The sequence below is a fragment of the Rhizobium sp. FG96 genome (assembly GCF_057808655.1).
Map to the genome: position 1 here is coordinate 221,838 of NZ_JBMDIL010000003.1, position 55,347 is coordinate 277,184.

Here is a 55,347-nt window from a genome sequence, read left to right on the forward strand (position 1 = left end):
CTCGCGCTTGATCATCAGCACCTGGCTCTCGCTGACATTGAAATTGGCATAGAGCGGATCGAGCTGGACGATGGTCGCGAGCGTCGTCGGCCCGGAGACGCCGACCAGCGTGCCGATCTCGACGAGATGCGCGGTGACCGTGCCGTCGAACGGAGCGGTGACGGTCGTGTAGCCGAGATTGATCTTTGCCAGTTCGAGGCTCGCCTGGGCGTTCAGGATGGTGGCATTCGCCTGGTCGAGCGTTGCCTTGGCGTTGTCCAGCGCTGTCTGCGTGCCGACTTTCTGAGCGCTCAGATTGACCTGGCGCGTATATTCCTGATTGGCGCCGACCTGTGCGGCCTGGGCCGAGGTCAGCGTCGCCTGCGCCTGATCGAGCTGCGCCTGATAGGTGTTGCTCTGGATGCCGAAGAGCTTGTCGCCGGCTTTGACAGCCGTGCCGTCGCGATAGTCGATCGTTTCGACGAAGCCCTGGACACGCGCCTCGATATCGACCGATTTGAAGGCGGCGGTATTGCCGGTCAGCTCGAAATATTTGGTGACGTTCTGCTGCAGCGGCTGCGCCATGCGCACCTTGGCGGGCGGTGGCTCGACATAGGTGTTGCCGTTGCCGTCACAGGCGGTAAGCCCGGCCGCACACAGGAGCGCGGCAAGCAGATGAAAACCCTGAGACCCTCCCTCACGCACCCTGTCACCTCATAATCTACGAGCTGCAGTCCCTATGCGCGTCCCCGGCAACCTAAGGGTTGCAAGGTTCAAAGCTATCACAATATGAAGCCGTATTTTTCAGAATTGCAATAGCCCGCTATCGATCCTGCTAACATGGCGGGCTAAGGCGAATGGGCTAGGCGGCGCGAAACCTCCGATAGGTGAATGCGCCGCCGATCAGCAGGGCCGCCACTGCCACGATGGCAACGAGAACGTGCCGGTGCAGCGGCAGGTGGCCGAAGATCTGCTCGATGCCCTGTCCGAATAGATAACCGATGGCGGTGAACAGCGTCCCCCAGATGACGGCGGCGACCGCGTTGACGGCCATGAAGGTCGCGGTCGGGACATTCGACATGCCGATCGCAACCGGGCTGATCGTGCGCAGGCCATAGACGAAGCGGAAGGCGAAGATGAAGCCGGCGGGATAGCGCTCGAGAAGCCTGTTGGCGCGCTGGAAGGCCGGTTGGTCGACGAGCTTGCGGATGCGCGACCAGCGCCGCGCGTGGCGGCCGGTGAAGAAGAACAGCTGGTCGGCGATGAAGGACCCGGCGGCCGCGGCTGCTGCCGCTTCCCAATAGGTCATCAGGTGGCGATGGGCGAAGACGCCGCCGAGAATGACCATGGTTTCTCCCTCGATGCCGGCGCCGAGAAAGACCGCCAGCAGGCCGTATTTCGCAATCAGAAGCTCAAGGGTCATGGTCGCTGGCTCCGGTCACGGCTGGAAGATCAGCAGTACATAGGCAAGGAAAAGCACCAGATGAACGGCGCCCTGCATCATATGCGTGCGGCCGCTGGCGAAGGTGATCATGCTGACGGCCAATGTCAAAGTCAGCATCACCAGATCGGTGCCTTCCAGGCCAAGCCTGATCGGATGGCTGGAAATATGGGCGACCAGCAGCATGGCCGGTACCGTCAGGCCGATGGTCGAGAGCACTGAGCCCAGGAAGATGTTGACCGAGCGCTGCAGGTTGTTGGCGATCGAGGCGCGAACGGCGCTCAGCGCCTCGGGCGTTGCGACAAGCACGGCCATGATGATGCCGCCGATGGCTGCGGGCGCATGCACCGTCTCGATAATGTAGTCGATCGGCCGGGCCAGCTGTTCGACCAGGAAAACGACGGGCACCATATAGGCGAAGAGCAGCAGGGCATGGAGCAAGATCGCGCCCTTCCGGAGAGGCGCGCGATGCTTCGGCTGCCCCGCTTCGCCCTCTTCGCTGAAATAGCGGTGGTGGCGGCCTGCCTGCAGCATCAGGAAGATGCTGTAGAGGCCGACCGAAATGACCACCAGGATCATTTGCCGCGGTGTCGAGGCCTGGCTGCCGTCGGCATGGATAAAGCTCGGCAGGATGAGGCTGAGTGCTGCCAGCGGCACGATGAGGCCGAGATAGGCATTGGCGCCCTGCATGTTGTGCTGCTGCTCCGGCCGCCGCCAGCCGCCGACCAGCAGAGATAGCCCGACCATGCCGTTCAGGATGATCATGACGACGGCAAAGAGCGTATCGCGGGCAAGCGTCGGGTTGTTGGCGCCGTGGATCATCACCGCGGAAATCGCCATGACCTCGATCGAGGTGATCGCCAGCGTCAGGATCAGCGTGCCATAGGGTTCGCCAAGCTGTTCGGCGAGATGATCGGCATGGCGGACGACCGAAAGCGCCGAGCCGAGCACGGCGGCGAAGATCCAGAGAAAGATGACGGCAAACCAGGCCGGGTTGGTCAAATGGTCGAACAGTGCGTCTTCGAAGAGCAGGATGATGGCGCTGGTGACGAGCCCGATGCCCAGAAACCATTCCTCGCGCACGAGCCGCGCGATGCCGAAAGAGGGGACGGCCAGACTGTTGGTCATGACGACGGCAGCCCTGTTGGAAGATCCCGCCGCCGAATATGCATCAACGCCATCGCATCCCCCAACTCTTCGGCGGCTCCTCCCGCCGGCAGGAGCGTACACGTCTTTGCGATCTTCGGCGAGGGGGCGTGCCGAAGAGGGACAGTCCGGCATCCAGACCGGTCATGTTCTTGCGACCGGCGCCAGCGCTTGGGAACCGCAGGCCATCGTCCGCGTTTCTCCGCAGCCGACAGGAGATCCATCAATGAACATGGCCGCCAATATCAGCGAATTTAAGAGTGTAACAGGTGTCCCGGTGCTGCTCGCCGAGGCCCGCCGCAGCAAGGGCTATTCCCTAGACGACATGGCCGAAACATCCGGTCTGACGGTCAGCGAGATCGTGGCGCTGGAAAGCGGCAAGGATCAGGACCGGCAGCATATTCGCCGCATGGGCTCAGCACTCGGACTGCCGCTGGCCGCTCTCGGCATTTGAATGTTCCATATACAACTAGCCGGTCGGCAGGATGCCGCTGCGGCTTTCCAGGCGGTAGCGATGACCGGGATAGACGATGCGGGCCGTCGATACGACTCGCCGGCCCGACCATGTGCGGCGCCGGATCGTCAGGCACGGTTCGGTCTTCAGGATCATCAGCAGCTTGCATTCCCAGGGAAGCGGAACTGTCGCTTCGACGACATGTTCGGACCCGCTCAAGGGCGCGATCGCCGATAGATAGGCGTTCGGCGTGATCACCGAAAAATCCTGATCCAGATAGTCGGGCGCGACCTCGGGATGAACGTAGCGATCCTCGATCTGGACCGGCACGCCGTCCTCGCTGTGGACGATCAGCGAGTGGAAAACCGCCGAGCCGATCTCCAGCCCGAGCGCATCGGCGACATCAGGCGAAGCGGAGGCCTTGGCCAGGGAAACCACTGTCGCCTCGTGCAAATGGCCGCGTTCGGCGATCTCTTCGGCGATGTTGCGGACTTCGAAAAGCGCCGATACGCCTTTGCGCTCGGCAACGAACGAGCCGACACCCTGGATGCGGATCAGCTCGCCTTCGTTGGCAAGCTCGCGTAGCGCCCGGTTGGCCGTCATCTTGCTTACGCCGAGTTCCAGTACCAGCTCGTTTTCCGAGGGTACGCGATATTTCGGCGGCCATTCTCCACTATGGATTCTGTCCAGAATGATCTGTTTGACGCCTGCGTAGAGCGGCGTAGCGTCATTGGCTGCCAGCTCTTTTTTCATCTCGCCGCTGCGTTTCATTGCCTAATCCCCGGGCACGATGATCAATCGCCAAAAATCTAAACTTAATTCTTGCATAACACAAATTTTTTCATATGGTACCATATACAACTTCCGCTGCTGACGCTGACGGAGGCAAGCCGGCGAAGATCGGTGGGTGACGACAAGTCAAAGCGAGCTTCAGAGGAGTAACACAATGAAATTCCATCATACCATTCTTGCGGGTGCGGCCATCGCGGCAGCGCTCTCCGCTCCGGTCATGGCAAAGGACTGGAAGACGGCGACCATTACGCTTGAGGGCGCTTACGCCCCCTGGAACATGACCAATGCAGACGGCACGCTCGGCGGCTTCGAGCCGGAGCTTGCCAAGGTGCTCTGCGAACGCGCCAAGATCGAGTGCAAGCTGGTCGCTTCCGACTGGGACGGCATGATCCCGGCGCTGAACGCCGGCAAGTTCGACGTGATCATGGATGCGCTGTCGATCACCGACGAGCGCAAGAAGATCATTGATTTCACCGTTCCCTATGCTGCGACGCCCGCAGCCTTCGCAACGGCCAAGGACAGCCCCCTTGCCAATGCGGCCGGAACCGGCGCCGTGATCAAGATGACGCCCGGCCAGACCGGCGTGAAGGAAATCGAAGCCCTCAAGGAAGCCTTCAAGGGCAAGACGATCGGCATCCAGGCGGCAACCGTCTATGCCAAGTTCGTCTATGACAATTTCGGTTCGATCGCCGAAGTCCGTGAATACAAGACCGGCGCCGACCGCGATCTCGACCTGCAGAACGGCCGTATCGACCTCGGTTTCGACGACGCCGTCTACTTCAACAACGCCTTTGCATCCGCAAACGATACGCTGGCCTTCACCGGCCCCGAGATCGCCGGCTCCATCTGGGGCGAAGGCGAAGGACTTGGCGTGCGCAAGGAAGATACCGACCTGCGCGACAAGCTCAGCGAAGCCATCAAGTCGGCGCTTGCCGACGGCACCGTCAAGAACCTCTCGATGAAGTGGTTCAAGGTCGACGTCAGCCCGCAATGATCGCCGGCGGCTGACGCCGCCGCTACGCGGCCTCCGGCGCAAGCCGGAGGTCATCATTGCTGTCTTGCTGCCGTAACGGACGGGGGATCGGACCTATGGCAACCCTGGGACTCCTGGGCTTTGGTGAAAATGGATGGGGCGCGCTGCTCCTCGTCGCGACGCTGATGACACTCGCCGTCACCGCGACGGCGCTATTGATCGGGGCCGTGCTCGGCACGATCATCGCCTCGGCGAAATTGTCCGGCAATTTCCTGCTGGTCACCATCGGCAACATCTATACGACCGTCTTTCGCGGTGTTCCCGAGCTTCTGATCATCTACCTGATTTATTTCGGCGGCTCGTCGGCGGTGACCGCGATCGGCCGATCGCTGGGCTATGAGGGCTTTCTCGGCCTGCCGTCCTTTGCGGCCGGTGCGCTTGCCGTCGGTATCATTTCCGGCGCCTATCAGGCCGAGGTCTATCGCGGCGCATATCTGGCGATCTCCAAGGGAGAGCTCGAGGCCGCCTCGGCAATCGGCATGCATCGCATGATGCGGCTTCGCCGGATCATCATGCCGCAGGTTCTGCGCTTTGCCATTCCTGGGCTCGGCAATGTCTGGCAGCTGAGCCTGAAGGACTCGGCGCTGATTTCGGTGACCGGTCTTGCGGAGCTGATGCGCACCAGCCAGGTCGCCGCCGGCTCCACCCGCCAGTATTTCCTGTTCTTCATCGCCGGCGGCTTGCTTTACCTGCTGCTGACCAGCCTGTCCGACCGCATCTTCAACGGCGCCGAGCGGCGCGCCAACCGCAGCCTGGCGCCGGCTGCCATGGGGCAGGCGTGATGGATATCGAGTTTCTCACATCCACGATGGTCACGCTGCTGAAGGCCGTTCCGACGACCCTCATGCTGTTTTCACTGTCGATCTTCTTCGGCGGTCTGCTGGCCCTCGTCATCGTCTCCATGCGCGTCAGCGGCAATCCGATCCTTTCCGGTTTTGCCAAGGGCTACATCTTCGTGTTCCGCGGCTCGCCGCTGCTGATCCAGATGTTCCTGGTGTTCTACGGGCTGGGTCAGTTCGGCTTCATCCGCTATTCCTTCCTTTGGCCGTTCCTGCGCGAGCCGGTCGTCTGCGCGGTGCTGTCGCTGGCGCTCTGCACTGCCGGATATTCGGCGGAAATCTTCCGCAGCGGCATCCGCGCCGTCTCGCCCAAGGAGATCGAGGCGGCCCGCGCCATCGGCATGTCCGGCTTCCTGATGGTTCGCCGCATCATTGCGCCGATCGCCTTCCGCCACGCGCTGCCGGCCTATTCGACCGAGATCGTGCTGATGATGAAATCGACGGCGCTGGCGAGCCTTGTCACGGTCTGGGAAGTGACGGGCGTCGCACAGCGCCTGATCTCGCAGACTTATCGCACGATGGAGGTCTTCCTCTGCGCCGCGCTGATCTATCTCATCCTGAATTTCCTCATCCTGCAGGCCATGGCCCTGCTCGAATATTCGCTCTCCAAACACCGCCGCGCCGTTCCGCCGGCACTCAAGGCTTAAGGAGCAAATCACCATGCCCGGTGTGACCCGTCTTTCCGTTCGCAACATTCGCAAGAGCTTCGGCACGCATGAGGTTCTGCGCGGTATCTCACTGGAGGCGCAGGATGGCGATGTGATCTCGCTGCTCGGCGCTTCGGGATCCGGCAAGTCGACCTTCCTGCGCTGCATCAATCTTCTGGAGACCGCCAGCGATGGCGAGATCTGGGTGGATGGCGAGCAGATCCGCATGGTGCACAAGAATGGCCGCGCGCGTCCGGCGAGCCAGAAGCAGGTCGATCATATCCGCTCGGAACTCGGCATGGTGTTCCAGAGCTTCAATCTCTGGTCTCACATGACCATCCTGCAGAATGTCATCGAAGGACCGGTTCACGTTCTCAAGCGCCCCAGGCCGGAATGCATCGCCGAGGCCGAAGCGCTGCTGGAAAAGGTCGGCATCGCCGACAAGCGCCATGCCTACCCGGCGCATCTTTCGGGTGGCCAACAGCAGCGCGCCGCGATCGCCCGGGCGCTCGCCATGAAGCCGAAGGTCATGCTGTTCGACGAGCCGACCTCGGCGCTCGACCCGGAACTGGTCGGCGAAGTTCTCCGCGTCATGCGCGCGCTCGCCGAAGAGGGGATGACGATGCTCGTCGTCACCCATGAAATGAGCTTTGCCCGCAACGTTTCCAACCGTGTCGTTTTCATGCGTGAGGGGCTGGTGGAAAGCAGCGGTTCGCCGGATGAGATGTTCGGCAGCGGCGCAACGCCCGCTTTCCGCCAGTTCATCGGTCACTTCGGAACCGGTCAATGAGCATCGTCGTTGCAGACCGCCTTTCATGGCGGGACGTCGCCAGGGTCGGGGACGGGGAGACGCTGTCCGTCTCGAAGGAAGCCGCAGCGCGGCTTGCCAATGCCAGCGCCATCGTCGAAAGCATCGTTGCGGCGGGAACCCGCGCCTATGGCATCAATACCGGCGTCGGCGCGCTTTCCGATACGGTCGTCGACCGGCAATCGCAGAGCCGTTTGTCCAGAAACATCATCCTGAGCCACGCCTGCGGCGTTGGCCCGCTGCTGGCGCCACGCGAAGTCCGCGCCATCATCGCCGCGCAGATCGCCAATTTCTCGCATGGGCATTCGGGTGTCCGTCCGGAGATCGTCGCTACGCTGGCCGCGTTTCTTGAGCATGATTGCATCCCCGAAGTGCCCTCGAAGGGATCGGCGGGCTATCTCACCCACAATGCCCATACCGCGCTGGTGCTGATCGGCGAGGGCTATGCGACGATCAAGGGCGAGCGCAAAGCCGGACGCGAGGCGCTTGCCGCGATCGGGCTGCAGCCCCTGGTGCTGTGCGCCAAGGAAGGGCTGAGCCTTGTCAACGGAACGGCTTGTGCGACTGGCCTGCTCTCTGTCGCTCTCGGCCGCGCCGAGCGTCTGCTTTCCTGGGCCGATGCGGCGGCCGCTCTGACGCTCGAGGCCGTTGGCTGTCAGATGGCGGCTTTCGATGAGGCCGTCCTGGCGCTGCGGCCATCCAAGGGCATCGCCAAGGTCGGCGCTGGGCTGCGGGCTCGCCTCGCCGGTAGCGGCTTGATCGCCAAAGCCGCCGGTAAGCGCACGCAGGATGCACTCAGCCTGCGCGCCGTGCCGCATGCCCATGGCGCTGCCTGGGATGTCTTCGAGCAGACCGGCGCGGTCACCGATCGGGAACTGGCTTCGGTCACCGATAATCCCGCCGTCTCGGGGACGCCGGAAAATCCTGTCGTCTCTTCCGAGGCGCATGCGGTCGCTCCGGCTCTCGCTCTCGCGGCGGACAGCCTCGCAATCGCGCTCGCCCAGCTTTCGGCAATGAGCGAGCGCCGGACGGATCGCCTCGTCAATCCGCTGGTCAGCGGCCTGCCGGCCTTTCTCGCCAGCGACGCCGGGAGCCATTCCGGCTTCATGATCGCGCAATATACCGCGGCGGCGCTCAGCAACGAGAACCGCCGTCTGGCCGCCCCCGCCTCAACGGATGGCGGCATCACCTCGGCTCTGCAGGAGGATTTTCTGGCGCACCCGAACGCAGCGGCAAACAAGCTGCTGGCCATCATCGACAATGCCGAGCATATCCTGGCGATCGAGTTGATGGCGGCAGCCCAGGCACATGATTTCCTGACGGCGAACGGAACGCGCGCCAAGGGAACCGAGGCGATCCATTCGGCTATCCGCTCGGTGATTGCCCATTACGAAGATGAACGCCCGCTCGGCGCGGATATCGAGACACTGAAATCCCTGATCACCGCGCAGATGCCGGCGCAATAATGCGAGAGACGAGAGCGATGCCCGCAGAATTCGATGTTGCCATCATTGGCCTCGGCGCAATGGGCAGTGCTGCCGCGGCCTTCGCCGCCTCGCGCGGCGCCAAGGTGATCGGCATCGAGGCACATTATCCGGCGCATGCGCTAAGCTCTTCCCATGGCGACAGCCGCCTGATCCGGCTCGGCTATTTCGAGGACCCGTCCTATGTGCCGTTGCTGAAGCGCGCCTATGAGAACTGGCGGATGCTCGAGGCGCGGCTCAGGGAAGAGATCCTGACGGTGACGGGTGTTCTCCAGATCGGCCGTCCCGACAGCAAGATCGTCAGCGGAACGCTCGCCTCCTGCAAGATGCACGGCCTGACGCATGAGCTGCTCGACAAGCACGAAATGGCGCGGCGCTATCCGGCCTTCGCGCTCGATTATGACGAGATCGGCCTGCTCGATCCGCAGGGTGGCTATATCCGCCCGGAGGCGGCGATCATGGGCTTTCTCAAGCTTGCGGTTGGTGATGGCGCCGAACTGCATTTCGGCGAACGGGTCGAGGCCATTTCGCCGGATGCGGACGGCGTCACCGTCATCTCGGCCAATGGCCGCTACCACGCTAGAAAGGTGATCATCGCGACGGGAGCGTGGATTGCCGAGCTCGTTCCGGAACTCGTCTCGAAGGCGCAGCCGATCCGTCAGGTCGTCGCCTGGTATCAGCCGGAAGACGGCTTCATCGCCCAGCCGGGCCGGATGACCTGCTTCCTGCGCGACGACGGCGAGAACGGCTCCTTCTTCGGCTTCCCGGCGATCGGCGCCGACGGTGTGAAGATCGGCCGCCACGCGCATTTCCGCGAGCCGATCGACCCCACGCTGCCCAATCCGCCCGTCAACGGCGCCGATACCGAGCTGCTCGACACCTTCGCCCGAAAGCGCCTTCCCAAGGCCGCCTCGCATCGTATCCGCGCCACGACCTGCCGTTACACGATGCTGCCGAGCGAGGACTTCCTCATCGATTTCGCCCCCGGCAACCGCAACGTCGTGGTGTCCTCTGCCTGCTCCGGCCACGGCTTCAAATTCACCAGCGTCATCGGCGAAATCCTTTCGGACCTCGCCCTCGACGGCGGCACCAAACTGCCGACGTCGCTCTTCTCGTTCGAACGGCATTTTCCGAAGGGATGATGGTGCCGCGCTCCAGCCGGCACCATTATCAGCCTCAAGCGCTTGCCTTCTGCCGGTAGGCGGAAACGGTGAGCCAGATGGCCGAGACGAGGAAGTAGAAGGCGCCGAAGGCGGCGTAGGGGGCGATGTCGAGGATCGATGGCGGCATGGAGCCCAGCGACTTGCCGATCATGAATCCCCCCGCGAGCGCCGATTGGGCGCCGCTGAGGATCATCGCCCACTGGGCGCCGTAGGAACGCCAGCGGCGGACACCCGTATAAAGCTGCAGCAGGCCCGACAGGATCGCCCAAACGCCGAAGACGGCGAGGACCGCGTAGCTGTCCTTCATGACAGCGACGATGACGACGATGGTCATGATCGTGCTGGTCGCGACGTTCAGGCTCTGCGACCTGTTTGCCGCCAGGCCGCCATTGGCGCGGGCATCGATCAGATTGGCGAGTGCATCCCAGGCCGGATAGATGACGAGCAGCAAGGCGGCGATGGACGGCTGGCCTGCCGCCAGGATCGCTGCACCCACCCAGACAACCGAGAAAGCCGCACGGGCATAATAATAGGACCGCAGCCAGCTCGACTGCGCGGACGATTGAACTTGCATGATGAAATCCTTATGTTGATGTCTCCCTACTAATAGGTAGGCTGATTATGGATGTCAACACATCGTTTCGGCAGATGGGTGATGACAGCGTTGACTGGCCGTCCTACTAGCAGGTAGGTAATCGGGATGAACCAGATGACGACAGCAGACGCGATACTCGATCACGCGCAGAAACTTATCGTGGCAGGCGGCTATAACGGCTTCAGCTACGGCGATATTTCAGATGCCATCGGCATCCGCAGGGCGAGCATCCACCACCATTTCCCGACCAAGGCGCACCTGGTCTCGGTGCTCGTCGAGCGCTATGTCGGCCAGGCCCGCGAGGGGCTGCAATCGATCAAAACGCATGTCGACGATCCCGCAGCGCAGATCCGCGCCTATCTCGATTACTGGCAGCAATGCGTGACGGATGGTGCTCAGCCCTTCTGCGTCTGCGCCATGCTGGCGAGCGAAATGCAGATGCTGCCCGACGAAGTCGCGGCGCAGGTCCGCCGGCATTTCGCAAACCTCTCGGAATGGCTGGCTTCGGTGCTACAGTCCGGTGTCGAGAAGGGAACGTTCCGCCTCAAGGGGTCGCCGGAAGAAGAGGCGCAAATTCTGATGGCGGCGGTTCACGGCGCTTTGCTGTCGGCGCGCGCCTTTGCCGACCCGGATATTTTCCGCGCCATCATGCGCCCGCAGATGGAGCGGCTGCGCCCGGTATGATGCCGGCTGGAGAGGCCGTGGCATCTGCCACGTTCCTCTCCGGCCGGTTATCTCTTCAATTCGTCAGGACGAGATCTTGTCGGCGGTCTTGGTTTCGAAGTCGGAGGCGTCGTGGCGCTCGCGAAGCTGCTCTGAAGGCTCTCCGAAGACGCGGTTGACCATGCGGCCGCGCTTCACGGCAGGGCGGGCAGCGATTTCGGCAGTCCAGCGCTGCACGTTCTTGTAGCTCTCGACCTCGAGGAAGGTGCCGGCTTCGCCATAGGCCTTGCCCTGCGCAAGGTTGCCGTACCACGGCCAGATGGCGATATCGGCGATCGAGTATTCATCGCCCGACATGTAGCGGTGGGTGCCGAGATGCCGGTCGAGGACGTCGAGCTGGCGCTTGACCTCCATCGAGAAGCGGTCGATCGCATACTGAATGTGGATCGGCGCATAGGCATAGAAATGGCCGAAGCCGCCGCCGAGATAGGGCGCCGAGGCCATCTGCCAGAAGAGCCAGTTCATGGTCTCGGTATGGGCCTTGTGATCCTGCGGCAGGAAGGCGCCGAACTTGCGGGCGAGATAGAGCAGGATCGAGCCGCTTTCGAAGACGCGGGTCGGTTCGGCCGTCGAGCGGTCGAGAAGTGCCGGGATCTTGGAGTTCGGATTGACCTCGACAAAGCCGGAGCCGAACTGGTCGCCGTCACCGATCTTGATCAGCCATGCGTCATACTCGGCGCCCTTGTGGCCGGCCGCCAGCAGCTCTTCGAGCATGATGGTCACCTTGACGCCGTTCGGCGTTGCCAGCGAATAGAGCTGCAGCGGATGCTTGCCGACCGGAAGCTCCTTGTCATGGGTAGGACCGGCGATCGGCCGGTTGATGTTGGCAAACTGGCCGCCATTGCCCTTTTCCCACGTCCAGACCTTGGGAACCTGGTATCCGGCGGGAAAATTGTCGGCTGGATTCTTGTCGCTCATTCTCGCTATCCTCTTGATTTATCGGCACGGACCATAGCGCAGGCCGCCGCCGGGGGCAGTCATTTCTTTTGGACGATCGATATCAGGCCATCGCCGGCTATCGAAGGTTCGACGGACATATAGTCATTGATCGACGGATAATCAGGGAGGTGCAGATCGTGGCCGGCCGCCGTGATCACCATAACGGATGCGCCGGCCGCGGCACCCGCCTGAACGCCGGCTTCGACATCTTCGAAAACCAGGCATTGCGAGGCGGCGACGCCGACTTTCTCCGCGCCGAGAATATAGCCCTGCGGATTGGGCTTGCCGACCGAAACATCCTCGCTGGTCACCATATAGCGCGGCACGGTGAGGCCCGCAGCGGCAAGGCGGCGCAGAGCCAGCGCCTTGGTCGATGAGGTGACGATCGCCCAACGCTCCGGCGGCAGCGCTGCGAGGAAAGCGGCGGCACCCGGGATCGCGACGACGCCCTCGACATCCTCGATCTCGGCCTGCGTGATCTTCTCGGCTTCCGCCTCGGGATCAACACCCGGCAGGCCGAGCTGACGGATGGTGTCGACGCCGCGCTTTCCGTGCATCGTCGGAAGAAACTTCACCGGATCGAGCCCATGGCGCTCCGCCCATGCGCCCCAGACGCGCTCGGCGGCCGCCGTCGAGCTCAGGATCGTGCCATCCATATCGAACAGGAATGCCGCAAACTTCTTGCCGGGTTCGGGAAACATCTTGGCTCCTTGAATTGCGTAGAGGGTCCGGGGGATATCACCCGGTGATACGGCCGAGCACGCGATCGAGCGCCTGCGTCAGCGCCGCGGCTCCGCCCTTGTCCTTGAAGTCGCGCAGGACCTGCTCGTTCAGCCCGCCCGCGGTTGCGAATTCGCGGCTCATCTCCTGAAAGTCGACGTGGCTTCCGGCAAGTACAGCCGTTTCAGACAAGCCCGCAAAGAGTGGCGCGAGATAGGCGCGGCCTTTTTCGGCTGGCAGTCCCTTGGTCTCCAGCCATTCCGTCGTCTGCTGCATGATGCCGAAATAGGTTGCCATCAGCGCACTTGCTGCGGCAAGCAGATCATATTCCTGCTTGGTCTCGCATTCGACGGCATTTCCCATCAGGTTGAAGATCGCGGCCGTCCGCGGATCCGGCGGGTAGACGGCGGTTACGCCGCTGCGCCTGGCGACGAAGGGCAAGGGGATCGCCTGTGTCAGGCGCACATCAGCGCCAATCCAGTCCAGAAGCGCGGTGCGCCCTGTCGCGGCGATAACGCTGATGACCGTCTGGCCGTCCCGGAAGCGAAGCGGGCGCACGACTTCCTCGGCGACCTGTGGGCGGATGGCCAGCACGACGACATCGCAACTATCGACGATATCCTGATTGTCATCGCTGACACGCACAGCCGGAAAATCGGCAGCGAGCTTGGCCGAGATCGCCGTGCTGCGAGACGATACTACGGCTTGCACCGCGGCGGCAGGCTCGATCAGAAGACCGCGTACCATTGCGTCGGTGATGGCGCCTGTTCCAATAAAGCCGATGTTTTGCGGGAGGGACATGCTCGTATGCCGTTGTCAGATAACAGGAAATGTCGGCCGCCGAGGACCGGCAGCCGAGGTCGCGCCGGATGCTAGTGAGAAATCCCGGCTGAGACAACCGTATCCGCGTGCTTTACGGATTGAGACCGGCGCAGCGTGCAGTGTTGAGGACGTGGTTTTCCATTTCCTGGCGGGCGCGCACGGCGTCGTTGTCGCGCAGGGCCGCAATGATCCGCCGGTGTTCGGCGATCGAGGCCTTCATGCGGGCGGGCTCGGTGATCGGGATCGGCTGGCGCTGCGTCTCCGTCAGTTGCTCGCGGACCACCTGGTAGAGGGCGCGCATCATGGCGTTGCTGCAGGCCGATGCGATGATCGCGTGGAATTCGAGATCGGCCTCGACATTGGCGAGCAGATCCTGCTTCGCCCAGCAATCCTCCATTTGCTTGGTCGCCGCTTCCATCGCCTGCAGTTGGTTGCCGGTGAGGCGACCGGCGGCGAGCGCCGCGATATTGCCCTCGAGCATGATGCGGGTCTGGAAGACATCGAAGACCGAGTAGCTGTCGGAGTAGCGCCAGGGCGCCATGCCGCTGTTTGCGGCGCCGCCACGCTCGGCGACGAAGGTTCCCCGGCCGGCTTCCGTCTTGATGAGGCCGAGCGTTTCAAGCGTCAGCAGCGCCTCGCGTAGCGATGCGCGGCTGATGCCGAGCTTGGTGGAAAACTCGCGCTGGGAGGGGATCTTCTCGCCGGCGGCGAGCTCTCCGCTCTGGATCATGTCCTGTATCAGGCGTGCCGCCGATTGTGGTACCAATGTCCTGTTGAGCATTCTTTCCATTCTCTCGGCGTGTCGGGTGAGGCCACCCGGATTGTCCCAGCATTTAAATCCATCAGTCGCTTGCAAATGACAAGAGAGCGTGCTTGATTTGGCCTGACTGGTCAGACCGGTTAGACCAATAGCAAAAATGCGCAATACAAAACAAGGGGAACCTAAATGCGTCGTTTTTCGATTTTGAAGACTGCCCTGCTGTCGGGCGTTCTGGCATTTGCCGGAATGGCAGCCCATGCCGCGGATCTGTCCGTCGGCGCCAATATCGGCAACGTCCCGTGGGAGTTTCAGGACGAAACCGGCAAGACCGTCGGCTTCGAGGTTGATCTCGTCACCGAGGTCGCCAAGCGACTCAATAAGTCCGTCGAGTTCGTCAACATTCCGTTCAACGGTCTGTTCTCGGCCGTTCAGTCGGGCCGTATCAACATGGCGGTGTCGTCGATCACCATCACCGAGAAGCGCCTGGAATCGGTCAGCTTCGCCCAGCCCTATTATGATAGCGACCAGTCGCTGACGGTCATGGCCGCGAGCGGCATCAAGGACCTGAAGGGCATGAGCGGCAAAGTCGTCGGCGTCGATACCGGCTCGACCGGCGACATGTGGGCAACCAACAACACCGCCAAATACAGCCTCGGCGAAATCCGCCGCTTCGAGGGACTGCAGCCGGCGATGCTCGATCTCGCCGCCGGCCGTATCGACGGTTACATCAGCGATATCCCGGCGCTCCAGTATTACGTCAAGGACAAGCCGGAGATCAAAGTCGTCGAGCGCATTCCGACCGGCGAGAAGTATTCGATCATGTTCAACAAGGGCGACCCGCTCGCCAAGCAGGTCAACGACGTGATCACGACGCTGAAGGGCGAGGGCTTCATCGCCAAGCTGCATGAAACATGGTTCGGCGCCAAGGCCGAAGACACGACCTCGACCGTGAAGGTCGAAGACATGCCTGCCGCAAAATAAGGCCGGATGGTCAAGGATACGGATGACGGGTTCGCCGGTCATCCGCCCCGAAACGGCTGATCGGTTTTTCAATGGATATTTTCACGACCTTCTTCAATCTGGCGGTGCTGGAGCGCTCCTTTCCGCTGCTCCTCTCCGGCCTGTGGATCACGCTCGAGCTCGGCCTCGTCAGCATCGTCGGCGGCCTCATCGGCGGTCTGATCCTGGCATTGCTGCGCCTTTACGGGCATCCGGTCATCCAGGCGCTTGCCAAGATCTATATCGACATCTTCCGCTCGATCCCGCTGCTCGTTCTGCTGATCGTCATCTACTATGCCCTGCCGTTCGTCGGCATCCGGCTTTCGCCTTTCGTCTCGGCAGTCAGCGCGCTGACGCTGGTCTCGACGGCTTACACGGCCGAGATTTTCCGCGCCGGCATCGAGGCCATTCCGCGCGGCCAGTTCGAGGCATCGGAGGCGCTCGGCCTTTCCTACCGGCACATGATGGCAGAGATCATCCTGCCGCAGGCGGTCAAGATCGTCATTCCGCCGCTCACCAACAACTGCATCAACGTCATGAAGGATACCGCGCTCGCCTCCGTGGTGGCGATGCCAGATCTTCTCAAGCAGGCAACCCAGGCCCAGGCGCTGACGGCCAATCCTTCGCCGCTGATCGGCGCCGCCGTCATCTACATCGCCTTCCTCTGGCCGATGGTCATCATCGTCGCCCGGCTCGAAAAACGCTTCAGTGCGGGGAGGCGCAGATGAAAACCATCGTCAACATCCAGAAGCTCGACAAATCCTACGGCGATTTCCAGGTGCTGCACGGCATCGACCTGTCGATTGCCGAAGGCGAGGTGGTCTGCGTCATCGGCCCGTCGGGCTCGGGCAAATCTACGCTGATCCGCTGCATCAATCATCTGGAAAGCTTCTCCAACGAAAGCCGCATCGAAGTCGACGGCATCAAGGTCGAGCGCGGTCGCAACCTTGCCCGGGTGCGTGCCGAGGTCGGCATGGTCTTCCAGTCGTTCAACCTCTTCCCGCATCTGAGCGTCCTGAAGAACATCATGATCGCGCCGATGCGCGTGCGCGGTACGCCACCCGAGGAGGCGGCGCGCAAGGCAAGGGACCTGCTTGCCCGCGTCGGCATCACCGAGCAGGCCGACAAATATCCCGAGCAGCTGTCCGGCGGCCAGCAGCAGCGCGTAGCGATTGCCCGGGCGCTTGCGATGGAACCGCGCGTCCTGCTGTTCGACGAGCCGACATCGGCGCTCGACCCGGAAATGGTCGGCGAAGTTCTCGACGTCATGCGCAAGCTTGCCGGTACAGGTGTGACCATGATCGTCGTCACCCACGAGATGGGCTTTGCCCGGCAGGTCGCCGACCGCGTGATCTTCATGGATGGCGGCCGCATCGTTGAAGCCGGTACGCCGGCCGAGATTTTCGACAATCCGCGCGAGGAACGCACGAGAAGCTTCCTGCGCGCCGTTCTCAATCACTGACAAGAAAAGACAAGGTTCCGGAGGACCCAATGGAAACGCAACCCCAACTCGACATCGATTTCGTCCGGAGCCAGTTTCCCGGCCTCGATCATGGCTGGGTGTTTTTCGACAATGCCGGCGGCTCGCAGATCCTCAAGCGGGCCGTCGAGCGGATTAACACGTTCCTCTACGACAAGAACGTTCAGATCGGCGGTAGCTACGATGTTTCGCAGCAGGCGGCCAAGGCGCTGATGGACAGCCGCATCGCGGCGACCCATCTGGTCAATGCCGCGCGGCCGGAAGAAATCGTCTTCGGCAGCTCGACGACGGTGCTGCTTCAGAACCTGGCGCGCTCGATGCGCAGCCAGCTTTCGGCAGGCGACGAGATCATCGTGACGATCTCCGATCACGAGTCGAATATCGGCCCCTGGGACGGGCTGCGCGACATGGGCGTCGTCATCAAGTTCTGGCCGCTCGATACCACGACCTACGAACTCGATATTGCCGAACTCAAGCCGCTGCTGACCGAGAAGACCAAGCTCGTCTGCGTCACGCATGTCTCGAACATTCTGGGCGCCATCAACCCGATCGCCGAAATCGCCGAGGTCGTCCACGCCCATGGGGCGCGCATCTGCGTCGACGCGGTCGCCTATGCGCCGCATCGCGCCGTCGACGTGCAGGCCATGGATGTCGATTACTACGTCTTCAGCTTCTACAAGACCTATGGTCCGCATTACGCGATGATGTACGGAAAGTACGAGCATCTCTTGGAGCTCGATCCGCTTTACCACTTCTTCTATGGGCGCGACAAAGTGCCGGGCAAGCTGGAGCCGGGCAATCCGAACTATGAGCTTGCCTATGCGGTGACTGGGATCGTCGACTACCTCTGCGAACTCGGCACGAAAGCGGGTTCGAAGGGCTCGCCGCGTGAGCAGATCCTCGCCGCCTTCGAAGCGATCACCGTGCAGGAGAACGCGCTGACCGAGCGTCTGCTGTCCTATCTGCGCAGCCGCAACGACTGCCGCATTATCGGCGAGACCTCCAACCGCAACGGCAGGCGCATTCCGACGATCAGCTTCGTTTTCGAGGGCCGGAATTCGGAGGACATCTGCAAGGCGATGGACGCCTACAAGATCGCCATCCGCTTCGGCGATTTTCATGCGCGCCGCCTCGGCGATCATGTCGGCCTGCCGCAATATAACGGCGCAGTCCGCGTTTCCATGGTTCACTACAATACCATCGGTGAGGTCGACCGGCTGATCGCCGCGCTCGATGAGATCCTCGCCGATCAGAAGAGGGGCGCTGCCTGAATGCATTTCGACACAATCATCAAGAACGGCACCGTCGTTACCGCCAGCGATACGTTTCAAAGCGATGTCGGCATTCGCGACGGGAAGATTGTGGCACTTGCAGCCTCTCTTGATGGCGCGGACGAAATTATCGATGCCTCAGGCCTCTATGTGATGCCGGGCGGGATCGACAGCCATGTCCATCTCGCCCAGCCATCCGGCGACGGCATCGTCATGGCCGACGACTTCGCGAGCGGCACGCTCTCGGCAGCATTCGGCGGCAACACCACGGTTCTGACCTTCTGCATGCAGGAGAAGGGCACGACGCTGCGTGAATCGCTGAAGGCCTATCATGCGAAGGCCGAGGGCGAGTGCTATATCGACGTGTCGTTTCATCTCGTTGTGACCGACCCGACATCCTACGTGCTCGGCCAGGAGCTGCCGGCGCTCGTCGAGGATGGCTATACCTCGCTCAAGGTTTTCATGACCTATGAGAACCTTCGCCTGCGGGACGACCAGATCCTCGATACGCTGGATAGTGCCAGGCAATCCGGCGCGCTGGTTATGGTTCACTGCGAGAATGAGGATGCGATCCGCTATCTCATCGGAAAACACGAGCAGAACGGCGAGCTCGCGCCGAAATTCCACGCACTGAGCCGGCCGGCCGCCGCGGAGCGCGAGGCGACGCATCGCGCCCTGTCGCTCGCCGAAATCGTCGGAACGCCGATCGTTATCGTCCATGTCTCGAACCGGCAGGCGATGGAAGAGATCGAGCGTGCCCGCAAGCGGGGCAGCAAGGTGGCGGGCGAGACCTGCCCGCAATATCTGCTTCTGACCGCCGATGATCTCGATGCCGCCGAACTCGAAGGCGCGAAATTCGTCTGCTCGCCGCCGCCGCGCGACAAGGAGAGCCAGGTCGCCTGCTGGGAAGGGCTGCAGAGCGGCACGTTCGAGCTCTTTTCCTCCGACCACTGCCCCTTCCGCTATGACGATGAGAGCGGCAAGCTGAACGAGAAAGGCAAACGCCATTTCCGCTGGATCCCGAACGGTATCCCAGGCGTCGAAACGCGGCTCCCCATCCTGTTTTCCGAAGGCGTCAGCAAGGGCCGCATCGATATCAACCGCTTCGTCGCCCTGTCATCGACGAACCACGCCAAGCAATATGGCCTCTATCCGCAGAAGGGTACGATCGCGATCGGCTCCGACGCCGATATCGCGCTCTGGGATCCGCAGAAGCAGGTGACGATAACCAACGATATCCTGCACCATGGGGCAGACTATACGCCCTATGATGGTCTCGATGTCCGCGGCTGGCCGGTCCGGGTGCTCCTGCGCGGCAAGACGATCGTCGACGGCCCATCCTCGACCGGCACGCTGGGGCAGGGCGCCTATCTCAAGCGCAAGCGCTCTAGCTAAACGCTGCCTATTTCAGCGGAGCTTGCGGCGCCAACCGCCGCAAGCTCCGTTTCGATTCCGTCATGCCCCGCGCAGGTGGGCAATATCCTTCATCGCCTTGTCCGCGGCTTCGAGTGCCTGGTCGATATCATCGGCCTGGTGGGCGCTGCAAAGGAACATGTTGTGCTTCGGATGCAGGTAGATGCCATAGCGGAGCGCGGCGGCGCAGAAGGCGTTGGCGATCTGCAGGTCCGGGTCGTCCTGGAAGCGCAGCATCGGCATCTGGACGGGTCCGGTCTGGTGCAGAACGAAGCCGTGCCCTTTGGCGATCGAGGCAAAGCCGTCGCGGAAGCGGGCGCCCATCGCTTCGATATGAGCGAGCGCGTCGGTTTCCTTCAGGATGCCAATGGTCTTGATGCTGGCCGCCATCGAGGCGGAGCCATACCAGAAGGAACCCGTCGTGAAGATCTTCGAGGCGCCGTCCAGCATGCGGCGGCTTCCGGCAACCGCGGCGAGCGGCCAGCCGTTGGCGATCGCCTTCGAATAGGCGCCGAGATCCGGCTTGACGCCGTGCTTGGCCCAGCTGCCCCTGACATCGAGGCGGAAGCCGGCGCGAACGTCGTCGAGGATGAGGGCGGCACCCGTCTTGTCGCAGATGCTGCGCGCATGCCTGAGGAAGGCCGGATCAGGCATTTCCTGATCGCGGTTCAGGTCGTGACGGAAGGCGGTGAGCAGGATCGCGGCGAGATCGTCTCCGGCTGCGGCGACCGCCTCGTCCAGGCTCGCGGCATCATTGTAATCGAAGAGAATGACATGGGCGCGGTCTTCGGTGGTGACGCCGACGACCGAAGGTGAGCACCACGGCACCGCTCCGTGATAGGAGCCGCGTGCGACCAGGATCTTGCGCTTGCCGGTCGTGGCACGGGCGATCGTGACGCAGGTGGTCGTGGCGTCGGTGCCGTTCTTCTGGAAGAGCGCCCAGTCGGCATAATCGATCGTATCGACGAAGAGCTCGGCGAGCTCGACCATCTTTTCCGTCGGGCCGTTATTGATGTCGCCATTGGCGATTTCGGCGAGCGCGGCCGCATCGACTTCAGCATTCTTGTAGCCGAGGAGGTTCGGACCCCAGGCGCACATGAAGTCGATATATTCATTGCCTTCCGCGTCCCAGACGCGGCAGCCGTCGGATTTCGAGAAGAACTGCGGATAGCCGGGGCCGATCGCGCGGGTTGCCATATGGCCCCACATGCCGTTCGGGACGACCTTGCTTGCGCGCGCAAGCAGCTCGCTGTCGCGGCTGTTGTTCAAGCTATGCTCCATTTCATTCTCCCTGCATTGTCATGGCGCCGGGGGCGCGGATCGCTTTGATGACGTGATTGAGTTCTGGCGGGCTGGTGTTGGTGAAGAGGCTGGTCACGAGGCGCGCACGGGTTGGCGGCCGTAAGTCTTGTAGCGCTCCTTGACCTCCACGAGATCGTCCGGCGTCAGCACCACCGGCTGCGAGAAGGAGCGGCAGAGGATGTACTGGCGCGCCAGCGTCTCCAGCTTCACCGTGCGCCCGAAGGCTTCCGCGACCGTTGCGCCGACCGCGACCATGCCGTGGTTGGCAAGCAGGCAGGCCGTCCGTCCCTCGATCGCCTCGACGGTGACGCCGGCGAGCTCCGGCGAGCCGAAGGCCGCATATTTCGAGCAGCGGATATCGTCGCCGCCGAAGCCGGCAATCATGTAGTGGAAAGCCGGAAGCGGCTCGCGGGCACAAGAAAGCGCGACGCAATTGTCCGGATGCGCATGGACGATCGCCTGAACTTCCGGGCGGGCCTTGTAGACCGCGGCATGCAACGCCCATTCGCTCGAGGGCGTCATTTCGCCGGACCAGGCGCCGTCGAGATCCATCTCGACGATCATCTCGGTGCGTAGCGACTTCGAGGGAACGCCGGTCGGCGTGATCAGCATGCCCGTAGCCGTCCTGACGCTGATGTTGCCGGAGGTGCCCGCATTCAGGCGAAGCGCTTCTGCTTCTCGCGATGCATCGACGAGGGACTGGCGAAGGTGTTCGGACGTTTCGGTCATGGGTCAGCCTTTCGGGGGCCAGCGGGTTAGAATGGGTTCCTCGACGATCGGGTGGCGCATGTCGTCCAGCGCCGAAGAGAAGAGCTCGAGGTTGCCGAGTTTGCCGGATTTCAGCATCAGCGCGATCGGGAAAGGTTGCGTGGCGACGGCGCGGGAGAACCCGGGCTCGCGATAGGGGCCGGGCTGCACGTCGCTGATCCCAAGAGTCCTGACGATGGCGCCTGATGTTTCGCCGCCGGCGACGACAAGACGGCGCACGCCGAGGTCCAGAACAATCGCCTTGGCGATCTCCGAGAGGATTTCTTCGGCGCGAGCTGCGATTTCAAGGCGGCCGTGCTCGGCCTGCAAAGCGTCGATGCGCTCCTGCGGCAGCGCAGTGCTGATCGCGAAATTGCGTCCACCGGCGATCGCAGCGGCTGCGAACTGGCGCGCTTTTGCGACGAGGTCATGGCCGGTATAGGCGCGGGCGATATCGAGCGTGCAGGCCGGATTGTCGCGCGCGAACTCCGTCAGCTGGGCAGCGCTTTGCGGCGCCACACTGCCGACGAGTACCGCGCCCGGGCCATCGACACCGGCAAGCCGGATCGTCGAGGGCTCGCTCGCCAATCCCTGCTCCAGCCATACCGGAGGCAGATGCGCGGCGACCGAGGAGTTGCCGGTCAGCAGGCGCATGTCGGCAGCGGCGCGGGCGAGTGCGGCCAGATGATGCTCGTAGAGCGTATCGGCGATGAACAGCGATTTCCCAGACCGTTCCGCCTGGTCATGGATACTGGCGCGGATCGCTTCCGGCCCCTTGTCGACCACCGTGTAATCGACAAGCCCGACGGAGCGGCGGCTCTGGGCCTGAAGGACGCGGGCAAGGTTCGAATCCGTCATCGGCGTCAGCGGATCGAAACGCTTGGGGGATTCTCCGAGAAGCTCGGCGCCGCCGAACATGTGACCCTGGAAGACGGTTCTGCGCGTCTCGCAAAGGGCGGGAACAAAGAGCGCCTTGTCGACCCCGAGCCGCTCCATGATCGCCTCGGCGCAGGGGCCGATATTGCCTGCCGGCGTGGAGTCGAAGGTGGCGCAATATTTGAAGAATATCTGCCGGGCACCGTGATCGAGAAGGATATCCAGGGCGCTCATGGCCGACTGGACGGCCTGATCGACCGGAATGACCCGCGACTTGAGCGCGATGATATGCGCCATCTCGAACTTCGCCGGCCGGCCGGTGCCGACGGAGAGCGACGTGGGGATGCCGCGTGCGACGAGCATGGAGGCAAGTTCGAGGCCGCCGGTCAGATCGTCGGCGATGACGCCGAGGAGCAGCGGGTGCGTATTTTCTCCTGCAGCCATCACGCTACCGCCTTGTCTGCTTCGATGTCGGGGAAGTGGCAGGCGACCTTATGGCCCTGCTCGATGTCGGCGAGTTCGGGAACGGCGCTCGCACAGACGTCCTGCGCCTTCCAGCACCGCGTCCTGAACGGGCAGCCGGAGGGAACGTTCAGCGGGCTCGGCACATCGCCTTTCAAAGTGATCCGCTGGCGTTCGCGCTCGACATCGGGGTCCGGGAGCGGAACGGCGGACAGCAGCGCCTTGGAATAGGGGTGAGCCGGCCGCTCGTAGATATTCGCGGCCTCCCCGATCTCGACGACCCGGCCGAGGTACATGACGGCGACGCGATCCGAGACGTGGCGCACGACCGCAAGATCATGGGCGATGAACACGTAGGAAATGCCGAGCTTCTGCTGCAACTCGTCGAGCAGGTTGAGAACGCCTGCCTGAACCGAAACGTCGAGCGCCGAGACTGGTTCGTCGAGCACCAGGATTTCCGGGTTGAGGGCGAGCGCACGGGCGATCCCGACGCGCTGTCGCTGCCCGCCCGAAAGCTCATGCGGGAAACGGTCGCCGTGCTCCGGCGCCAGGCGCACAAGGTCCAGCAACTCGGTAGCCCGCTCCAGTGCCGGCTTGCCGGTGACGCCGATGAGGCGCAGCGGTTCGGCGATGATGTCGCGGATGCGCATGCGGGGATGAAGCGAGGCGAGCGGGTCCTGGAAGACGATCTGCAGGTGGCGGCGGAACTGGCGCATCTCGTCTTCCGAGAGCGTCGAGAGATCGGTGCCCTTGAAGCGGACTTCGCCCGAGGTGGGCTCGACAAGCCTCAGCAGGCAACGGCCGAGCGTCGATTTCCCGCAGCCGGATTCGCCGACGAGCCCGAGCGTTTCGCCCTTCAGGAGGTCGAAGGAGACGCCGCCGACGGCCTTGACCTCGCGGATGGACTGCCAGCCGAAGAGGCCGCCCTTGACCGGGAAGTTCTTGGTGACGTCGCGAACGGTCAGGACCGTTTCGGGCGCGCCGGATTCTGGTTTGCTGGCAGGCTTCATGAGTGCCTCACGCTTGGGATCGGTTGCTCGGAGGCGATGGTCTGAAGCTCGGCTGCGAAATGGCAGGCGCTCATGACGCCATCGGCTTGCCGGAGTGCCGGCTCCTGCGACCGGCAGATGTCCTTTGCCATCGAACAGCGCGGATGGAACGGACAGCCTTGCGGGCGGGTGCTGAGCAGCGGCGGGCTGCCTGGGATCGGCTGCAGCGCGCCTTCCTTGCCGCTGATGGTCGGCAGACAGGAGAGAAGCCCGCGCGTATAGGGATGGCGCGAGTTGTAGAAGATCTCGCGAACCGGTCCCTTTTCCATCACCTTGCCGGCATACATGACGATGACGGTGTCGGCCGCACCGGCAACGACGCCGAGATCGTGGGTGATCAGCACCAGCCCCATCGAGAATTGCTTCTGCAGGTCCTTGAGAACTTCGAGGATCTGCGCCTGCACGGTGACGTCGAGCGCCGTCGTCGGTTCGTCGGCGATCAGCACTTCGGGATTGTTGGCCACCGCCATGGCGATCATCACGCGCTGGCGCATGCCACCCGAAAACTCGTGCACATACTGGTTGGCGCGCACCTCCGGCTGTGGAACGGAGACGAGTGTCAGGAGCTCGATCGCCTTCTGCCTGGCGGCCGACGCCGACATGCCGGGATTGTGGAGGCGCACCGCCTCGGCGATCAGCTTGCCAACGGTGATGACGGGGTTCAGCGCCGTCATGGGATCCTGGAAGACGAGGCCGATCTTGCTGCCGCGCAGCCGCTGCATGCGGCGCTCGGGAGCGCCGATGAGTTCCTCGCCGCGCAGCTTGATCGAGCCCGAGACTTTCGACTGCGCCGGGGCGAGGCCCATGACGGCGCGCATGGTGATCGACTTGCCGGAGCCGGACTCGCCGACGATGCCGACGACCTTGCCGGCTTCGGCGACGAAATCGACACCGCGGACGATCTCGACGCCGTTGCGCAGCGTTACCTTGAGATCGTTGACTTCAAGCAATGGTTCGGTGTTGGCCATCGATCAGTGCTCCCTGGGATCGAGGATGTCGCGCAGGGCGTCACCGATGAAATTGAAACCGAGGCCGAGCGACAGGATCGCGATGCCGGGACCGAAGGCGACCCACCAGGAATAGAAATGCGCCGCGCCATCGGAGATCATCGCGCCCCATTCGGGGCTCGGCGGCTGGGCGCCGAGGCCGATGAAGCTCAGCGATGCGGCGAGCAGCACGACCTGGCCAAAATCCATGGTGGCGCTGATGATCGTCGGCGTCCAGGAGAGCGGCAGGATGTGCTTGGTGAGCAGCCGGAAGGATGTGGCGCCGCCGGCGCGCGCCGCCTCGATATGGTCGCGCGAGATGACATCGAGCACCTGTCCGCGCATCAGCCGGGCATAGACCGGCCACCACACGGCGATCACCGCGATCGCGGCATTCTGCAGCCCGGGGCCAAGCGAGGCTGCGACGGCCATGGCGAGCAGAACCGGCGGAAAGGCGAGCGTGACGTCGACGAGACGCATGATCAGCCCGTCGACCCAGCCGCCGAAGAAGCCGGCGATGGCGCCGAGTACCGAGCCGATCGCCACGGAACAGACCACGACGACGACGGAGATGGCGATCGAATAGCGCGCACCGTAGAGCGTGCGCGTCAGCACGTCACGCCCGAGCGCGTCGGTGCCGAGCCAGTGCTGAAGAGAGGGTTCCAGCAGTTTCCGGCCGACGATCTTCAGCGGATCGTAAACGCTCCAGATATCGATCGTCAGCGCGACGAAGACCCAGAAGAAGACGATCGCCAGACCGATTGTGAGGACCGGGCGTGTCGTGATGACCGAGAACCGCTGTGTTGAGGTGCTTATCGACAGAGACATCGGATCATCCCAACTTCAGGCGAGGATTGGCGAAGGCATAGGCCACGTCGGTGACCAGGTTCGTCAGCAGGAAGGCGGATGCGCCGATGAGGGAGACGCCGATGATCGCCGGGTAATCGAGCGTGCGGGCGGAATCGACGGCATAGGAGCCGATGCCCGGCCAGGCGAAGACCGCTTCGGTGAGCACCGCACCGGTGATCAGGTAGGCGAAGGAATAGCCGATGATCGTCAGTGTCGGGATCATCGCGTTGGGAAGCGCGTGGCGCAGCAGCGTGCGCGCCTCGCCAGCGCCCTTGGCCCGGGCGGCGAGAATGTAGTCCTGCCCGAGCGCATCAAGCATGCTGGCGCGTACCAGGCGGGAGATGATGCCGGTGACCGACCAGCCGAGCACGAAGGCGGGCAGGACGAGATGCTCCAGCGCATTGAAGAAGGTGGCGAACTGGCCGGCGATCAGCGCGTCGATCGTGTACATGCCGGTGACGAATTCCGGTGCGACGGCGCGGGCATCGAGGCGTCCCGGTCCGGGAATGACGCCGAACTTGACGGTGAAAAGATAGAGGAAGAGCAGGCCGGACCAGAAGACAGGAACCGTCGAGCCGAACAGCGCGAAGAAGCGCGCCAGATAATCCGCCGGCCGGTCGCGGAACCGGGAGGCGACGACGCCGAGCGCGATACCGCTGAGGGTGCCGAACAGCATGGCGAAGATGACGAGCTCGAGCGTTGCGGGCAGGCGCTCGGCGATATCGGTCAGGACCGGGCGGCGCGTGCGGAAGGAGATGCCGAGATCGCCGGAAACGAGGTTCTTGATGTAGACGGCATATTGTTCGGGAACGCTCCGGTCGAGGCCCCATCGCTGCTTGGCGGCGGCGACGACTTCAGGATTGTTCATCTGCCGCTCGCTGACGAGAGCCGAGAGCGGGTCTGCCTGGGTGAAGTGCGACAGCAGGAAGGCGACCGTTGCCACGCCGAGCAGCAAGAGGGGAATGGAGATCAGCCTTCGAAGAACATACCGGGTCATCTGACGGAAACTTTCCTGTTACTATCCGCCGCGGGTTGGGCCTGCGGCGGCGGTACCGCTTCTCTGCAAGCGGCATTCTACTGCTACAGCCGCGCCTGCCCAATCGGCTGCGCAACATGCGCTTCCGCGAAGGGTTCGATCCGGGCCAAGCGGCTCTGGTTGCCGGAGGCGGATAGCCTCCGGCAAAGCTGCAGCAGATGGTCAGCCGTTGCTTAGTCGGCCTTGATGTCCGAGAGGACGATGTTGCAGCAGGCCGAGAAGCGCAGGCCGGAGACGCCCTTGCGGGAGACCAGCACCGCATCGGGAGCGACGATCGGCACGATCACATGGTCGGTGGCCATGGTCTCGCCGAGCTTGCCGAACAGTTCGGCGCTCTTGTCGCCACCGGCAGACAGGGCTTCCGCCAGGATCTTCGGCGTTTCCGGATTGGCAAGTGCCGGGTCGGCCTTGCCGCCGGCGCGCTTGTACCAGACGGTACCGTCCATCATCGCGAAATACTGGGCGTATTGCGAAGAGCCGTAATAGTCAGGGGCGAAGAAGACGGCGGTCAGCGGAATGCCGTCGCTGTTGATCTTCTCGCGCCAGACCGAGAATTCGACCGGCTTGAGCTCGAGCTTGATGTTGATCTCGGCCAGATCCTGCTGGATCTTCTGCATCATCAGCGAGTAGTCGACGCCGTACTGGTTGACGTTCGGGTAGGTCGCGTCGAGCGTGAAGCCATCGGTCACGCCTTCTTCGGCCATCAGCTTCTTGGCCTTCTCGACGTCGTATTTCGGCGCCTCGCCAGTGCCGCTGCCGGGGAAGCCGGTCGGGATCGGCGAGCTCAGGCGCTTGCCCTTGCCGTCGACGGTCAGGTCGATGATGCCGTCATAGTCGATGGCGCTGGCAATCGCTTCGCGGATCTTGGCATTCAGCGGGTGCGGCAGGTTCTTTGCACCGGGGCTGATGGCGATATAGACCATGTTGAAGGACGGCTTGGTATCGACGACGATATCAGGATTGGTGATGTTCTTCGCCGTGGTCGGATCGACCTGGGTGGCGATATCGGCACTGCCGCTTTCGAGCAGCTGTGTCTGGCTGACAGCATCCTTGGTCTGCAGGAACACGAACTCGCCGACGGCAGGCTTCTTGGCCCAGTAGTTTTCGTTGCGCTTCAGGCGCAGTTCGTGGTCCGGGCTGTAGTTCGACAGAACGTAAGGGCCGGCGCCTGCCGAATTGGCGAGCAGCCACTGTTCGGCGGTGTCCTTGGCGCTCGCATCGGCGCCGGCATCGCCGCCATGCTGCATGACGAGATCGGAATTGATGATGCCGGCATAGGGGGCCGTCAGCGATCCCACGAATTCGGAGTTTGCCGCCGAGAGCGTGACGACGACGGTTGCGGCGTCCGGGGCTTCGATCGAGGTGACGTTGTCGAGAAGGTAGGCCATGCCGCCCTTCATGTTCTTCAGGCGCTCGAGCGTCCACTTGACGTCCTTGGCCTCGACGGCGGAACCGTCGGAAAATTTAGCGGCCGGATCGAGCTTGAAGGTGATGACCTTCTGGTCGGCGCTCGTGCTCCACTCCTTGGCGAGCGACGGCACGAGCTTGTTGTCGGGCGAGAGATCGACGAGACGGTCATAGACCGAGCTCAGGTAGATCTGACAGGTGTCGCAGAAGGCCCTGGAGGGGTCGAGCGAGTTGAGGTCCATGTCGCGGGCGATGACGACGGGCTTGCCCGCATCCTGCGCAAACCTGCGGCGGGGGCGGCGAGAACCGACGCAAAAAGCGCGGCCGCAATCGCCGTCGCGCCCGCATATCGGCGCTTGTTGGTAAAATGAAATTCCGGCATTTTGAGTAACATTGAATATACTCCCGTTCCACCACTGAGGCTTTGTGCGCGCCGATCTTTGTTGCGTTTTGTGGTCTGCGCAGGTGGATAATGGCACCGATCTTTTCGGACCAAATTGACAATCGCGAACCATATCGTGCAATAAACGAATACAAATGTCGCTTTATTCATCATGTTTCTGTGATGCCTGCGGTTGGGAAAATGGACGCTACCAGCAGCCTTGTGAGCACGCTTCCGGATGGTGCCGAACGCCGGAGATCGATTGCCGTAATCGTGGGTAGAGAGCCCTCGCTCCATAGTATTCTTGTGGCTGTCGAGCCGTTCCGCGCTGCCAACCGGGTGGGCAAGGCGCAGCTCTTCAGCATCGATTTCATGCCCGGCGATCCGCGCGATACGCCGAGCAGCATGGACATCGCCGTGCCGCGAACGGCGACCTTCGACGACCCCAAGAAATACGATCTGATCCTGCTGATGTTCACCTATACGGTGGCAGATGAGGCCAAGGGAAAGCTGTTTCGCTGGCTGCGGCGGCAGGCGGCGGGCGGGGCACATCTCTGCGGCATGGATACCGGGCCACTGGTGCTTGCCGAGGCGGGATTGCTGAACGGCTACACCGCCACCGGACACTGGACCGGCATGGCCTCACTGAAGGAGCTGGCGCCCGGCGGCACCATCGTCGAGCAGCTCTATGTCATAGACCGCAACCGCTCGACCTGTGCCGGACAGGCATCGAGCCTCGATTGCTCGATGGCGCTGCTCCGGCGAATGTGCGGCGACACGCTCTATCATCTCGTCTGCAACGAGCTCGTCTATACCGCGCCGCGCGCCGCCGAGACGCGCCAGCGCGAGATCGTCAACGGCCAGTCCTGGCTTGCCAATCCGATCCTGCTGAAGGCACAGCGGATCATGCAGGAAACGGTTGAGGATCCGCTCGATATGGATAGTGTGGCAGAGCGCTGCGGTGTGTCGGCGCGGGAGCTTCAATATCTCTTCAAGCGCTATCTCAATACCAACCCGAAGAAGATGTATATGGCCTTCCGTCTGCAGCACGCGAAGGAGCTGTTGCTCTATAGCTCGATGAGCATCCGCGAGACCGGGCTCGCCAGCGGCTTTGCGACGCCGTCGGCCTATTACCGGGCGTTTTATGCCGTCTATCAGAAAAGCCCGCAGGAATATCGCGGCGATTTCGCCAAGAACCGCTCGGCCATGTACGGCCGCAATCTCTACTGACGCTCTTCGCTCTCCAGCATCTCCCAGCCGCCGGCGAGAAGATTGGCATGTTCTCCGAGGGTCGGTGAGCGGCTCGATGTATCGAGCGAGGCGTCCGAAAACACAATCGGCGTGCGGATGCCGGGAGCGCCGTCATTCTGAACCACCATCTGGCGATGCAGGATCTGCGGGTCGTTGAAGACGTCAGTCAGGTCGTTGATCGGACCAGCGGGCACCCCTGCGCGCTCGAGTTCGCTGAGTAGCTTTTCGCGCGTCACCGCTTTGGTCTGCCGCTCCAGAATCTCGGTCAGGGCGGCGCGGTTGTGAACCCGGCTCGGATTGGATCTGAAGCACGGATCGGCGGCGAGCTCGGGAACGCCCAAGATCGCGGCGAGCTTGGCAAACTGGCTGTCGTTCCCGCAGGCGATGATGACGTCGCCATCGGCGACCGGAAAGACCTGGTAGGGGGCGATATTCGGATGGGCATTGCCGAGACGCTTCGGCGAGACGCCGGAGGCAAGATAGTTCATGCCCTGATTGGCGAGCACGCCAACCGTGCTGTCGAACAGCGCCATGTCGATATGCTGGCCAACGCCGGTCTTCTCGCGCAGGGCCAGCGCCGCCTGGATGGCGATGACGGAATAGAGGCCGGTAAAGATATCGGCAAAGGCAACGCCGATCTTCTGCGGTTGGCCCTCGGGCTCGCCGGTCAGATGCATGATCCCGGCCATGCCCTGGACGATGAAATCGTAGCCGGCGCGCGAGGCATAGGGGCCGGACTGGCCGAAGCCGGTGATCGAGCAGTAGATCAGCCGCGGATTGATCTCCTTCAACGCACCATAATCCAGTCCGAACTTGGCAAGGCCGCCAACCTTGAAGTTCTCGATCAGCACATCGGCGCCGCGGATCAGCTCCTTGATATGTTCGAGATCGCCGGGTGCGTTGAAATCGGCGGTGACGCTGAGCTTGCCGCGATTGCAGGCGTGGAAATAGGCGGCCGTCGTTTCCTGGCCGGCTTCGACGAAGGGAGGCCCCCAGCGTCTTGTGTCGTCACCCTCTGGGGATTCGATCTTGATGACGCTGGCGCCGAGATCGGCAAGCGTCTGTCCGGCCCAGGGGCCGGCCAGAATGCGCGCGAGTTCGACCACTCGTATTCCGCTGAGGGGCGTTGCCATGTCGATGCGGCTCAGAAGAAGGCCTGGATGTCCGTCTGGGCGCGGCCAAGGATCAGCGCATGGACGTCATGCGTGCCCTCGTAGGTGTTGACCGTCTCCAGGTTCTGCGAATGGCGCATGACGTGGAATTCGATCTGGATGCCGTTGCCGCCGTGCATGTCGCGGGCAGCCCGAGCGATGTCCAGCGCCTTGCCGCAATTGTTGCGCTTGACGATGGAGATCATTTCCGGGGCCATCTTGTGCTGGTCCATCAGCTGGCCGACGCGCAGCGACCCCTGCAGGCCGAGCGCGATTTCCGTCTGCATGTCGGCGAGCTTCTTCTGGTAAAGCTGCATGCCGGCGAGCGGCTTGCCGAACTGCTTGCGGTCGAGGCCGTACTGGCGGGCGCGGAACCAGCAATCTTCGGCCGCGCCCATGACGCCCCAGGAGATGCCATAGCGGGCGCGGTTGAGGCATCCGAACGGGCCCTTGAGACCGGAAACGTTGGGCAGCAGCGCATCTTCGCCGACTTCGACGCCGTCGAGCACGATTTCGCCGGTGATCGAGGCGCGCAGCGACAGCTTGCCGCCGATCTTCGGAGCCGAAAGACCCTTCATGCCCTTTTCAAGCACGAAGCCGCGGATCTCGTTGTTATGGGCTTCCGACTTTGCCCAGACGACGAAGACGTCGGCGATCGGCGCATTGGAAATCCACATCTTGGAACCGCGCAGGCGATAGCCGCCCTCGATCTTTTCGGCGCGGGTCTTCATGCCGCCCGGATCGGAGCCGGCATCCGGCTCGGTCAGGCCGAAGCAGCCGATCAGATCGCCCGAGACGAGGCCCGGCAGATACTTCTTCTTCTGTTCGTCGGAGCCGTAAGCATAGATCGGGTAGATGACCAGCGAGGACTGGACGCTCATCATCGAGCGATAGCCCGAGTCGATGCGCTCAATCTCGCGGGCAACAAGGCCGTAGGCGACGTAGGAAGCGTTGGCGGCGCCGTATTCCTCCGGCAGCGTGACGCCGAGCAGGCCGGTCTGACCCATCAGCTTGAAAAGGCCGGCATCGGTCTGTTCGTCGAGATAGGCTTCCTGGACGCGCGGCAGGAGCTCGGCCTTGGCGAAGGCAGCGGCCGAGTCGCGGATCATCCGCTCATCTTCGGAGAGCTGTTCGTCGAGAAGGAAGGGATCGCTCCAGACGAAAGCGCTGGAGGACTTGCGGGCGGTGTTGGGAGAACTGGACAAAAGCGATCCTCGCGGCAAACGACGTGATACCATTCGAGTTTATGCATTTATCAATTGCGCGCTAGCCACGAAAACCATAATTACACATAAGTTGATGTATGGCATGCATAGGATAGAGATGCGCCAGAGACGATTTCTTCCCCATATCAGCCATCTCTCGGCCTTCGAGGCGGTGCTGCGGAACGGCTCTACGGCCGCGGCCGCCCGGGAGCTGAACCTGACGCAGAGCACAGTCAGCCGGCTGATCCAGACGCTGGAACAGCAGCTCGGCCGGGCGCTGTTCGAACGCCACAAGCAGCGTCTCGTGCCGACCGAGGCGGCGCAGGCCTATGGCCGCGACATTACCCGCGCACTCGACCTGATCCAGCGCGGCAGCATGGAATTCTCGGCCAATCCTGGCGGCGGCACGCTGACGCTGGCGATTTTGCCGGCCTTTGGCACCCGCTGGCTGGCGCCGCGGCTCGGCGGCTTCCTGAAGGATCACCCTGGGATCAACGTCAATCTGGCGACCCGCCTCAAGCGCTTCAATTTCGCCGCCGAAGGCTTTGACGCCGCAATCCATTTCGGCACTGCCGACTGGCGCGAAGCCGATCATCTCAAGCTCTTCGACGAGCGCCTGACGGCGTGCATTTCACCAGCGCTGCTGCAGGAAAGGCCGGTCGGCAAGCCCGAGGATGTGCTCGATCTGCCGCTCCTCCAGCTGGAGACCCGCACCAGCGCTTGGGCGATCTGGTTCGCAGCGCAGGGCATCAAGCCGCGCGGCGTCACCGGCATGCTCTTCGACCAGTTCGCCACGATGACCCAGGCCGCCATCGCCGGCCTCGGCGTGGCGCTACTGCCGGATTATCTGGCGAAGGACGAAATCCAGGCCGGCCGGCTCCTGCCGCTCCTCAAGCCGTCCATCACCGGCACCGGGACCTATTGGCTCGCCTGGCCGCAATCGCGCGCCAGCTACCCGCCGCTCGTCTCGTTCCGCTCATGGCTGGCGAAAATAGTGGACGAGAGCCCCTGGGGCATCGCGGACTAGCCGACCGCGCGCATCGTCTCCTCGGTCGCCTCAAGGAAGCGATCCGCATTCTCGCGCGAGAACACGAGTGGTGGACGGATTTTAAGGACATTGGCGTCAGGGCCGCTGGCGCTGATCAGGACCTTTCTTTCGCACAGCCCGTTGACGATGCGCGAGGCGAGCTGGGCAGCGGGCTGGCCGTCTTGCTCGATGTCGGCGCCGATGAAGAGGCCGGCACCACGAACCGATGTGATGGCATCGAAGCGGGTGGCGAGCTCTTCCAGGCCTTGCCGCAGATAGCCGCCGACGTTGGCTGCGTTGGCGATCAGTTTCTGATCTTCGATATAGCGCAGGACCGCCATGCCTGCGGCAGCGGCGACGGGGTTGCCGCCGAAGGTGTTAAAGTAGCGGGAATTCTTGCCGAACTCGGCGATGATCTCCGGTCTGGCGATCAGGCCGGCCAGCGGGTAGCCATTGCCCATCGGTTTGCCGGCCGCAACGAGATCGGGGATCAGGCCATGGCGCTGGAAACCCCACATCGCATCGCCCGTACGCCCGAAGCCCGGCTGGACCTCATCGGCGACGAAGATGCCGCCCGCGCGGCGGATCGCGTCGACCGCGGGCTTCAGGAAACCCGGCGGGTTGGCGATGACGCCGTCGCTGGAGAAGATGGTATCGACGATCAGCATTGCCGGCTTGATGCCGTGCCGCTTGAGATCGGCGATCGCGGCTTCGACACCTTCGACGAATGCTTGTCCGACCTGCTCCGGCGCGAGTGACGGATCGGGTGCTGGGACGGTGCGAACATGCGGGCCGAGATCGACATGGGGACCGAGCGAGGGCGAGAACTCGGCGACCGTGGCGGTGACGCCGTGATAGGCGTGGCGCGTCACGATGATGCCGGTGCCGCCGGTATAGCTGCGGGCGATGCGGACGGCGAGGTCGTTGGCCTCGCTGCCGGTGCAGGTGAACATGACCTGGCTGAGCTCATCCGGGCAGGTGGCCGTCAGCGCCTCGGCATAGTCGAGAATGTTGTCGTGCAGATAGCGTGTGTGCGTATTCAGCGTTGCCGCCTGTTTGGCGATCGCCTCCAGCACCTGCGGGTTGCCGTGACCGACGGATGCGACGTTGTTATAGGCATCGAGATAGGCGCGGCCATCGGTATCGTAGAGCCAGACACCTTCGCCGCGGACGAAATGGAGCGGGCGCTCGTAAAACAGCCGGTAGGCCGGTCCCAGCACTTTTTCGCGGCGCCGGATCATCGATTGCTCGGCGGGGCTCAGCCGTTCAAAATCGCCGGTGCCGAACGCATTGGCCATGGTCATGAGAGATCTCCAGTCGTCTGCTGAAAGAGCGCGGCAAGCGCTTCGTCACTATGATCCGCCAGGCGGTTCAGGCCTGCAAGGGCGGAGGGATGGTTGCGCAGGATGTAGTCGCGGTTCTCCGGATAAAGCCCGGCCCGCCACTCGGGGATGAGAACGGTCATCGCCAGACGCGTCCTGAGCAGGCAGGGCAGGGCTGCGAGCTCGGCCTGCGAGAGCGGCCTGATCGAGTGATAGGCGCGAAGCATCGCGAGCATGTTCTGCATGCCGTTTTCGCCGCCTGCCTGGTAGGAGAGTGCGACCGCGAGATCGTTGACAAGAGGCGCCTCGACCAGATCGCCGAAGTCGATGACGCCGGTGATCTCCGTGGGATCGTCGGACGAAACGAGAATGTTGTGCGGATTGAAGTCATTGTGGATGACCTGCCGCGGCAACCGGCCCATCGCGGGAGCCAGACGGTCGAAAGCGTCGAGAGCAGAAAGTACAGAGGCGCGGCGGGACGGCGCGACATGCCCGATGAGAGGGCGCAGTGCCGCGGCATTGCAGATATCCCAGAGCAATTGCTGCACCGGCGGGGCCGCCCGGAAGTCCGCCAATGCCTGACCGAGACGGGCAAGGCTCACGCCAAGCGCATGCATCTGGCTCGCCGATTTCTGTACCTTGTGCAGCTGGACGCCATCGAGGAATGTCAGCATCCGCACGAAACGCAGATCGGAGCCAAGGGAGAGCTTGAGCAGAAAGTGTCCGTTCGAGGCCGGGATCGCCTTCGGGAGCGGCAGCTCGATCTGCTTGCGCTCGAGGTGGCGAAGGGCATCGGTCTGGAAGGTGAGGATGTCGGCGCGCTCGGCGGTATTGGCGATCTTCAGGACGGCGCGCATCCCATCGGCGGTTTCGATCAGGAAGGTTTCGTCACGCTCGCTGGAGAGAACGCTGGCGCGCCCGGCGATGCAGAAATACTGGGCGGCGATGGATTCCACACGCGATAGCGGCGTGCGATCCAGCTTCGCAGTCAGCGCATTCTGTACGTCGGCTTCTGATGTGTTGGACATGGGCTTGCCTTTATTGACACCACACCACGGAGAATGTTTCAAATTCCGTGCTGCGTGATTTGGATGAAGCAGCGACCGGCCGCGGCCGGATGAAAGAGATGCAATGCCCCCCGCAAATACGCCTCCGCTGACCGAAAGCTCCCGATCCGTCCTGCGCGTCCTCGCCTCCTCCGGCGCGATCACCAGGCCGCGGCTCGGCGCCATGCTCAATCTCTCCAAGCCGACGATGACGGCGGTGATGAACGAACTCGGCGCGCTCGGCCTTGTCGCGCCGATCGGCTCGCAGCAGGGCGCGATGGGCAGGTCCGCGACCGTCTATGCGCTCGGCCCCGAGGCTGGCTACGTGATTGGCATCGATGTCGGCGTTGCACAGGTGCGCGCCGTGGCGCAATGGCTTGACGGAACGCCGCTTGCGACTGCCGAACTCAAGATCGTCAAGCAGCAGCGCGCGACCATCGAGGAAATCGCTGTGATCGTCGACGAGGCGGCCAAGACCGCAATTCTTGCCGTCGGCAAGCGCAGCAAGAACCTGCGCAGCGTTGCCGTCGCCGTTCCGCGCATCGTTTCGCGCAATCGCCTCGGCTTCAACCGGCGCAAGGGCCCGGAGGCCGTGCTGCAGCGCCTGCGCCAGTCGATCGACGCACCGATCCTGCTCGAAAACAACGTCAACTGCGCCGCCTTCGGTGAGCTCCGCGAGGGCGCGGCGCACGGGCGCGACATCTTCCTGTTTTTGCAGATCGGCGTACGCATCGGTCTCGGCATCGTCATCGGCGGCAAGCTCTTCCGCGGCTTCAACGGAGCGGCCGGGGAAGCCGGGCGCCTGCCATTTCCATGGTCCGCCGACAGCACGCCAGAGCGGGAAGGTCTGGAGCATTATCTCGGCTCCGACGCGCTGATGGAGCGATGCGTGGCCGGCTGGCCGGCAAGTGCCGGCGAACCGCCCGCAACCGCCCGCGAACTCTTCGATCGTGCGCAGGCCGGCGAGCAGGAGGCGCTTGTCTGGGTCAACAAACATGCCGCTGATATCGGCCGCATGGTTGCCGGCTGCATCGGCTTCTTCGATCCCGGTCTCGTCGTTCTCGGCGGCGGCGTCGGCCAGAACCCGCTGATGCTGGAAGAGGTGCGCCACGTTGCCCGTGATCTCACCTGGGCAACCGAGATCACCGTCAGCGGTCTCGGCGTCAACGGCACGGTGCTGGGGGCGACCCGCCTTGCTGCCGACTATGCGCTCGCCGAGATCCTCGGCGAGACGCCCGATGCCACGCTCGTCCTGCCGCCTGGTTCCATTCCGGACGAGGAAGCGGAGCAGGCGGCCGGTTGACATCATACCTCCGTCGGCGACCAAGGCTTCAGCTTGGTGTCGGTCTGCCGGTAGCGGAAGGTGATGTTGGTCAGGCCCGCGGCATCCTGCATGTCACCGACGATCATCTGCAGGGCGACGATCTGGATGATCGCATCGGCGACCGGATGGCGAAGGCTTGGCACGGAGATGACCACGAGATTGTCACGCTCGGCGACATTGTCGCGTTCGGCGATCAGCACCGAGGGGCAGCCGAAGCCAGCCATATCCTCGGCGATCTTCACTTCGCGGCCACTGCCGAAGGCGATGACGCCGGTGCGGCTGTCCTGCGATTCCATCGGCCCATGCAGATAGTTCATCGTGTCCCAGCCGGCGGCAGGCAGGCGCACGGCCTCACGGATCAGCATCGCGCCTTCGCCGGCATTGGCAAAGCCTGTACCTGCGCCGACGAGATCGATGGAGCTGCATGCGCCAAGCCGGGCGGCAGCCTTCGCGGCAGAGGCCTTGGCGGTTTCCAGCGTCTTTGAAACGGCAGCCGGCAGGCGGTCCCACTCGGGAGAAGAGTGGCCGCCTGCCAGCCGTTCGCAGAGCAGCCCGATCGCGAGCAGCATGCCGGTATAGCCCGTGGAGCTCGCGCCGTTGTCGGAGCCGGATCCGGTCGGAAGAACCGCACCGGTCAGTTCGGCCAGCGGGTTTTCGCTGCCTCTGCAGATGGCAAGTTTGGGAAGATCAGGTCGAAGCCGCATAACATCGGATATTTCGCGGCTCTGGCCTGAGGCCGAGAGCGCGACGAAGGCGCCGGCAGCACTGTCGAGCGCTCCGTAGAGGTCCGTCGGGCAATAGGGGAAGGAGGCGATGCCGAGATCGCGCAGATAGGCGGCCCCTACCATGGCCGCTTGATAGCTCGCGCCGATCCCTGCGAAGCCCACGCTCCTGCCTTTGAAGGCCTGAAGGTCGAGCGACGCCAATGCACCGCGCACGATATCGAGCCCCTCGGTGAGGCTCTGGGGTTGGCGGGCAACCGCGTTTCTGTAGCCGATACGTTCCATTCGTCTGTCCTCGTTTTCTGTCAGCCAGCAAGCAGACGGCCGGCAAGCGCCAGGGCGCCGTTGACCGGTGCCGCGCGCAGCAGGGTGATCTCACTTGCCGGCGAGACCGCAGCCATCGCGTGCTTGAACGCCTCGAAAAGGCTCGGCTGCTCGACGACGACGCCGCCACCGATGACGACATGGCTGGCATCGGCGCCGCGGCTGATCAGGATGCCGACGAGGCGGGCAAGGGCCTTCGCGCCCTCTTCGATGACAGTGATCGCAAGCGGCGATTTCTGCGCCGCGGCATCGAAGACCGCATCGGCATAGCTGCCCCAGATCGCCGCGCCGCGCGTCTCGTTCAGCAGGCGGCCAATCTTCGTGGCGTCGGTCGTGTCCAATTTCGCCATCAGCCCGTTCACAAGCGGGTCGCCGCTCTCGCCATGGTCGATGGCGTTGCGGATCGCGCGGGCGGCCTCTCTCACGAGTGCCGCCGCGCTGCCTTCGTCCCCAAGGATCCAGCCCCACCCGCCCGCGACCAGCATCTCGCCGTCATGATTGCGCGACACCGCGATCGAACCTGTGCCGGAGACGACGCCGATCCCGCTTGCAAAGCCCGCAGCAGGCACCAGAAGCTCGGAATCGTTGACGACCTTGATCTTGCCGGAGAGCTTTGCGCCGAGATCGGCTTCCATCTGCTTGCAATGCCAGTCGGTATCGCAGCCATGAGCACCGAGAGCGACGGCTGCCGGTTCCGCCTTTGCGGTCTCCAGGATGAGGGCGGCGAGCGCCGCGGCGTCGGCCGCACGGTCCCAGCTGCGCCAATCCGCGGTCGGAACGACCTTGTTGGCGATCACCTCTGCGCCCTGACTGACGAGCAGATGCGTCTTTGTGCCGCCGATATCGACGCCGACTATGAGGCCGCTTTTCACCATGGAATATATGCCTTCCGCATGAAGTCTGGGGGAGCTAAAAAATATAGTTAGGCAGCTTTACAAACTATCTAGCCAAAACGCAAGAACTATGATTTGCTAATGATCGTGAACACGCCCTAGAAAACGAAAAGGGGAGCGCTAATGAGAGTGAGATCGATCGCAGGGCTGCTGACGGCAGCGACAATTGCCTGGGGGCTCTCCGCTCCCTTTACCTATGCAACCGACATTTCCTTCTGGACCTGGCGTCAGGAAGACAAGGCGGCCTACAACGAACTGTTCGCCGACTTCACCAAGAAGAACCCTGACATTACCGTGAAGTTCGAGTCCTTCCCGGACGAGAACTATCCGACGATCGTCTCGACGGCGCTCGCCGGTGGCAAGGGCGGCGATGTCATCCATACGCATGCCTATGGCTGGCTCGAGCAGTTCGTAAAGTCCGGCTACTTCGTGAAGCAGGACAGCTCCAACATGCCTTCGCTGGCAAACATGTCCGCAGATGCGCTGCTGTCGGGTACCTATCGCGCCGATGGCCAGGTCTATTCGCTCCCCTTCGCCTCGCAGACGCTCGGTCTGTTCATCAACAAGGACGTGTTCGAAAAGGCCGGTCTGAAGGCGCCGACGACATGGGATGAATTCATCACCGTTTCGAAAGCCCTCAAGGAAAAGGGCATCATTCCGCTCGCCAACGGCCTCGGCACCAGCTGGTTCAACGAAATGTTCGTTGCTTCCTTCACCGGACCGTTCCTCGGCCAGGATTTCGTGTCCGACCTGAAGACCGGCAAGGCGACCTTCAAGGATCCGCGCTATATCGCGGCCCTGAACAAGCTGCTCGAACTGCGCGATTATATGCCCCCGGGCTTCGAAGGCATCGATTACGATACTGCAGGCCAGCTCTTCGTCAGCGGCCGCGCCGCAATGCTTGCCGGTGGCAGCTTCGATATTGCCACCTACAAGGGCGAGAACCCGCAGATCAACATGGACTTCATTGCTCCACCGGCTGCCAAGGCAGGCGACATTCCGCAGGCAACAAAGTTCTATGACGGCGGCTATGCGGTCAATGCGGCCTCGAAGAACAAGGAAGCCGCGCTCAAGCTCGTTGCCTGGATGGGCACCAAGGAGTTCGGCGACAAGTTCACCGCACTGCTGGGCAATATCTCGCCGATCAAGGGCGTCGAGGTGAAGGACCCGCTGCTTGCCGAAGTGGCCAAGCTCAACGAGACGGCGATGCCGCATATCAACGTCGTCTATTTCCGCTTCCAGAAGCCCACCGGTTCCGAGTTGCTGCAGACAGACATTACGAAGATGATGTCCGGCAGCATCACGCCCGACCAGCTTGGCGCCGACCTGACCGATGGTCTCGCCAAGTGGTACAAGCCTTTCCAGGGGAAGTAAGATGAACACCGACCGGCGCCGCGCCCCGACCTTTCTGCCGCAGCGCCGGTCGGTGTGGATCTTCCTGCTTCTGTTTCCGGCCTTGGCCGTGATGACGATCTTCGTCGTCTGGCCGCTGCTGTCGGCCCTTCGCTTTGCCTTCTACGAATTCAACGGCCTCTTGCCGTCGAATTTCATCGGGCTCGAAAACTTCCGTAAGGTTCTGTTCGAGGAGCCCTACAGCGACTGGACGTACAACGCCTTCTGGCACAACGTCATCGTCTTCGTGTCGTTGATGATATTCGAGAACGGCACCGCCTTCCTGATCGCCTTCGCGCTCCTGAAGGGCTTGCCCGGTCACCGTATCCACCAGGTCATCGTCTTTCTTCCGGTCGTGCTGTCCTCTGTCATCGTCGGTTTTCTCTGGAAGCTCTTCCTGCACCCGCTGTTCGGCCTGGTGAACGGTGCGCTGGCACTGATCCATATTCAGGGACCGGCCTGGCTCGGCAATGAAAGCACGGCGCTCGGCAGCATCGTCTTCGCCAATATCTGGCATTGGCTGGGCTTTCCGACACTGGTGCTGCTTGCCGGCATGCAGCGGATTTCCGCTGAGGTCATCGAGGCCGCACGTCTGGATGGGGCAGGGGACTATGTGCTCCTGCGCCGCATCATCTGGCCCCTGATCGCGCCGAGCGTCACGATCGTCTGCATCCTCACCTTCATCGGCAGCTTCAACTGGTTCGAGATCCCTTATGTGATGGCGGGACTGACAGGTTCTCCCGGCGGCTCGACCGACGTCCTCGGCCTCTATTTCTACCGGACGGCCTTCGGCAGCGTCACCAACGGTATTCAGGATTTCGGCCAGGGCAGTGCGCTTGCGGTGCTGATGTTCCTCTTCGTTGCCGGCTTCTCCTTCGTGGCGCTGCGCTTCCTGCGCCGGCGTGAAATTCAGCTCTAGGCCGCTTAAGCCATTTCCGGGAACCGATATGAAGAATTCCAACGAATGGATCAAGAACGGCTTCATTCAGGCAGTGCTGGTGCTGAATGCCCTGATCATGCTGTATCCGCTTGTGGTCATGGTGCTCTCTTCGTTCAAGAAGAACGCCGAGATCTTCACCTCGCCTTTCGCCCTGCCGCAGAGCTTCGGCTTCGATAATCTGCAGAAGGTCTGGGACGAGACGAACTTCGTTCGCTACATGCTCAATTCCTTCGGCGTGACGGCGGCTTCTATCATTCTCATCCTCGTCTTCGGCACGATGGCGGCTTATGCGATCGCGCGCTACGAATTCCGGTTGAGCGGCGCCGTGCTGATGTTCTTCATCAGCGGCATGACCGTTCCCCTGAAGCTCGCGATCATTCCGCTCTTCATACAGCTCGATGCCCTGCATCTCGTCGATACCTATGCCGGGCTCGTGCTCGTCTATGTGGCGATGGGGCTGCCGTCTGCCGTCTTCATCATGACGGGCTTCCTCAGGACCTTGCCGCGTGAGCTCGAGGAGTCCGCCCGGATCGATGGGGCAAGCGAGCTACTGATAATGCTGAAGATCATGCTGCCGCTGGCGCGGCCGGCCATGGTGATCGTGGCGATCCAGAATGCCGTGCCGATCTGGAACGACTTCTTCTTCCCGCTGATCCTGATCACCTCGGACAATCTGAAGACCCTGCCGCAGGGCCTCACCGTCTTCATCGGCGAGTTCACGACGGACTGGGGCGTGATGTTCACCGGCCTGACGCTGGCAGCACTCCCGATCACGCTTCTCTACATCGTGCTGTCGAAACAATTCATCGCCGGGATCACCCAGGGCGCCGTCAAGTAATTTGAGGAGATATCGATCGCCATGAGCTCAGTGCAGATCCGCAGCGTCAGCAAGAGCTACGCGCAAACCAGCGTCATCAAGGATGTCTCTGTCGATATTCCCGATGGCGAGTTCGTCATCCTCGTCGGCCCCTCCGGCTGCGGAAAATCGACTCTGCTCAGAATGATCGCCGGGCTGGAGGATATCAGCGGCGGCGAGATCGCGATCGGTGGCAATGTGATCAATGACGTGGCGCCGAAATCGCGCGACATCGCCATGGTCTTCCAGAACTACGCGCTCTATCCGCACATGACCATTCGCGAAAACATGGAGTTTGCGCTGCAGCTGAAGAAGGTGGCAAAATCAGAGATCGATGAGAAAGTCCTGCGGGCCGCCGATATTCTCGGGCTTAGGGAGCTCCTGTCGCGCTATCCGCGCCAGCTTTCGGGCGGCCAGCGCCAACGCGTTGCCATGGGCCGCGCCATCGTTCGCGATCCCAAGGTCTTTCTGTTCGACGAGCCGCTCTCTAACCTCGATGCCAAGCTGCGTGTGCAGATGCGTGCCGAGATCAAGGCGCTGCACCAGCGCCTGAAGACGACCACGGTCTACGTCACGCATGATCAGGTGGAAGCCATGACGATGGCGGACCGCATCGTTGTGATGCGCTCGGGCATCGTCGAGCAGGCAGGCACACCGCTGGAGCTCTATGATAACCCCGCCAACATGTTCGTCGCCCAGTTCATCGGCTCGCCGGCGATGAACATCCTCGGTGGCCGGGTTGTCGAGGCCACTTTCGAAACCGATGACGGCATTCGCCTTCCCATGCCCGCAGCCGCCGTCACGGATGGTAGCAGGATCCATTACGGCATCAGACCAGAGCATATCGTCCTCTCGGACAAGGGCGTCCCGGGAACCGTTCATCTCGTCGAGCCGACCGGCGCCAGCACCGAAGTCATTGTCACCGTCGGTCGCCAGCAGATCACCGTGCTTGCCCATGAGCGCCTGCCGGTGCGCCCGGGCCAGCAGGTTCATCTCGCCTACGACATCGCCAAGGTTTGCCTCTTCGATGAGCGCGAACAGCGCGTCAGGATCGAGGGGTAGGGGATGAGTGACAAGAAGAGCGTGATCATAACCGGCGCCGGGTCAGGGATCGGCGCTGCGACCGCTGCTGTCTTCGCCGCCGCTGGTTATGACGTCGTCGTCAATTACAGCCGCAACAAGGCGGGTGCGGACGAAATCGTCGAACAGTGCCGGTCGCTTGGCGCCAATGCAGTCAGCGTGCATGGCGATATTGCCGAGGATGCCGACTGCCGGGCGATTGCCGCAGTAGCCGTCGAACAATTCGGACGGATAGACGCCCTGGTCAACAATGCCGGCGTCACCCGCCAGGCACCTGCCGGCGATCTCGAGGCATCGAATGCCGAAGATTTCGACGCGATCTTCCGCGTCAACGTTGCCGGTACCTACCAGATGATCCGCGCGGCGGCGCCGCATCTGCAAAAGGCGGCGCTCGGCTCCATCGTCAACGTCTCCTCGGATTCCGCATTTTCCGGCGACGGCTCGTCGCTCGCCTATGCGGCGTCTAAAGGGGCGGTCAACACCATGACGCGCGGCCTTGCCCGGTCGCTGGCGCCCGCCATCCGCGTCAATGCCGTCTGCCCCGGGTTCGTCGATACGACCTGGGCACTCGCCTGGCACGACAAGCCGTCATATGAGGCCTTCAAGGCAGGCCTGATCGCCGCCGCGCCGCTGCAAAGCATGCCCGCAGCAGCCGATATCGCCGAAGCGATCTTCTGGCTCACGGAGAAGGCAAGCTGCATCACTGGCCAATGCCTGGTGATCGATAGCGGTGCTGGCCTCGTCGGCGGCTGAGGCTCGCCTCAAGCCACCGCCAGCTTCCGCTGTGCGGAAAGCGCCCGGATGCAGGTCAGGGCCAGGATGATCACCGGCAGGCAGACGAGGTAGGAGGAGCGGATGCCGAAATGCTCGGCGACGAAGCCGAGGAGTGGCGGGGCGAGGAAGAACACCACGAAGGACATCTGCGCGAGGGCCGCGACATTGAGATGCGAGGCGCGGTCGCGGCGCTGGGCTGCGGCCGAGACTGCGAGCGGGTAGACCGCGCTGCAGCCTGAGCCCATCAGGGCGAAGCCGAGGAGTGCCACATATTCATGCGGCGCCAGCCAGACGGCGGCGAGGCCTGCGGCCGACACCAGAAGCAGCACGAAAGCGACGTTTCGCGAGCCGAAGCGATCGACGAACGGGTCGGCGAAAAGGCGAGTGACGGCCATGAAGAAGGTGAACAGCGTCAGGCCGAGACCACCGATGAAGGGCACGGACTGGAAGACGTCGCGCATGTAGATCGCCGACCAGTCGATGCCCGCGCCCTCGACGAGGAAGGCCGCGATGCCGATGGCGCAGAGCGGCAGCAGGCCGCGCGTCGGAAGCGCGATGTGGCTGGCGTCGGTATGTTCGGCCGTCTGGCGCACCGGCGCGTTTTGCATGCCTGAAATGGCGATGGTGCCGACCACGAGGACGAAGGCGAAGGTCAGGCCGAGATGCATATGAACCGAGACTTCGGCCTGGCGAAGAGCGGCCGATACCAGCGCGGTGACGAAGAAACCCAGGCTCCAGAAACCGTGGGCACGGTTCATCACGCCCTTGCCGAGCCTTGCCTCGACGCGGTCGATCTCGACATTGAGATTGATCTCCAGCGCGCCGGCGAGCAGGCCTTCGCAGAAAAGGATCGCGAAGACAAGGGGCGCGCTGCCCGCCCAGGGAACGAGCGCCAGCAGCGCGGAGGTCCCGAGAACGGTCAGGAATGCGGTCTTGCGGGCGCCGAAGCGGGCGATCAGCGGCGAGGAAAAGGTCAGCGACACCAGCGCGCCGATGGCAGCGCCAATCAGCGTCAGCCCGAGTTCCGATTTATCGACCTGCAGGCTCTCCTGCAGATCGGGCAGGCGTGATAGCATCGCGCCCATGGAGACAGCGAACAGGAAGAAGCAGATGTAGATCCGCTGCTGCGGCTGGATTGACATGATGCCTCGCGGTCTTCGGCTGATGGTTGCGCCCGCTTCAGGGCGTACAAAGAGAAGTCGTCAGTAGCACAGGAAACCGGATCGGTGGAAGGCCGCTAACATATTGCTAAAATTTGAAAATCCGTGTTGCTTTCATGCTACGGTCTTCGGCGCTGCAGTCGTCGCTCTCCTGTCGTTCTTCACGCCCGTCATCGGCATCCGCACCGCGGTTGCGCAGGAGAGCGCACAGATATGCGAGAGAAAGCCGTTCGAGCAGCAGTCCTATATCGTCTGCTCGCCGGACGCCGCCAAGGGTAGTTTACAGCTCCTCTGGAGAGGCGCCGATGGTCAGCCCTACCGGACATTCTCGCAGCTGGCGGACAGTTTGACGGCGAAAGGCAAGACGCTGGTCTTCGCGATCAATGCCGGCATGTATCAGCCGGATTTCACGCCGCTCGGTCTCTATGTCGAGAACGGGCAGGAACTTCGCCCGGCCGAGACGGGCACCAGGACGGGCGAGCCGGGCAAGATCCCGAATTTCTACAAGCAGCCGAACGGCGTTCTCTATTGGGGCTCAGCCGGGGCTGGCATCCTTTCGACTGACGAGTTCATCAAGCAGAAGCCGGCTGCGGAGTTCGCGACGCAATCCGGTCCGATGCTGGTGATCAACAATAGGCTGCACCCCGCACTGATCCCCGGTTCGTCCGACCGCACGCGCCGGAGCGGCGTGGGTGTCTGTGACGGCGGCAAGGTCCGCTTTGCGATCAGCGAAGACAGCGTGAACTTCCACGATTTCGCCCGCTTTTTCCGCGATGGCCTGCATTGCCCGAACGCTCTCTTCCTCGATGGCGGCAATGGCAGCGGCCTCTTCAATCCGGCGCTCGGCCGCAATGACTATTCCTGGCACGGCGGATATGGGCCGATCGCTGGATTTGTTCAGTAAGCGATCCAGATAATGACCTTCAGAGCCCCGCATTCCGGCCAATAAATGCACAGGCGTGCAAAAAGTGCATTTTTGTCATTGCCGTGTCACGCGGCAGCGATAGCTACCTCCCGAAAGGCTCGCCGGGGAGCAGCCTGCAGAAGAGGAAAAAGGTCATGAACAGACGCGAATTTCTTATCACTTCGTCGGCCGCAGCGGGCCTCCTGGCAATGCCGCGCTTTGCTTCTGCAGCCGGAGAGACGATCGATCTCTATAGCGGCTCCGATGCCAACATCATCGATTTCTGGTCGAACATCGTGGTCCCGGCCTTTTCGAAGGCTCACCCCGAGCTGGCAATCAAGGTCACCGACGCCGGCGACAATACCGGTCTTCGCGCCATCGCCGACCGCGGCCTCGCTGCTCTGAAGAGCAAGACCGATCCGCAGGCCGACATTTTCGAACATTTCGACCCGCGCCTTCCGGCTGGCGGCATCGATGCCGGCCTCTGGGTCAAGTTCTCGGCCGAGAACATCGAGGGCTTCGATCACGTCAACCCGCTGAGCGTCGATAGCGAATATTCGCTGCCCTATCGCGGCTCGCAGGTTCTGCTCGCTTACGATACGACCAAGCTCGACCCGAAGAACGCGCCGAAGACCTGGGAACAGCTGACGGCCTGGATCAAGGCGAACCCGGGCCAGTTCATCTATAACCGTCCTGACAAGGGCGGTTCCGGCGGCAATTTCGTTCGCCGCGCCATCCATGAAGCCAATGGCCGCGACCCGAAGAAGTTCACCGTCGACAACTTCACCGCCGACTATGCCAACCAGACGCTGACGCCGGCCTGGAAGATCCTCACGGATCTCGCCCCGTCGCTCTATGAAAAGGGCGCTTACACCGCCGGCAATACGCAGTCGATCCAGCTGCTCGCACAGGGCGTCGTCACCATGACCCCGGTCTGGTCCGACCAGATCCTGCAGGCGATCGCGCAGGGCGTTCTGCCTGAGACGACCGGGCTCGTTCAGCTGAGTGACCTCGCGCTCTGCGGCGGCTTCTCGCGCATGACCGTCTTCTCGAACGGCGCTCACAAGGATGCGGCGCTGAAGCTCGCGGCCTTCCTCCTCACCAAGGAGATGCAGGAAGCGATCATCACCGAGATCGGTGGCTTCCCGGGCGTTTCCTGGGATCACATCTCGGACGAACTGCGCAAGAAATACGCCGACGTCATCCCGACGACCATTCCGGTCTTCCCGAGCGGCGATTGGGAAACCAACATCAATGACGGCTGGTATCGCAACGTCGCTCCGAACATCAGCCGTACCTGATGCGCAGACGGATACCGGTACAATCGCCGGCGCGTGAAGGCGCGCCGGCCAAGAGTGCCTCGGCGGGGCTGCTTCTGGTCGCCCTGCCGGTTCTGCTTCTCGGCTGGCTGATCTTCTACCCGATCATCTCGGCGGTCATGGGCACGATCTTCGTGCGCCAGGCGGATGGAAGCTCTGAGTTTTCGCTCGCTTCCTACCAATTCTTCTTCACCGACAGCTACAGCCTCGCCAATCTCTGGGTCACGCTCTGGACCACCTTCGTCTGCGGCCTGCTGCTCGTCGTCATCGGCTTGCCGATCGCGCTCTACCTGCGTTTCTCGCAGGGACGGCTTGCCGGCTATGTCCAGGGGCTGGCGATCTTCCCGATGTTCGTGCCGTCGATCATCCTGTCCTACGCGCTGATCCGCACCATCGGTCCGAACGGCACCGTCGACATCCTGTTAAATGCCGTCGGCCTGCCGAAGCTGCCGTCGCCTTATCTGACGCCCTGGGGACCGGTGATCGGCCTCGTCTGGGACAACCTGCCGCTGACCGTGCTGATGCTGACGGCCGGGCTGAGCGGCATCTCGAAAAGCTCGATCGAAGCCGCACGCGACGTCGGCGCCAAGCCTTTCCGCGTCTTCATCTCGATCATCATGCCGCGCATGGGCAATTCGCTGCTGGTGACCGCATCCTTCGCCGTTCTTGGCATCTTCTCGTCCTTCACGCTGCCTTACGTGCTCGGTCCCGCTTCGCCGGAGATGATGGGGCCATTCATGCAGCGCACCTTCTCCGACATGAACGATCCGCTGAACGCGCTGACGCAGGCCGTCATCTCCTTCGCCTTCTGCCTCGTCTTCGGCATCTTCTATGTGCGCTCGATCGCCAGAAACCGGGAGGGACGCCGATGACGCCGGTCGAAAACACCGCTTCACGCGCCGGGATCGACTGGACCGGCATCTGCTTTGCGGTCCTGCTGACGCTCTTCATCGCGCTGCCGCTCGTCGTCGTCGGAACCTGGGCCTTTACCGAGGTCTGGCGCTATCCTTCGGTCATCCCGCAGCAATTCGGCCTGCGCTTCTGGCACCAGACCCTGTCGCGCGCCGATGTCTGGGATGCGCTGACGCTCAGCCTGCGGCTGACGGCGACGGTCACAGTCCTTTCGGCGATCATCTGCCTTCCGGCAGCCTATGCCTTCGCGCGGATGAAGTTTCCGGGCCGCAACATCCTCTTCCTGTCCTTCCTCGCATCGCACGCCTTTCCTAAATTCGGCCTGCTGGTCGCGATCGCCGGCATCTTCCTGCAGCTCGGGCTCATCAGCACCTTCTGGGGCGTCGTGCTGATCCAGCTCGTCGGCACGCTGATGCTGATGATCTGGATTCCCGTCGCTGCCTTTCAGAATGTCGATCGCCGGATGGAAGAGGCAGCACGGGATGCAGGCGCCACGCCGCTCAGGGTCTTCTGGTCGATCACCCTGCCGCAGGCGGGACCGACGATCGCCGCCGCGCTGCTTCTGACCTTCGTCGGCACTTTCTATGAGACCGAGGGCGCCTGGCTGATCGGCGCGCCCGAGATCCGCACCATGCCGGTGCTGATGATCACCTTCATCAACAACCAGATCGTCGTTCAGTATGGCGCGGTGCTTTCGGTGATGCTCTGGGTGCCGTCGTTCATCGCCTTGATGTTTGCCCGACGCGTCGTCGGAACAGGTGCATTCGCCCGGGGCTTCGGTGCATAATATGATTGGGTTCTGCCCGAAGAGAGGCTGCTAATGGCACGTTTGACGATCAACGGCGTTTCGAAGAGCTTCGGCACCTCTTTCGCCGTGCGCGATTTCTCGCTCGACGTCGAGGATGGCGAGCTGGTCTGCCTTCTCGGCCCCTCCGGCTCGGGCAAGTCGACGTTGCTGCGCATGATCGGCGGCTTCGAGCGCCCGACAGGCGGTTCCATCCTGATCGACGCCAAGGATGTCACCGGCCTGCCGCCGGAGAAGCGCCCGACCGGCATGGTGTTCCAGAGCCATGCGCTCTGGACGCATATGGACGTGTTCAACAACATCGCCTTCGGCCTGAAGCTGCGGCATCTGCCGAAGGCGGAAATCCGCGACCGCGTCGAAGGCGCGTTGGAGCTCGTCGGTCTTTCGAACTACGGCAAGCGCCAGACCACACAGCTCTCGGGCGGGCAACAGCAGCGCGTAGCGCTTGCGCGTTCGCTCGTGCTGGAGCCGAAGATCCTGCTGCTCGACGAGCCGTTCGCCAGCCTCGACCAGCATCTGCGCGAACGCCTGCGCGAGGAGGTCAAGGATATCCAGCAGCGCCTCGGCATCACGACGCTGTTCGTCACTCACGGGCAGGATGAGGCGCTGGCGCTCGCCGATCGTATTGTTGTTATGCGCGACGGCGGCACGGAGCAGATCGCGCCGCCCGATGTCATCTATCGCGAGCCGCAGACCGCCTTCGTTGCTGGTTTCATCGGCTCGATGAATTTCGTCCGCACGACCATCAGGAACGGGATCAGCGAGCATCCGGCCTTTCCGCTTTCCGTTCCGGTCAGTGACGGTGAGGTGGAGATTGCCTTCCGGCCCGAGGCGCTTTCGCTTTCGCCTTCGGAGAAGAAGGCTGCATCGGTGCATCGCACGATCGATTTCGGCACCCACAAGCTTGTAGACATCGATCTTGCCGACGGCAGCCGGCTGAAATCGATGACCGCGCCCGATGCCAATTGGGCGAAAGGCAGTTTCGTCGAGCCGAAAGTTGCAGCCTACTTCGCATTCCGCGATAACGGCCTCGTCTATCAATCGCCGCAAGCCGGCCATCAGGGGCAGAGGCAAGTATTCGGTCATGTCTGACACCAAGGGCGTAGCAATCAAGACGGACGGGCATCTCACCTGGCTAAAGTGGCACCGCGGCCACCGCCAGGCCGGTGATATCTCCTTCACGCGCCAAAGGATCGCTGAGGGCATGGCGCTTGGCGCGAGCGTCGAGATCGATCTCGTCTGCTTTGCGGGCGACGGCTTTGCCGTCCTGCATGACGACATGCTGCATCCAGCGACGACGGGGGAGGGCGCTGTCGCCGATGCCTCGCCCGACTATCTCCGCAGCCTCTATCTTCGCGACCACGAGGGTCAGCCGACCGGTAATCCGGTCATGCTGATCGACGATCTCGGCCGCTTGCTTGAGGAGATCGATTGCCATCCGGATGCGGTGCTGCAGCTCGATCTCAAGGAATATTCGGTTCGCATCAGCGAAGCCGATGTCGCCGCCTTTGCCAAGGCGATCGCGCCGGTGGCGAAATCGGTCATTCTGTCAGGGGGTGATGCGGTGGCCGTCGAGCGTTTGTCGCGCGCCGTCCCCGCCATGCCCGTCGGCTACGATCCCTGCCATGACGGCGCCATCGAGTGTCTGATGGAAAACCGCGATTTCGCGGGCTTCGTCGCCGGCGCTCTTGAAGCATCGCCGAAGGCAACGATGATCTATCTGCATCACAAGCTGGTGCTATTTGCCGATGCGGCGGGCTTCGACATGATCGGCGCATTTCATCAGGCAGGCCGGACGATCGACGCCTATACGATCAATCGCGCCATTCCCGATGTCCTGCCGGATGTTCGCTGCCTGCTGGCGCTGAAGGTCGACCAGATCACCACCGATGACCCGGTTGGCCTCGACGCACTGATCGCGTCCAGTCGCTAGCCTTCGCGGAAGCCGTCCACGAGCCAGGAATGGACCGCGGTGTTTGCGGCGAGGATATCGCCATTCGGCGTTACCGGGCCGCCCGAGAAGGCGGAAACCTTGCCGTCTGCTTCTTCGACAAGCAAGGCCGATGCGCCATAGTCATGCAGTGACAGGCCATCTTCGAAAAAGCCATCCAGGCGGCCGCAGGCGACATAGGCAATGGAGAGGGCTGCCGAGCCGAGCCGTCTCACGCCGGCCGTATGATCCATCAGGCGCTGCAGTGCTGAGAGATAGGTTTCTTTCCTCACCGCCTTGACCTGGCCGGGAACAGGAAGACCGGCACCGATCAGGACGTTCTCGATGTCGCCATTATCGATGCAGCTGATCCTCTCGCCGTTGAGATAGGCGCCGCGGCCCGCTTCGGCGCTGAAGAGTTCGTCGAGCATCGCGTCATAGACGACGCCGGCGACGACCTTGCCGTGTTCGGCAATCGAGATCGTCATGCCGAAATGCGGAATGCCCCAGGCATAGTTGGTGGTGCCGTCGATCGGGTCAATGTAGATGATGGGCGTATCCGGCCCTGCCTGACGGTTGCCGACGGCTTCCTCGCCCTGGATCGCATAACCGGGAAAGGCTTTCACCATCTCATCGACGATGATGCGCTCGACGGCCACATCAATCTCGGTCTGGTAGTCCCGTGGCGCCTTGGCGAGCATCTCGGTAATGCGGCGGCGCTTGAGCGATGATCTGGCGAGTTCACCCGCCTTGAGGACGGCGCTTGCAAGCAATTGAAGGCGTTCGGAGGCGCCTGACGGGAGGCGATGTTCGGCACTGGGAGATGTCATGGGAACCTGTGGGGAAGGATTCTATTCCATTTGCATGCCGACCCATTGCAGAGGGACATGACAGTTTTGCGACCCTAGGGCCGAAATGCCTTAAGGTCATGATCTCATTTGGAACTGAAGCCTTCGCAGTCAAGCGCCGGCATGCCTATCCAATGCCGAATGCTGCCTGTGATACCGGCGTGTTCATTTCGCGGCGGCGATGTTTTGCCGTTCTGCCGCGGGCGGTCAGCAACCGGTCCATTTCCACCTTCGAGCAAGCAAACCGGGCGAGCAGACGCTCTGCCTCGGCGGGCTCGATTCCATATTGGAGGCCCAGCGTGCGGATGGAATAGGGTTCGGTCATTGCCTTGGTCATTTGTGTACTCCTTCGAAGGGGAGAACCGCCAAGGCATGGCCGCCGTTCCGTCAACAAATACGACCCATTGTAACCGAGCGTCAGGCCGGTCGTTTCTTTCTGCGTTTCTCCATCACGACGGACCCTGCCAGCAGTTTGCCGATATCAGCGGCGGGCAGCGGCCGGGCGAAGAGAAAGCCCTGGAATGCGTCGCAACCCGTCTCCGCCAGAAACGCCGCCTGCGCCTCGGTCTCGACGCCTTCGGCGATCACTTCCAGATCGAGCGTATGTCCGAGCGCAACAATTGCCGAGGTGATCGCCATGTCTCCGGGATCGCCCGGAATATCCGTGATGAACGAGCGGTCGATCTTGAGACGCGACAGCGGAAAGAGCTTCAGGGTGCTGAGGCTCGAATAGCCGGTTCCGAAATCATCGATCGACAGGCTGACGCCGAGCCGCTTCAGCTCGCGCATGCGGGCGATCGCTCCGTCGACGTCTTCCATGATCAGGCTCTCGGTCAGTTCGAGTTCGAGAAGCGCCGGGTCGAGGCCCGAGGCGGCGAGCGCTGCCGCCACTTTCGCGGGAAGCGACGGCTCGCGGAACTGCCTTGCGGACACATTCACCGCCATGCGCACCGCGGGCAGCCCGTTATCCAGCCACGCCCGCAGCTGGCGGCAGGCCTTGTCGAGAACGATCTCGCCGAGTTCGACGATCAGCCCGGTCTCTTCGGCAAGCGGAATGAACTCAGCCGGGGAGATCAGCCCCGCCTGCGGATGCTGCCAGCGCAGCAGCGCCTCGATGCCTGAAATCTCGCCGCTGGCGATATGCTTCTGCGGCTGGAAATGCAGCAGGAATTGATCGTCAGTGACGGCGCGGCGAAGATCGTCGATGCGCAGCAGCTTGTGGCGGGCTGCCTCGGCCATTTCAGGTGTGAAGAGCTGGATTGCATTGCGGCCGGCATCCTTGGCGCGGTAGAGCGCCATATCGGCATTGGCGACAAGCTCGCTCGCTGCCCGTCCATGCTCCCTGGACGAGGCGACGCCGATGCTGCAGGTCACCCTGATCTCGACGCCGTCGATGTTGCAGGGACGGGCGATCGCATCGGCAATCTTGCGCAGCCGCGGCAACGGATCTTTGCCGCTCGCTTCAACCACGACGATGAACTCGTCGCCGCCGATCCGCGATACCAGTCCCTTGCTGCAGATTTCCGCAGTGATGCGCGCCGCAACGATCTTCAGAAGCTCGTCGCCTGCCGCGTGGCCGAGGCTGTCGTTCACCAGCTTGAAATTATCGAGATCGATGAAGGCGACGGAGACCGCATTCTCGTCGATCTCGAGGAGATCGCCGAGCTTGCGGTCGAGCAGCGTGCGGTTCGGCAGGCCGGTCAGCGCATCGTGTTCTGCGAGAAAGGCGATCCGGGCGGTGTCGCGATGGCGGTCGATCGCAATGCCGATGGTCTGGGCGACGCCGGCCAGAAACTCGGAGAGCCCGGCTTCACCCAGGCATTCTCTCTCCGATACCAACAGGCTTCCGTGACTGCTGCCGTCGCGGCAGGCAATCTGGAATTCCATTCGCGGGGCTTCGATACCGGCATCCTCGACTCCGTCCAGAACGATGCTGACCGATCGCCCGGGAAGCAGCCGCTCCAGCAGCAGCTGCGCGTCCTTCAGGAAGGAATTGAGCTCAACGCCACGCGCCACATCCTGCAGCAGCCTCGTTTGCGCCGCCATCAGCTCTTCGGCACGTTTGCGCGCCGTGATATCGCGCGAGGCCCCGACGACGCCGATGATCGCGCCGGTGCGGTCGCGCAGCGGCACGCGCGACATCATCAGCCAGCCTTCGCCCTTCATGCGGCGTTCCTCGACGCCTAGGTCGGAACTCCCGGTCTCGATGACGCGCTGCTCGACGGCATCGATATCCTCGGCATGGGTGTGCGGATGGATCTCGCCATCCGTCATTCCGATCAGCTGGCCGACGGTCTCGAAGCCGTTGTTCAGCACCACCGCGCGGTTGGCGAAGAGGAAACGCCCCTGCCTGTCCTTCGCATAGATGAAGTCGGGCACGTGATTGATCATCGCCTCCAGCCATTCATAGCGTTCTACGAGCTCGGCATGCTGGCCGCGCAGCGCGGCAATCATGTTTTCGAGGTCGCCGGCGGGGTCGAATGCCGGTGCTGGGGAGGGTGCCGCTTGCTTTGTCATTGCCGGGGTCTCACTGATTTCGACCGGACGATAAAGACAACCTCTTATGCAACCATGAAGGAAATCCGTCCTTTTTGGCGTGTATGGCTGCGTACAAATGTCGCCTCTACAGGACACCCGCTCGCCTGCTTCGAACGATGCCGCCAGCGCCGCCCGCAGTCGCAAACGATCTCGCGCCCGGTTCATCTTCCATCCTATAATCGGCGCACCAGGCTGCCGGACGGACTTTCCCATGCGTGAAAACAGAGCGAATTCCCTGAAGCTGAAAATCGGCTTCCTGCTTGCAAAGAATTTTACGCTCAGCGCCTTCTCGCTCTTCGTCGATACGCTGCGGCTCGGCAGCGACCAGCGCGACAATTCCGGACGGATCGCCTGCGACTGGCTGGTCATGAGCGCCGACAAGCATTTCGTGACCTCGAGCTCTGGCGTGCAGGTGCCGCCGAATGCGCCGCTCAAGCCGCCGACGAATTTCGACTACATCGTCGTGGTCGGCGGGCGGATCAACGAGAAGGTCGAGGTGCTCGACAGCCAGGCCGTCGCCTATGTCGTCAACGCCTCGCATGCGGGCGTACCGATCATCGGCCTCTGCACCGGAAGCTTCATCCTTGCCGAGGCCGGGCTTCTGGAGGGCAAGCGGGCCTGTGTCAGCTGGCTGCATCACGGCGATTTCCGCGAGCGTTTTCCTGAGATCTCGGTCACCTCGCATGAGCTCTTCGTCGAAGACGGCAAGGTAATCACCTGCGCCGGCGGCAGCAGTGCCGCCGATCTTGCCGCTTTCCTGCTCAATCGGCATGTCGGCGAATTCGCCGAGAAGAACGCCCTCGAAATCCTGCAGATCGCCCGCCGCCGCGATGCCAAGGAAATGCAACCGCGCAATCCGCTCGGGCGCGGCACGATCGACGATGCGCGGGTCGAGAAAGCGTTGCTGACCATGGAGCAGCATGTCGAAGACCTGCTGGATATCGAGGACATCGCCACGCAGAGCGGCTTGTCGCGGCGCCAGCTGGAGCGTTCCTTCCGCACGGCGCTCGGCGTCTCCCC

At 62.7% G+C, this 55,347-nt stretch carries 55 protein-coding genes (2 of these 55 running past the window's edge); 28 read left to right on the forward strand and 27 right to left on the reverse strand.

Annotated elements, in window-relative coordinates; all coding sequences use genetic code 11:
* The 3 genes from ACODR6_RS07295 to ACODR6_RS07305 all read right to left on the reverse strand — a co-directional run.
* Positions 1-684, reverse strand: the 5' portion of a protein-coding gene (locus ACODR6_RS07295; RefSeq protein WP_489021876.1) for an efflux RND transporter periplasmic adaptor subunit. The gene continues 519 nt to the left of window position 1, outside the view; 684 of the gene's 1,203 nt are visible here — the first part of the coding sequence; its start codon is at positions 682-684; the stop codon falls past the left edge of the window.
* Positions 685-841: 157 nt separating this feature from the next.
* Positions 842-1,402, reverse strand: a complete 561-nt coding sequence (locus ACODR6_RS07300) for a DedA family protein (protein WP_489021878.1) — start codon at positions 1,400-1,402, stop codon at positions 842-844.
* 15 nt (positions 1,403-1,417) lie between these two features.
* Entirely contained in the window at positions 1,418-2,548 is a 1,131-nt protein-coding gene (locus ACODR6_RS07305) for a calcium:cation antiporter (protein WP_112711137.1), read from the reverse strand.
* A 244-nt stretch (positions 2,549-2,792) separates the two neighbouring features.
* On the opposite strand from ACODR6_RS07305, the gene ACODR6_RS07310 reads away from it, so the two are divergent.
* Positions 2,793-3,020, forward strand: a complete 228-nt coding sequence (locus ACODR6_RS07310; RefSeq protein ID WP_203430617.1) for a helix-turn-helix domain-containing protein — start codon at positions 2,793-2,795, stop codon at positions 3,018-3,020.
* 15 nt (positions 3,021-3,035) lie between these two features.
* Here the strand turns inward: ACODR6_RS07310 and hutC are convergent, their stop codons facing one another.
* Positions 3,036-3,791 carry a histidine utilization transcriptional repressor HutC gene (gene hutC / locus ACODR6_RS07315; protein WP_112711135.1) on the reverse strand — a complete coding sequence of 252 codons (756 nt, stop codon included), beginning with the start codon at positions 3,789-3,791 and terminating at the stop codon, positions 3,036-3,038.
* A gap of 175 nt (positions 3,792-3,966) precedes the next feature.
* Here hutC and ACODR6_RS07320 point away from each other — a divergent pair, with 175 nt between their 5' ends.
* From ACODR6_RS07320 to solA, 6 genes are all read left to right on the forward strand, one after another.
* The gene (locus tag ACODR6_RS07320) at positions 3,967-4,806 is read left to right on the forward strand and encodes a transporter substrate-binding domain-containing protein (RefSeq protein WP_112711134.1); all 840 of its coding nucleotides are present in this window, start codon (positions 3,967-3,969) and stop codon (positions 4,804-4,806) included.
* Positions 4,807-4,901: 95 nt separating this feature from the next.
* Positions 4,902-5,627: an ABC transporter permease gene (locus ACODR6_RS07325; protein ID WP_112711133.1), complete on the forward strand. Its 726-nt coding sequence runs from the start codon at positions 4,902-4,904 to the stop codon at positions 5,625-5,627.
* Entirely contained in the window at positions 5,627-6,331 is a 705-nt protein-coding gene (locus ACODR6_RS07330; protein WP_112711132.1) for an ABC transporter permease, read from the forward strand. Before ACODR6_RS07325 ends, ACODR6_RS07330 begins: the two co-directional genes overlap by 1 nt.
* A 13-nt stretch (positions 6,332-6,344) precedes the next feature.
* Positions 6,345-7,121 carry an ABC transporter ATP-binding protein gene (locus ACODR6_RS07335; protein WP_489021883.1) on the forward strand — a complete coding sequence of 259 codons (777 nt, stop codon included), beginning with the start codon at positions 6,345-6,347 and terminating at the stop codon, positions 7,119-7,121.
* Positions 7,118-8,605, forward strand: coding sequence for an HAL/PAL/TAL family ammonia-lyase (locus ACODR6_RS07340; RefSeq protein WP_489021885.1), 1,488 nt, complete (start codon positions 7,118-7,120; stop codon positions 8,603-8,605). The genes ACODR6_RS07335 and ACODR6_RS07340 overlap by 4 nt, the downstream gene beginning before the upstream one ends.
* Before the next feature lie 17 nt (positions 8,606-8,622).
* Positions 8,623-9,765, forward strand: a complete 1,143-nt coding sequence (gene solA, locus ACODR6_RS07345; protein ID WP_489021887.1) for an N-methyl-L-tryptophan oxidase — start codon at positions 8,623-8,625, stop codon at positions 9,763-9,765.
* A gap of 34 nt (positions 9,766-9,799) precedes the next feature.
* Here the strand turns inward: solA and ACODR6_RS07350 are convergent, their stop codons facing one another.
* Complete coding sequence (locus ACODR6_RS07350; RefSeq protein ID WP_413712373.1) at positions 9,800-10,360, reverse strand: DUF308 domain-containing protein; 561 nt, start codon at positions 10,358-10,360, stop codon at positions 9,800-9,802.
* A 126-nt stretch (positions 10,361-10,486) separates the two neighbouring features.
* Between ACODR6_RS07350 and ACODR6_RS07355 the strand changes: the two genes are divergently transcribed.
* Positions 10,487-11,065, forward strand: a complete 579-nt coding sequence (locus ACODR6_RS07355) for a TetR/AcrR family transcriptional regulator (protein WP_489021889.1) — start codon at positions 10,487-10,489, stop codon at positions 11,063-11,065.
* A gap of 63 nt (positions 11,066-11,128) precedes the next feature.
* Here the strand turns inward: ACODR6_RS07355 and yghU are convergent, their stop codons facing one another.
* The 4 genes from yghU to ACODR6_RS07375 all read right to left on the reverse strand — a co-directional run bounded on the left by yghU (position 11,129) and on the right by ACODR6_RS07375 (position 14,366).
* Positions 11,129-12,022 carry a glutathione-dependent disulfide-bond oxidoreductase gene (yghU, locus tag ACODR6_RS07360; protein WP_489021891.1) on the reverse strand — a complete coding sequence of 298 codons (894 nt, stop codon included), beginning with the start codon at positions 12,020-12,022 and terminating at the stop codon, positions 11,129-11,131.
* Positions 12,023-12,081: 59 nt separating this feature from the next.
* Positions 12,082-12,744 (reverse strand): HAD-IA family hydrolase, encoded by a 663-nt coding sequence (locus ACODR6_RS07365; RefSeq protein ID WP_489021893.1) that lies wholly within the window; start codon positions 12,742-12,744, stop codon positions 12,082-12,084.
* Between the two features lie 37 nt (positions 12,745-12,781).
* Positions 12,782-13,564, reverse strand: a complete 783-nt coding sequence (locus tag ACODR6_RS07370; protein ID WP_489021895.1) for a pyrroline-5-carboxylate reductase — start codon at positions 13,562-13,564, stop codon at positions 12,782-12,784.
* A 112-nt stretch (positions 13,565-13,676) separates the two neighbouring features.
* Positions 13,677-14,366 carry a FadR/GntR family transcriptional regulator gene (locus tag ACODR6_RS07375; protein ID WP_112711123.1) on the reverse strand — a complete coding sequence of 230 codons (690 nt, stop codon included), beginning with the start codon at positions 14,364-14,366 and terminating at the stop codon, positions 13,677-13,679.
* Between the two features lie 165 nt (positions 14,367-14,531).
* Here ACODR6_RS07375 and ACODR6_RS07380 point away from each other — a divergent pair, with 165 nt between their 5' ends.
* From ACODR6_RS07380 to hydA, 5 genes are all read left to right on the forward strand, one after another.
* Positions 14,532-15,326, forward strand: a complete 795-nt coding sequence (locus ACODR6_RS07380; protein WP_203430623.1) for a transporter substrate-binding domain-containing protein — start codon at positions 14,532-14,534, stop codon at positions 15,324-15,326.
* Between the two features lie 71 nt (positions 15,327-15,397).
* A complete protein-coding gene (locus tag ACODR6_RS07385; RefSeq protein ID WP_112711121.1) occupies positions 15,398-16,072 on the forward strand; it encodes an amino acid ABC transporter permease in 675 nt (224 codons plus the stop codon).
* On the forward strand, positions 16,069-16,806 hold the full coding sequence (locus tag ACODR6_RS07390; RefSeq protein WP_489021898.1) for an amino acid ABC transporter ATP-binding protein: 738 nt from the start codon (positions 16,069-16,071) through the stop codon (positions 16,804-16,806). The genes ACODR6_RS07385 and ACODR6_RS07390 overlap by 4 nt, the downstream gene beginning before the upstream one ends.
* Positions 16,807-16,835: 29 nt before the next feature.
* Entirely contained in the window at positions 16,836-18,095 is a 1,260-nt protein-coding gene (locus ACODR6_RS07395; protein WP_203430627.1) for a cysteine desulfurase-like protein, read from the forward strand.
* Positions 18,096-19,490 (forward strand): dihydropyrimidinase, encoded by a 1,395-nt coding sequence (hydA, locus tag ACODR6_RS07400; protein ID WP_203430628.1) that lies wholly within the window; start codon positions 18,096-18,098, stop codon positions 19,488-19,490. It abuts the gene before it with no gap.
* A gap of 60 nt (positions 19,491-19,550) precedes the next feature.
* Here hydA and ACODR6_RS07405 read toward each other — a convergent pair whose 3' ends face one another.
* From ACODR6_RS07405 to ACODR6_RS07440, 8 genes are all read right to left on the reverse strand, one after another.
* Complete coding sequence (locus tag ACODR6_RS07405) at positions 19,551-20,789, reverse strand: aminotransferase class III-fold pyridoxal phosphate-dependent enzyme (RefSeq protein ID WP_203430629.1); 1,239 nt, start codon at positions 20,787-20,789, stop codon at positions 19,551-19,553.
* 93 nt (positions 20,790-20,882) lie between these two features.
* The gene (locus ACODR6_RS07410) at positions 20,883-21,539 is read right to left on the reverse strand and encodes a class II aldolase/adducin family protein (RefSeq protein ID WP_203430630.1); all 657 of its coding nucleotides are present in this window, start codon (positions 21,537-21,539) and stop codon (positions 20,883-20,885) included.
* 3 nt (positions 21,540-21,542) lie between these two features.
* Positions 21,543-22,877, reverse strand: coding sequence for a 3-oxo-tetronate kinase (otnK, locus tag ACODR6_RS07415; RefSeq protein ID WP_203430631.1), 1,335 nt, complete (start codon positions 22,875-22,877; stop codon positions 21,543-21,545).
* Positions 22,877-23,905 carry an ABC transporter ATP-binding protein gene (locus ACODR6_RS07420; RefSeq protein WP_489021902.1) on the reverse strand — a complete coding sequence of 343 codons (1,029 nt, stop codon included), beginning with the start codon at positions 23,903-23,905 and terminating at the stop codon, positions 22,877-22,879. Before ACODR6_RS07420 ends, otnK begins: the two co-directional genes overlap by 1 nt.
* A complete protein-coding gene (locus tag ACODR6_RS07425; RefSeq protein ID WP_130281452.1) occupies positions 23,902-24,912 on the reverse strand; it encodes an ABC transporter ATP-binding protein in 1,011 nt (336 codons plus the stop codon). Before ACODR6_RS07425 ends, ACODR6_RS07420 begins: the two co-directional genes overlap by 4 nt.
* Positions 24,913-24,915: 3 nt before the next feature.
* Positions 24,916-25,758, reverse strand: a complete 843-nt coding sequence (locus ACODR6_RS07430; protein WP_112711112.1) for an ABC transporter permease — start codon at positions 25,756-25,758, stop codon at positions 24,916-24,918.
* A gap of 4 nt (positions 25,759-25,762) precedes the next feature.
* Positions 25,763-26,776, reverse strand: coding sequence for an ABC transporter permease (locus tag ACODR6_RS07435; RefSeq protein WP_112711111.1), 1,014 nt, complete (start codon positions 26,774-26,776; stop codon positions 25,763-25,765).
* A gap of 212 nt (positions 26,777-26,988) precedes the next feature.
* Positions 26,989-28,464, reverse strand: a complete 1,476-nt coding sequence (locus ACODR6_RS07440) for an ABC transporter substrate-binding protein (RefSeq protein WP_489021905.1) — start codon at positions 28,462-28,464, stop codon at positions 26,989-26,991.
* A gap of 341 nt (positions 28,465-28,805) precedes the next feature.
* Between ACODR6_RS07440 and ACODR6_RS07445 the strand changes: the two genes are divergently transcribed.
* Entirely contained in the window at positions 28,806-29,834 is a 1,029-nt protein-coding gene (locus tag ACODR6_RS07445; RefSeq protein WP_489021907.1) for a GlxA family transcriptional regulator, read from the forward strand.
* Here the strand turns inward: ACODR6_RS07445 and ACODR6_RS07450 are convergent.
* Positions 29,828-30,988, reverse strand: coding sequence for a CaiB/BaiF CoA transferase family protein (locus tag ACODR6_RS07450; RefSeq protein ID WP_489021909.1), 1,161 nt, complete (start codon positions 30,986-30,988; stop codon positions 29,828-29,830). The genes ACODR6_RS07445 and ACODR6_RS07450 overlap by 7 nt on opposite strands.
* Before the next feature lie 11 nt (positions 30,989-30,999).
* Entirely contained in the window at positions 31,000-32,211 is a 1,212-nt protein-coding gene (locus ACODR6_RS07455) for an acyl-CoA dehydrogenase (protein WP_489021911.1), read from the reverse strand.
* Positions 32,212-32,329: 118 nt separating this feature from the next.
* On the opposite strand from ACODR6_RS07455, the gene ACODR6_RS07460 reads away from it, so the two are divergent.
* Positions 32,330-33,238, forward strand: coding sequence for a LysR family transcriptional regulator (locus ACODR6_RS07460; protein WP_489021913.1), 909 nt, complete (start codon positions 32,330-32,332; stop codon positions 33,236-33,238).
* On the opposite strand, the gene ACODR6_RS07465 is transcribed toward ACODR6_RS07460, so the two are convergent.
* Both ACODR6_RS07465 and ACODR6_RS07470 read right to left on the reverse strand, forming a co-directional pair.
* The gene (locus tag ACODR6_RS07465) at positions 33,235-34,542 is read right to left on the reverse strand and encodes an aspartate aminotransferase family protein (RefSeq protein ID WP_489021915.1); all 1,308 of its coding nucleotides are present in this window, start codon (positions 34,540-34,542) and stop codon (positions 33,235-33,237) included. The two genes, ACODR6_RS07460 and ACODR6_RS07465, sit on opposite strands and share 4 nt — an antisense overlap.
* The gene (locus ACODR6_RS07470) at positions 34,539-35,588 is read right to left on the reverse strand and encodes a phosphotransferase (protein ID WP_489021917.1); all 1,050 of its coding nucleotides are present in this window, start codon (positions 35,586-35,588) and stop codon (positions 34,539-34,541) included. The genes ACODR6_RS07465 and ACODR6_RS07470 overlap by 4 nt, the downstream gene beginning before the upstream one ends.
* A gap of 103 nt (positions 35,589-35,691) precedes the next feature.
* On the opposite strand from ACODR6_RS07470, the gene ACODR6_RS07475 reads away from it, so the two are divergent.
* Positions 35,692-36,909, forward strand: coding sequence for an ROK family transcriptional regulator (locus ACODR6_RS07475; RefSeq protein ID WP_489021919.1), 1,218 nt, complete (start codon positions 35,692-35,694; stop codon positions 36,907-36,909).
* Positions 36,910-36,911: 2 nt separating this feature from the next.
* On the opposite strand, the gene ACODR6_RS07480 is transcribed toward ACODR6_RS07475, so the two are convergent.
* Together ACODR6_RS07480 and ACODR6_RS07485 are read right to left on the reverse strand one after the other, a co-directional pair.
* Positions 36,912-37,937: an SIS domain-containing protein gene (locus ACODR6_RS07480; RefSeq protein ID WP_489021921.1), complete on the reverse strand. Its 1,026-nt coding sequence runs from the start codon at positions 37,935-37,937 to the stop codon at positions 36,912-36,914.
* Positions 37,938-37,957: 20 nt separating this feature from the next.
* Positions 37,958-38,851, reverse strand: a complete 894-nt coding sequence (locus ACODR6_RS07485; RefSeq protein ID WP_489021923.1) for a BadF/BadG/BcrA/BcrD ATPase family protein — start codon at positions 38,849-38,851, stop codon at positions 37,958-37,960.
* A 141-nt stretch (positions 38,852-38,992) separates the two neighbouring features.
* Between ACODR6_RS07485 and ACODR6_RS07490 the strand changes: the two genes are divergently transcribed.
* Genes ACODR6_RS07490 through ACODR6_RS07510 form a run of 5 tightly spaced genes read left to right on the forward strand, consistent with a single transcriptional unit; the run spans position 38,993 to position 43,890 of the window.
* A complete protein-coding gene (locus tag ACODR6_RS07490) occupies positions 38,993-40,243 on the forward strand; it encodes a sugar ABC transporter substrate-binding protein (RefSeq protein ID WP_489021925.1) in 1,251 nt (416 codons plus the stop codon).
* 1 nt (position 40,244) lies between these two features.
* Positions 40,245-41,180: a carbohydrate ABC transporter permease gene (locus ACODR6_RS07495; protein ID WP_413712395.1), complete on the forward strand. Its 936-nt coding sequence runs from the start codon at positions 40,245-40,247 to the stop codon at positions 41,178-41,180.
* Positions 41,181-41,208: 28 nt separating this feature from the next.
* Positions 41,209-42,039: a carbohydrate ABC transporter permease gene (locus tag ACODR6_RS07500; protein WP_413712396.1), complete on the forward strand. Its 831-nt coding sequence runs from the start codon at positions 41,209-41,211 to the stop codon at positions 42,037-42,039.
* A 21-nt stretch (positions 42,040-42,060) separates the two neighbouring features.
* Positions 42,061-43,119, forward strand: a complete 1,059-nt coding sequence (locus ACODR6_RS07505) for an ABC transporter ATP-binding protein (RefSeq protein ID WP_489021928.1) — start codon at positions 42,061-42,063, stop codon at positions 43,117-43,119.
* 3 nt (positions 43,120-43,122) lie between these two features.
* Positions 43,123-43,890 carry an SDR family NAD(P)-dependent oxidoreductase gene (locus ACODR6_RS07510; RefSeq protein WP_489021930.1) on the forward strand — a complete coding sequence of 256 codons (768 nt, stop codon included), beginning with the start codon at positions 43,123-43,125 and terminating at the stop codon, positions 43,888-43,890.
* A gap of 8 nt (positions 43,891-43,898) precedes the next feature.
* Here ACODR6_RS07510 and ACODR6_RS07515 read toward each other — a convergent pair whose 3' ends face one another.
* The gene (locus ACODR6_RS07515) at positions 43,899-45,053 is read right to left on the reverse strand and encodes an MFS transporter (protein WP_489021932.1); all 1,155 of its coding nucleotides are present in this window, start codon (positions 45,051-45,053) and stop codon (positions 43,899-43,901) included.
* 169 nt (positions 45,054-45,222) lie between these two features.
* On the opposite strand from ACODR6_RS07515, the gene ACODR6_RS07520 reads away from it, so the two are divergent.
* The 6 genes from ACODR6_RS07520 (at position 45,223) to ACODR6_RS07545 (ending at position 50,944) form a co-directional block, all read left to right on the forward strand.
* Positions 45,223-45,975 carry a phosphodiester glycosidase family protein gene (locus ACODR6_RS07520; protein ID WP_489022225.1) on the forward strand — a complete coding sequence of 251 codons (753 nt, stop codon included), beginning with the start codon at positions 45,223-45,225 and terminating at the stop codon, positions 45,973-45,975.
* A 155-nt stretch (positions 45,976-46,130) separates the two neighbouring features.
* Positions 46,131-47,276: an extracellular solute-binding protein gene (locus ACODR6_RS07525; RefSeq protein WP_203430734.1), complete on the forward strand. Its 1,146-nt coding sequence runs from the start codon at positions 46,131-46,133 to the stop codon at positions 47,274-47,276.
* Positions 47,276-48,166, forward strand: coding sequence for an ABC transporter permease (locus tag ACODR6_RS07530; RefSeq protein WP_489021935.1), 891 nt, complete (start codon positions 47,276-47,278; stop codon positions 48,164-48,166). The genes ACODR6_RS07525 and ACODR6_RS07530 overlap by 1 nt, the downstream gene beginning before the upstream one ends.
* On the forward strand, positions 48,163-48,993 hold the full coding sequence (locus tag ACODR6_RS07535; protein ID WP_413712401.1) for an ABC transporter permease: 831 nt from the start codon (positions 48,163-48,165) through the stop codon (positions 48,991-48,993). The genes ACODR6_RS07530 and ACODR6_RS07535 overlap by 4 nt, the downstream gene beginning before the upstream one ends.
* A 33-nt stretch (positions 48,994-49,026) precedes the next feature.
* Entirely contained in the window at positions 49,027-50,103 is a 1,077-nt protein-coding gene (locus ACODR6_RS07540) for an ABC transporter ATP-binding protein (protein ID WP_112711101.1), read from the forward strand.
* Positions 50,096-50,944: a glycerophosphodiester phosphodiesterase gene (locus ACODR6_RS07545; RefSeq protein WP_489021938.1), complete on the forward strand. Its 849-nt coding sequence runs from the start codon at positions 50,096-50,098 to the stop codon at positions 50,942-50,944. The genes ACODR6_RS07540 and ACODR6_RS07545 overlap by 8 nt, the downstream gene beginning before the upstream one ends.
* Here ACODR6_RS07545 and ACODR6_RS07550 read toward each other — a convergent pair.
* From ACODR6_RS07550 to ACODR6_RS07560, 3 genes are all read right to left on the reverse strand, one after another.
* Complete coding sequence (locus ACODR6_RS07550) at positions 50,941-51,771, reverse strand: inositol monophosphatase family protein (RefSeq protein WP_489021940.1); 831 nt, start codon at positions 51,769-51,771, stop codon at positions 50,941-50,943. The two genes, ACODR6_RS07545 and ACODR6_RS07550, sit on opposite strands and share 4 nt — an antisense overlap.
* Positions 51,772-51,916: 145 nt before the next feature.
* Entirely contained in the window at positions 51,917-52,126 is a 210-nt protein-coding gene (locus ACODR6_RS07555) for a hypothetical protein (protein WP_112711098.1), read from the reverse strand.
* An 80-nt stretch (positions 52,127-52,206) separates the two neighbouring features.
* On the reverse strand, positions 52,207-54,306 hold the full coding sequence (locus tag ACODR6_RS07560) for a putative bifunctional diguanylate cyclase/phosphodiesterase (protein WP_489021942.1): 2,100 nt from the start codon (positions 54,304-54,306) through the stop codon (positions 52,207-52,209).
* Between the two features lie 232 nt (positions 54,307-54,538).
* On the opposite strand from ACODR6_RS07560, the gene ACODR6_RS07565 reads away from it, so the two are divergent.
* Positions 54,539-55,347, forward strand: the 5' portion of a protein-coding gene (locus ACODR6_RS07565) for a GlxA family transcriptional regulator (protein WP_489021944.1). It continues 196 nt past the right edge of the window; 809 of the gene's 1,005 nt are visible here — the first part of the coding sequence; the start codon lies at positions 54,539-54,541; the stop codon falls past the right edge of the window.

Excerpts from the sequence above, each read along its gene's own strand:
- ACODR6_RS07465 (WP_489021915.1), bottom strand. The coding sequence starts at position 34,542 with ATGACCATGGCCAATGCGTTCGGCACCGGCGATTTTGAACGGCTGAGC.
- ACODR6_RS07550 (WP_489021940.1), bottom strand. The coding sequence starts at position 51,771 with ATGACATCTCCCAGTGCCGAACATCGCCTCCCGTCAGGCGCCTCCGAA.
- ACODR6_RS07445 (WP_489021907.1), top strand. The coding sequence starts at position 28,806 with ATGGACGCTACCAGCAGCCTTGTGAGCACGCTTCCGGATGGTGCCGAA.
- solA (WP_489021887.1), top strand. The coding sequence starts at position 8,623 with ATGCCCGCAGAATTCGATGTTGCCATCATTGGCCTCGGCGCAATGGGC.
- ACODR6_RS07305 (WP_112711137.1), bottom strand. The coding sequence starts at position 2,548 with ATGACCAACAGTCTGGCCGTCCCCTCTTTCGGCATCGCGCGGCTCGTG.
- ACODR6_RS07485 (WP_489021923.1), bottom strand. The coding sequence starts at position 38,851 with ATGGTGAAAAGCGGCCTCATAGTCGGCGTCGATATCGGCGGCACAAAG.
- ACODR6_RS07480 (WP_489021921.1), bottom strand. The coding sequence starts at position 37,937 with ATGGAACGTATCGGCTACAGAAACGCGGTTGCCCGCCAACCCCAGAGC.
- ACODR6_RS07535 (WP_413712401.1), top strand. The coding sequence starts at position 48,163 with ATGACGCCGGTCGAAAACACCGCTTCACGCGCCGGGATCGACTGGACC.
- ACODR6_RS07390 (WP_489021898.1), top strand. The coding sequence starts at position 16,069 with ATGAAAACCATCGTCAACATCCAGAAGCTCGACAAATCCTACGGCGAT.
- ACODR6_RS07405 (WP_203430629.1), bottom strand. The coding sequence starts at position 20,789 with ATGGAGCATAGCTTGAACAACAGCCGCGACAGCGAGCTGCTTGCGCGC.
- otnK (WP_203430631.1), bottom strand. The coding sequence starts at position 22,877 with ATGGCTGCAGGAGAAAATACGCACCCGCTGCTCCTCGGCGTCATCGCC.
- ACODR6_RS07525 (WP_203430734.1), top strand. The coding sequence starts at position 46,131 with ATGAACAGACGCGAATTTCTTATCACTTCGTCGGCCGCAGCGGGCCTC.
- ACODR6_RS07515 (WP_489021932.1), bottom strand. The coding sequence starts at position 45,053 with ATGTCAATCCAGCCGCAGCAGCGGATCTACATCTGCTTCTTCCTGTTC.
- ACODR6_RS07475 (WP_489021919.1), top strand. The coding sequence starts at position 35,692 with ATGCCCCCCGCAAATACGCCTCCGCTGACCGAAAGCTCCCGATCCGTC.
- ACODR6_RS07425 (WP_130281452.1), bottom strand. The coding sequence starts at position 24,912 with ATGGCCAACACCGAACCATTGCTTGAAGTCAACGATCTCAAGGTAACG.
- ACODR6_RS07385 (WP_112711121.1), top strand. The coding sequence starts at position 15,398 with ATGGATATTTTCACGACCTTCTTCAATCTGGCGGTGCTGGAGCGCTCC.
- ACODR6_RS07350 (WP_413712373.1), bottom strand. The coding sequence starts at position 10,360 with ATGCAAGTTCAATCGTCCGCGCAGTCGAGCTGGCTGCGGTCCTATTAT.
- ACODR6_RS07380 (WP_203430623.1), top strand. The coding sequence starts at position 14,532 with ATGCGTCGTTTTTCGATTTTGAAGACTGCCCTGCTGTCGGGCGTTCTG.
- ACODR6_RS07335 (WP_489021883.1), top strand. The coding sequence starts at position 6,345 with ATGCCCGGTGTGACCCGTCTTTCCGTTCGCAACATTCGCAAGAGCTTC.
- ACODR6_RS07310 (WP_203430617.1), top strand. The coding sequence starts at position 2,793 with ATGAACATGGCCGCCAATATCAGCGAATTTAAGAGTGTAACAGGTGTC.
- ACODR6_RS07395 (WP_203430627.1), top strand. The coding sequence starts at position 16,836 with ATGGAAACGCAACCCCAACTCGACATCGATTTCGTCCGGAGCCAGTTT.
- ACODR6_RS07330 (WP_112711132.1), top strand. The coding sequence starts at position 5,627 with ATGGATATCGAGTTTCTCACATCCACGATGGTCACGCTGCTGAAGGCC.
- ACODR6_RS07555 (WP_112711098.1), bottom strand. The coding sequence starts at position 52,126 with ATGACCAAGGCAATGACCGAACCCTATTCCATCCGCACGCTGGGCCTC.
- ACODR6_RS07440 (WP_489021905.1), bottom strand. The coding sequence starts at position 28,464 with ATGGACCTCAACTCGCTCGACCCCTCCAGGGCCTTCTGCGACACCTGT.
- ACODR6_RS07530 (WP_489021935.1), top strand. The coding sequence starts at position 47,276 with ATGCGCAGACGGATACCGGTACAATCGCCGGCGCGTGAAGGCGCGCCG.
- ACODR6_RS07365 (WP_489021893.1), bottom strand. The coding sequence starts at position 12,744 with ATGTTTCCCGAACCCGGCAAGAAGTTTGCGGCATTCCTGTTCGATATG.
- ACODR6_RS07325 (WP_112711133.1), top strand. The coding sequence starts at position 4,902 with ATGGCAACCCTGGGACTCCTGGGCTTTGGTGAAAATGGATGGGGCGCG.
- hydA (WP_203430628.1), top strand. The coding sequence starts at position 18,096 with ATGCATTTCGACACAATCATCAAGAACGGCACCGTCGTTACCGCCAGC.
- ACODR6_RS07340 (WP_489021885.1), top strand. The coding sequence starts at position 7,118 with ATGAGCATCGTCGTTGCAGACCGCCTTTCATGGCGGGACGTCGCCAGG.
- ACODR6_RS07320 (WP_112711134.1), top strand. The coding sequence starts at position 3,967 with ATGAAATTCCATCATACCATTCTTGCGGGTGCGGCCATCGCGGCAGCG.
- ACODR6_RS07370 (WP_489021895.1), bottom strand. The coding sequence starts at position 13,564 with ATGTCCCTCCCGCAAAACATCGGCTTTATTGGAACAGGCGCCATCACC.
- ACODR6_RS07540 (WP_112711101.1), top strand. The coding sequence starts at position 49,027 with ATGGCACGTTTGACGATCAACGGCGTTTCGAAGAGCTTCGGCACCTCT.
- ACODR6_RS07500 (WP_413712396.1), top strand. The coding sequence starts at position 41,209 with ATGAAGAATTCCAACGAATGGATCAAGAACGGCTTCATTCAGGCAGTG.
- ACODR6_RS07545 (WP_489021938.1), top strand. The coding sequence starts at position 50,096 with ATGTCTGACACCAAGGGCGTAGCAATCAAGACGGACGGGCATCTCACC.
- ACODR6_RS07420 (WP_489021902.1), bottom strand. The coding sequence starts at position 23,905 with ATGAAGCCTGCCAGCAAACCAGAATCCGGCGCGCCCGAAACGGTCCTG.
- ACODR6_RS07410 (WP_203430630.1), bottom strand. The coding sequence starts at position 21,539 with ATGACCGAAACGTCCGAACACCTTCGCCAGTCCCTCGTCGATGCATCG.
- ACODR6_RS07300 (WP_489021878.1), bottom strand. The coding sequence starts at position 1,402 with ATGACCCTTGAGCTTCTGATTGCGAAATACGGCCTGCTGGCGGTCTTT.
- ACODR6_RS07560 (WP_489021942.1), bottom strand. The coding sequence starts at position 54,306 with ATGACAAAGCAAGCGGCACCCTCCCCAGCACCGGCATTCGACCCCGCC.
- ACODR6_RS07470 (WP_489021917.1), bottom strand. The coding sequence starts at position 35,588 with ATGTCCAACACATCAGAAGCCGACGTACAGAATGCGCTGACTGCGAAG.
- ACODR6_RS07435 (WP_112711111.1), bottom strand. The coding sequence starts at position 26,776 with ATGACCCGGTATGTTCTTCGAAGGCTGATCTCCATTCCCCTCTTGCTG.
- ACODR6_RS07375 (WP_112711123.1), bottom strand. The coding sequence starts at position 14,366 with ATGCTCAACAGGACATTGGTACCACAATCGGCGGCACGCCTGATACAG.
- ACODR6_RS07510 (WP_489021930.1), top strand. The coding sequence starts at position 43,123 with ATGAGTGACAAGAAGAGCGTGATCATAACCGGCGCCGGGTCAGGGATC.
- ACODR6_RS07430 (WP_112711112.1), bottom strand. The coding sequence starts at position 25,758 with ATGTCTCTGTCGATAAGCACCTCAACACAGCGGTTCTCGGTCATCACG.
- ACODR6_RS07495 (WP_413712395.1), top strand. The coding sequence starts at position 40,245 with ATGAACACCGACCGGCGCCGCGCCCCGACCTTTCTGCCGCAGCGCCGG.
- ACODR6_RS07450 (WP_489021909.1), bottom strand. The coding sequence starts at position 30,988 with ATGGCAACGCCCCTCAGCGGAATACGAGTGGTCGAACTCGCGCGCATT.
- ACODR6_RS07355 (WP_489021889.1), top strand. The coding sequence starts at position 10,487 with ATGAACCAGATGACGACAGCAGACGCGATACTCGATCACGCGCAGAAA.
- hutC (WP_112711135.1), bottom strand. The coding sequence starts at position 3,791 with ATGAAACGCAGCGGCGAGATGAAAAAAGAGCTGGCAGCCAATGACGCT.
- ACODR6_RS07505 (WP_489021928.1), top strand. The coding sequence starts at position 42,061 with ATGAGCTCAGTGCAGATCCGCAGCGTCAGCAAGAGCTACGCGCAAACC.
- ACODR6_RS07460 (WP_489021913.1), top strand. The coding sequence starts at position 32,330 with ATGCGCCAGAGACGATTTCTTCCCCATATCAGCCATCTCTCGGCCTTC.
- yghU (WP_489021891.1), bottom strand. The coding sequence starts at position 12,022 with ATGAGCGACAAGAATCCAGCCGACAATTTTCCCGCCGGATACCAGGTT.
- ACODR6_RS07490 (WP_489021925.1), top strand. The coding sequence starts at position 38,993 with ATGAGAGTGAGATCGATCGCAGGGCTGCTGACGGCAGCGACAATTGCC.